Origin of the sequence: Thalassobacter stenotrophicus, assembly GCF_001458315.1 — a bacterium.
Lineage (GTDB): Bacteria > Pseudomonadota > Alphaproteobacteria > Rhodobacterales > Rhodobacteraceae > Thalassobacter > Thalassobacter stenotrophicus.
The window spans coordinates 57,672-110,567 of the sequence record NZ_CYRX01000008.1; the positions used below are offsets into that span (position 1 = coordinate 57,672).

Annotated in this window: 66 protein-coding genes, 1 tRNA gene and 1 pseudogene (2 of these 68 running past the window's edge); 23 read left to right on the forward strand and 45 right to left on the reverse strand. The window is 60.5% G+C overall.

The window, feature by feature from the left end; all coding sequences use genetic code 11:
• The 14 genes from dxr to THS5294_RS01515 form a co-directional block, all read left to right on the forward strand.
• Positions 1-201 carry the 3' portion of a 1-deoxy-D-xylulose-5-phosphate reductoisomerase gene (dxr, locus tag THS5294_RS01455; RefSeq protein WP_058122329.1) on the forward strand. Its footprint begins 984 nt before the window's first position, so the window shows 201 of its 1,185 coding nt (coding positions 985-1,185); its start codon lies off the left edge, out of view; it ends in the stop codon at positions 199-201.
• A 15-nt stretch (positions 202-216) separates the two neighbouring features.
• Positions 217-1,551 (forward strand): RIP metalloprotease RseP, encoded by a 1,335-nt coding sequence (rseP, locus tag THS5294_RS01460; protein WP_058122330.1) that lies wholly within the window; start codon positions 217-219, stop codon positions 1,549-1,551.
• Between the two features lie 111 nt (positions 1,552-1,662).
• A complete protein-coding gene (locus tag THS5294_RS18680) occupies positions 1,663-1,791 on the forward strand; it encodes a hypothetical protein (RefSeq protein ID WP_268873740.1) in 129 nt (42 codons plus the stop codon).
• Between the two features lie 170 nt (positions 1,792-1,961).
• Positions 1,962-4,277, forward strand: a complete 2,316-nt coding sequence (gene bamA, locus THS5294_RS01465) for an outer membrane protein assembly factor BamA (protein WP_058122331.1) — start codon at positions 1,962-1,964, stop codon at positions 4,275-4,277.
• A 16-nt stretch (positions 4,278-4,293) separates the two neighbouring features.
• Positions 4,294-4,977, forward strand: a complete 684-nt coding sequence (locus THS5294_RS01470; protein ID WP_158508572.1) for an OmpH/Skp family outer membrane protein — start codon at positions 4,294-4,296, stop codon at positions 4,975-4,977.
• A 111-nt stretch (positions 4,978-5,088) separates the two neighbouring features.
• Positions 5,089-5,565: a 3-hydroxyacyl-ACP dehydratase FabZ gene (gene fabZ, locus THS5294_RS01475; protein ID WP_058122333.1), complete on the forward strand. Its 477-nt coding sequence runs from the start codon at positions 5,089-5,091 to the stop codon at positions 5,563-5,565.
• 2 nt (positions 5,566-5,567) lie between these two features.
• Positions 5,568-6,365 (forward strand): acyl-ACP--UDP-N-acetylglucosamine O-acyltransferase, encoded by a 798-nt coding sequence (gene lpxA, locus THS5294_RS01480; RefSeq protein ID WP_058122334.1) that lies wholly within the window; start codon positions 5,568-5,570, stop codon positions 6,363-6,365.
• Positions 6,362-7,270, forward strand: coding sequence for an LpxI family protein (locus THS5294_RS01485; protein WP_058122335.1), 909 nt, complete (start codon positions 6,362-6,364; stop codon positions 7,268-7,270). The genes lpxA and THS5294_RS01485 overlap by 4 nt, the downstream gene beginning before the upstream one ends.
• Complete coding sequence (lpxB, locus tag THS5294_RS01490) at positions 7,267-8,445, forward strand: lipid-A-disaccharide synthase (protein WP_058122336.1); 1,179 nt, start codon at positions 7,267-7,269, stop codon at positions 8,443-8,445. The genes THS5294_RS01485 and lpxB overlap by 4 nt, the downstream gene beginning before the upstream one ends.
• Positions 8,446-8,485: 40 nt before the next feature.
• A tRNA-Arg gene (locus THS5294_RS01495) sits at positions 8,486-8,562 on the forward strand.
• A gap of 322 nt (positions 8,563-8,884) precedes the next feature.
• Complete coding sequence (locus THS5294_RS01500) at positions 8,885-9,139, forward strand: type II toxin-antitoxin system Phd/YefM family antitoxin (RefSeq protein ID WP_058122337.1); 255 nt, start codon at positions 8,885-8,887, stop codon at positions 9,137-9,139.
• Entirely contained in the window at positions 9,139-9,579 is a 441-nt protein-coding gene (locus THS5294_RS01505; RefSeq protein WP_058122338.1) for a type II toxin-antitoxin system VapC family toxin, read from the forward strand. The genes THS5294_RS01500 and THS5294_RS01505 overlap by 1 nt, the downstream gene beginning before the upstream one ends.
• 120 nt (positions 9,580-9,699) lie before the next feature.
• Positions 9,700-10,458, forward strand: a complete 759-nt coding sequence (locus THS5294_RS01510; RefSeq protein ID WP_058122339.1) for a glycosyltransferase family 2 protein — start codon at positions 9,700-9,702, stop codon at positions 10,456-10,458.
• Between the two features lie 11 nt (positions 10,459-10,469).
• Positions 10,470-11,252: a YdcF family protein gene (locus tag THS5294_RS01515; protein ID WP_058122340.1), complete on the forward strand. Its 783-nt coding sequence runs from the start codon at positions 10,470-10,472 to the stop codon at positions 11,250-11,252.
• 3 nt (positions 11,253-11,255) lie between these two features.
• Here THS5294_RS01515 and galU read toward each other — a convergent pair whose 3' ends face one another.
• The 3 genes from galU to nusG all read right to left on the reverse strand — a co-directional run bounded on the left by galU (position 11,256) and on the right by nusG (position 13,691).
• Positions 11,256-12,080 (reverse strand): UTP--glucose-1-phosphate uridylyltransferase GalU, encoded by an 825-nt coding sequence (gene galU, locus THS5294_RS01520; protein ID WP_058122341.1) that lies wholly within the window; start codon positions 12,078-12,080, stop codon positions 11,256-11,258.
• A 74-nt stretch (positions 12,081-12,154) separates the two neighbouring features.
• Positions 12,155-13,138 (reverse strand): UDP-glucose 4-epimerase GalE, encoded by a 984-nt coding sequence (gene galE, locus THS5294_RS01525; protein WP_058122342.1) that lies wholly within the window; start codon positions 13,136-13,138, stop codon positions 12,155-12,157.
• 40 nt (positions 13,139-13,178) lie between these two features.
• A complete protein-coding gene (gene nusG, locus THS5294_RS01530) occupies positions 13,179-13,691 on the reverse strand; it encodes a transcription termination/antitermination protein NusG (protein ID WP_058122343.1) in 513 nt (170 codons plus the stop codon).
• Between the two features lie 215 nt (positions 13,692-13,906).
• Between nusG and THS5294_RS01535 the strand changes: the two are divergent.
• A pseudogene (locus THS5294_RS01535) lies at positions 13,907-14,992 on the forward strand (recombinase family protein); the annotation flags it as partial.
• A 91-nt stretch (positions 14,993-15,083) separates the two neighbouring features.
• Here the strand turns inward: THS5294_RS01535 and THS5294_RS18305 are convergent.
• From THS5294_RS18305 to THS5294_RS01645, 23 genes are all read right to left on the reverse strand, one after another.
• Complete coding sequence (locus tag THS5294_RS18305) at positions 15,084-15,791, reverse strand: hyaluronate lyase N-terminal domain-containing protein (RefSeq protein WP_058122344.1); 708 nt, start codon at positions 15,789-15,791, stop codon at positions 15,084-15,086.
• Positions 15,788-16,249 (reverse strand): hypothetical protein, encoded by a 462-nt coding sequence (locus THS5294_RS01545; protein WP_139278643.1) that lies wholly within the window; start codon positions 16,247-16,249, stop codon positions 15,788-15,790. The genes THS5294_RS18305 and THS5294_RS01545 overlap by 4 nt, the downstream gene beginning before the upstream one ends.
• A 163-nt stretch (positions 16,250-16,412) precedes the next feature.
• Positions 16,413-16,670, reverse strand: a complete 258-nt coding sequence (locus tag THS5294_RS01550; protein ID WP_058122346.1) for a hypothetical protein — start codon at positions 16,668-16,670, stop codon at positions 16,413-16,415.
• The gene (locus THS5294_RS01555) at positions 16,667-16,897 is read right to left on the reverse strand and encodes a hypothetical protein (protein WP_058122347.1); all 231 of its coding nucleotides are present in this window, start codon (positions 16,895-16,897) and stop codon (positions 16,667-16,669) included. Before THS5294_RS01555 ends, THS5294_RS01550 begins: the two co-directional genes overlap by 4 nt.
• On the reverse strand, positions 16,897-17,829 hold the full coding sequence (locus THS5294_RS01560) for a C40 family peptidase (RefSeq protein WP_058122348.1): 933 nt from the start codon (positions 17,827-17,829) through the stop codon (positions 16,897-16,899). Before THS5294_RS01560 ends, THS5294_RS01555 begins: the two co-directional genes overlap by 1 nt.
• Positions 17,830-17,902: 73 nt before the next feature.
• Positions 17,903-18,214: a phage holin family protein gene (locus THS5294_RS01565; RefSeq protein ID WP_058122349.1), complete on the reverse strand. Its 312-nt coding sequence runs from the start codon at positions 18,212-18,214 to the stop codon at positions 17,903-17,905.
• Between the two features lie 18 nt (positions 18,215-18,232).
• Positions 18,233-19,318 (reverse strand): phage late control D family protein, encoded by a 1,086-nt coding sequence (locus tag THS5294_RS01570; protein WP_058122350.1) that lies wholly within the window; start codon positions 19,316-19,318, stop codon positions 18,233-18,235.
• 12 nt (positions 19,319-19,330) lie between these two features.
• Positions 19,331-19,558 (reverse strand): tail protein X, encoded by a 228-nt coding sequence (locus THS5294_RS01575; protein WP_058122351.1) that lies wholly within the window; start codon positions 19,556-19,558, stop codon positions 19,331-19,333.
• Positions 19,546-19,977, reverse strand: a complete 432-nt coding sequence (locus tag THS5294_RS01580; protein ID WP_058122352.1) for a phage tail protein — start codon at positions 19,975-19,977, stop codon at positions 19,546-19,548. The genes THS5294_RS01575 and THS5294_RS01580 overlap by 13 nt, the downstream gene beginning before the upstream one ends.
• Complete coding sequence (locus tag THS5294_RS01585; RefSeq protein WP_058122353.1) at positions 19,977-22,415, reverse strand: phage tail tape measure protein; 2,439 nt, start codon at positions 22,413-22,415, stop codon at positions 19,977-19,979. Before THS5294_RS01585 ends, THS5294_RS01580 begins: the two co-directional genes overlap by 1 nt.
• Positions 22,416-22,523: 108 nt before the next feature.
• Positions 22,524-22,841 carry a phage tail assembly protein gene (locus tag THS5294_RS01590; RefSeq protein ID WP_058122354.1) on the reverse strand — a complete coding sequence of 106 codons (318 nt, stop codon included), beginning with the start codon at positions 22,839-22,841 and terminating at the stop codon, positions 22,524-22,526.
• An 8-nt stretch (positions 22,842-22,849) separates the two neighbouring features.
• Positions 22,850-23,386 carry a phage major tail tube protein gene (locus THS5294_RS01595; protein WP_058122355.1) on the reverse strand — a complete coding sequence of 179 codons (537 nt, stop codon included), beginning with the start codon at positions 23,384-23,386 and terminating at the stop codon, positions 22,850-22,852.
• 11 nt (positions 23,387-23,397) lie between these two features.
• Positions 23,398-24,645, reverse strand: coding sequence for a phage tail sheath family protein (locus THS5294_RS01600; protein WP_058122356.1), 1,248 nt, complete (start codon positions 24,643-24,645; stop codon positions 23,398-23,400).
• Between the two features lie 40 nt (positions 24,646-24,685).
• Positions 24,686-25,492 (reverse strand): phage tail fiber repeat family protein, encoded by an 807-nt coding sequence (locus tag THS5294_RS01605; RefSeq protein WP_058122357.1) that lies wholly within the window; start codon positions 25,490-25,492, stop codon positions 24,686-24,688.
• A gap of 4 nt (positions 25,493-25,496) precedes the next feature.
• Complete coding sequence (locus tag THS5294_RS18175; protein WP_139278645.1) at positions 25,497-25,667, reverse strand: cytochrome c biogenesis protein ResB; 171 nt, start codon at positions 25,665-25,667, stop codon at positions 25,497-25,499.
• Positions 25,668-25,689: 22 nt separating this feature from the next.
• Positions 25,690-27,996: a hypothetical protein gene (locus THS5294_RS01610; RefSeq protein ID WP_058122358.1), complete on the reverse strand. Its 2,307-nt coding sequence runs from the start codon at positions 27,994-27,996 to the stop codon at positions 25,690-25,692.
• A 3-nt stretch (positions 27,997-27,999) separates the two neighbouring features.
• Positions 28,000-29,259, reverse strand: a complete 1,260-nt coding sequence (locus THS5294_RS01615; RefSeq protein WP_058122359.1) for a phage tail protein I — start codon at positions 29,257-29,259, stop codon at positions 28,000-28,002.
• Between the two features lie 11 nt (positions 29,260-29,270).
• Positions 29,271-30,158, reverse strand: a complete 888-nt coding sequence (locus tag THS5294_RS01620) for a baseplate assembly protein (protein WP_058122360.1) — start codon at positions 30,156-30,158, stop codon at positions 29,271-29,273.
• Positions 30,155-30,580, reverse strand: coding sequence for a GPW/gp25 family protein (locus tag THS5294_RS01625; RefSeq protein ID WP_058122361.1), 426 nt, complete (start codon positions 30,578-30,580; stop codon positions 30,155-30,157). Before THS5294_RS01625 ends, THS5294_RS01620 begins: the two co-directional genes overlap by 4 nt.
• A gap of 9 nt (positions 30,581-30,589) precedes the next feature.
• Positions 30,590-30,802: a hypothetical protein gene (locus tag THS5294_RS01630; RefSeq protein WP_058122362.1), complete on the reverse strand. Its 213-nt coding sequence runs from the start codon at positions 30,800-30,802 to the stop codon at positions 30,590-30,592.
• Between the two features lie 14 nt (positions 30,803-30,816).
• Positions 30,817-31,356 carry a phage baseplate assembly protein V gene (locus THS5294_RS01635; RefSeq protein ID WP_072936714.1) on the reverse strand — a complete coding sequence of 180 codons (540 nt, stop codon included), beginning with the start codon at positions 31,354-31,356 and terminating at the stop codon, positions 30,817-30,819.
• Position 31,357: 1 nt separating this feature from the next.
• Positions 31,358-32,170, reverse strand: coding sequence for a hypothetical protein (locus THS5294_RS01640; protein ID WP_058122363.1), 813 nt, complete (start codon positions 32,168-32,170; stop codon positions 31,358-31,360).
• Positions 32,167-32,580 (reverse strand): hypothetical protein, encoded by a 414-nt coding sequence (locus THS5294_RS01645; protein ID WP_058122364.1) that lies wholly within the window; start codon positions 32,578-32,580, stop codon positions 32,167-32,169. The genes THS5294_RS01640 and THS5294_RS01645 overlap by 4 nt, the downstream gene beginning before the upstream one ends.
• Before the next feature lie 106 nt (positions 32,581-32,686).
• Between THS5294_RS01645 and THS5294_RS01650 the strand changes: the two genes are divergently transcribed.
• Positions 32,687-32,989: a type II toxin-antitoxin system HigB family toxin gene (locus THS5294_RS01650; protein WP_058122365.1), complete on the forward strand. Its 303-nt coding sequence runs from the start codon at positions 32,687-32,689 to the stop codon at positions 32,987-32,989.
• A 23-nt stretch (positions 32,990-33,012) separates the two neighbouring features.
• Entirely contained in the window at positions 33,013-33,384 is a 372-nt protein-coding gene (locus THS5294_RS01655) for a helix-turn-helix domain-containing protein (protein ID WP_058122366.1), read from the forward strand.
• A gap of 3 nt (positions 33,385-33,387) precedes the next feature.
• Here THS5294_RS01655 and THS5294_RS01660 read toward each other — a convergent pair whose 3' ends face one another.
• The 8 genes from THS5294_RS01660 to THS5294_RS01695 form a co-directional block, all read right to left on the reverse strand.
• Complete coding sequence (locus THS5294_RS01660; RefSeq protein WP_233486384.1) at positions 33,388-34,419, reverse strand: major capsid protein; 1,032 nt, start codon at positions 34,417-34,419, stop codon at positions 33,388-33,390.
• 116 nt (positions 34,420-34,535) lie between these two features.
• Positions 34,536-34,907, reverse strand: coding sequence for a head decoration protein (locus THS5294_RS01665; protein WP_058122367.1), 372 nt, complete (start codon positions 34,905-34,907; stop codon positions 34,536-34,538).
• A 16-nt stretch (positions 34,908-34,923) separates the two neighbouring features.
• Positions 34,924-36,270 carry a S49 family peptidase gene (locus tag THS5294_RS01670; RefSeq protein ID WP_058122368.1) on the reverse strand — a complete coding sequence of 449 codons (1,347 nt, stop codon included), beginning with the start codon at positions 36,268-36,270 and terminating at the stop codon, positions 34,924-34,926.
• On the reverse strand, positions 36,267-36,527 hold the full coding sequence (locus THS5294_RS18180) for a hypothetical protein (protein WP_058122369.1): 261 nt from the start codon (positions 36,525-36,527) through the stop codon (positions 36,267-36,269). The genes THS5294_RS01670 and THS5294_RS18180 overlap by 4 nt, the downstream gene beginning before the upstream one ends.
• The gene (locus THS5294_RS01680; RefSeq protein WP_058122370.1) at positions 36,524-38,146 is read right to left on the reverse strand and encodes a phage portal protein; all 1,623 of its coding nucleotides are present in this window, start codon (positions 38,144-38,146) and stop codon (positions 36,524-36,526) included. Before THS5294_RS01680 ends, THS5294_RS18180 begins: the two co-directional genes overlap by 4 nt.
• A 5-nt stretch (positions 38,147-38,151) precedes the next feature.
• The gene (locus THS5294_RS01685; RefSeq protein WP_072936715.1) at positions 38,152-40,215 is read right to left on the reverse strand and encodes a terminase gpA endonuclease subunit; all 2,064 of its coding nucleotides are present in this window, start codon (positions 40,213-40,215) and stop codon (positions 38,152-38,154) included.
• The gene (locus THS5294_RS01690) at positions 40,121-40,618 is read right to left on the reverse strand and encodes a hypothetical protein (protein ID WP_058122372.1); all 498 of its coding nucleotides are present in this window, start codon (positions 40,616-40,618) and stop codon (positions 40,121-40,123) included. The genes THS5294_RS01685 and THS5294_RS01690 overlap by 95 nt, the downstream gene beginning before the upstream one ends.
• Before the next feature lie 3 nt (positions 40,619-40,621).
• The gene (locus tag THS5294_RS01695; RefSeq protein ID WP_058122373.1) at positions 40,622-40,834 is read right to left on the reverse strand and encodes a DUF7220 family protein; all 213 of its coding nucleotides are present in this window, start codon (positions 40,832-40,834) and stop codon (positions 40,622-40,624) included.
• 102 nt (positions 40,835-40,936) lie between these two features.
• On the opposite strand from THS5294_RS01695, the gene THS5294_RS01700 reads away from it, so the two are divergent.
• The 6 genes from THS5294_RS01700 (at position 40,937) to THS5294_RS18745 (ending at position 42,875) form a co-directional block, all read left to right on the forward strand.
• Entirely contained in the window at positions 40,937-41,119 is a 183-nt protein-coding gene (locus THS5294_RS01700; protein ID WP_058122374.1) for a hypothetical protein, read from the forward strand.
• An 11-nt stretch (positions 41,120-41,130) separates the two neighbouring features.
• Entirely contained in the window at positions 41,131-41,349 is a 219-nt protein-coding gene (locus tag THS5294_RS01705) for a hypothetical protein (protein ID WP_058122375.1), read from the forward strand.
• 12 nt (positions 41,350-41,361) lie between these two features.
• On the forward strand, positions 41,362-41,646 hold the full coding sequence (locus tag THS5294_RS01710) for a hypothetical protein (protein WP_058122376.1): 285 nt from the start codon (positions 41,362-41,364) through the stop codon (positions 41,644-41,646).
• Positions 41,647-41,748: 102 nt separating this feature from the next.
• Positions 41,749-42,096 carry a hypothetical protein gene (locus THS5294_RS01715; RefSeq protein ID WP_058122377.1) on the forward strand — a complete coding sequence of 116 codons (348 nt, stop codon included), beginning with the start codon at positions 41,749-41,751 and terminating at the stop codon, positions 42,094-42,096.
• A 15-nt stretch (positions 42,097-42,111) separates the two neighbouring features.
• Complete coding sequence (locus THS5294_RS01720; protein WP_058122378.1) at positions 42,112-42,513, forward strand: hypothetical protein; 402 nt, start codon at positions 42,112-42,114, stop codon at positions 42,511-42,513.
• 2 nt (positions 42,514-42,515) lie between these two features.
• Positions 42,516-42,875 (forward strand): DUF3489 domain-containing protein, encoded by a 360-nt coding sequence (locus THS5294_RS18745; protein ID WP_199484378.1) that lies wholly within the window; start codon positions 42,516-42,518, stop codon positions 42,873-42,875.
• Between the two features lie 31 nt (positions 42,876-42,906).
• Here the strand turns inward: THS5294_RS18745 and THS5294_RS01730 are convergent, their stop codons facing one another.
• The 11 genes from THS5294_RS01730 to THS5294_RS01780 all read right to left on the reverse strand — a co-directional run.
• Positions 42,907-43,173 carry a Txe/YoeB family addiction module toxin gene (locus THS5294_RS01730; RefSeq protein WP_058122380.1) on the reverse strand — a complete coding sequence of 89 codons (267 nt, stop codon included), beginning with the start codon at positions 43,171-43,173 and terminating at the stop codon, positions 42,907-42,909.
• The gene (locus tag THS5294_RS01735) at positions 43,170-43,421 is read right to left on the reverse strand and encodes a type II toxin-antitoxin system Phd/YefM family antitoxin (protein ID WP_058122381.1); all 252 of its coding nucleotides are present in this window, start codon (positions 43,419-43,421) and stop codon (positions 43,170-43,172) included. Before THS5294_RS01735 ends, THS5294_RS01730 begins: the two co-directional genes overlap by 4 nt.
• An 88-nt stretch (positions 43,422-43,509) precedes the next feature.
• Positions 43,510-44,841: a site-specific DNA-methyltransferase gene (locus tag THS5294_RS01740; RefSeq protein WP_199484374.1), complete on the reverse strand. Its 1,332-nt coding sequence runs from the start codon at positions 44,839-44,841 to the stop codon at positions 43,510-43,512.
• Between the two features lie 451 nt (positions 44,842-45,292).
• Positions 45,293-45,826: a hypothetical protein gene (locus THS5294_RS01745; RefSeq protein ID WP_058122383.1), complete on the reverse strand. Its 534-nt coding sequence runs from the start codon at positions 45,824-45,826 to the stop codon at positions 45,293-45,295.
• A gap of 150 nt (positions 45,827-45,976) precedes the next feature.
• Entirely contained in the window at positions 45,977-46,402 is a 426-nt protein-coding gene (locus THS5294_RS01750; RefSeq protein WP_058122384.1) for a DUF6362 family protein, read from the reverse strand.
• A complete protein-coding gene (locus THS5294_RS01755; protein ID WP_425303907.1) occupies positions 46,392-46,601 on the reverse strand; it encodes a hypothetical protein in 210 nt (69 codons plus the stop codon). The genes THS5294_RS01750 and THS5294_RS01755 overlap by 11 nt, the downstream gene beginning before the upstream one ends.
• Entirely contained in the window at positions 46,601-47,137 is a 537-nt protein-coding gene (locus THS5294_RS01760) for a crossover junction endodeoxyribonuclease RuvC (RefSeq protein WP_199484375.1), read from the reverse strand. Before THS5294_RS01760 ends, THS5294_RS01755 begins: the two co-directional genes overlap by 1 nt.
• A gap of 105 nt (positions 47,138-47,242) precedes the next feature.
• Entirely contained in the window at positions 47,243-50,173 is a 2,931-nt protein-coding gene (locus THS5294_RS01765) for a DUF7146 domain-containing protein (RefSeq protein WP_058122385.1), read from the reverse strand.
• Complete coding sequence (locus tag THS5294_RS18190; RefSeq protein ID WP_139278647.1) at positions 50,166-50,768, reverse strand: MerR family transcriptional regulator; 603 nt, start codon at positions 50,766-50,768, stop codon at positions 50,166-50,168. Before THS5294_RS18190 ends, THS5294_RS01765 begins: the two co-directional genes overlap by 8 nt.
• A gap of 143 nt (positions 50,769-50,911) precedes the next feature.
• Positions 50,912-52,195 carry an ATP-dependent DNA helicase gene (locus THS5294_RS01775; protein ID WP_058122387.1) on the reverse strand — a complete coding sequence of 428 codons (1,284 nt, stop codon included), beginning with the start codon at positions 52,193-52,195 and terminating at the stop codon, positions 50,912-50,914.
• On the reverse strand, positions 52,192-52,896 hold the 3' portion of the coding sequence (locus THS5294_RS01780; RefSeq protein WP_058122388.1) for a hypothetical protein. Its footprint extends 69 nt past the window's final position; only the last 705 of its 774 coding nucleotides appear in the window; the start codon falls outside the window, past its right edge — the gene reads right to left on this strand; the stop codon is at positions 52,192-52,194. Before THS5294_RS01780 ends, THS5294_RS01775 begins: the two co-directional genes overlap by 4 nt.

Sequence of the window (52,896 nt, forward strand, 5' to 3'; positions counted from 1 at the left end):
GCGCTTGATGCTTTCATCGCGGGTCAGATTGGTTTTCTGACCATGACTGAGGTGGTTGAGCGCACGCTCGAACAGACGCAGGCCCGCGAAGGCCTTGATAGTGCCACAGTGTCCCTTGATAACATCCTCGCGGTGGACCACCTAAGCAGGACACGTGCCGTTGAAATCGCTGCGCAACTGGCTGGCGCACACACCGACTAAACAAAGGAACACCTTTTGGATTTTAGTTTGCTGCCCCAGTTCGGCGGTCTTGTTTGGACCCTGCTTGCCTTTGTCGTTGCCCTATCGGTCATCGTCGCGATCCATGAATATGGGCATTACATCGTCGGTCGTTGGTGCGGCATCCATGCCGAGGTGTTCTCGATTGGGTTTGGCCCTGTGATATGGGCGCGTCCAGACAAACGCGGAACAGTTTGGCAGATCGCGGCGTTGCCGTTTGGGGGCTACGTTAAATTCAAAGGTGATGCGAATGCGGCCTCGGTCGGCGGTGACGGCACGGTCCAAACGATGACCGACGCAGAGCGGCGCAGCACAATGCCCGGCGCGCCCTTAGCAGCTCGTGCCGCAACAGTTGCGGCGGGGCCAGTGTTCAACTTCATCATGTCGATTGCCATTTTTGCTGTGTTTGTCGGCATCGCAGGCCGGGCGACGGATGATCCGATCGTTGGGATACTCAAGCCGCTGCCTGCAGATTGGTCGACGCTGCAACCGGGCGATATGATTACGGCAATTGATGGCGTCGCCGTGGACACGATGGAGGACGTCTTGGTAACGGCCTCTGAGCTGACGCCTGCGACGAACGTGACCTACGATATCGTAAGGGATGGCGCTTCGCTTCAGGTTGAGGCGACGTTCCCATTGGTGTCGGTCATCGACGCGGTGCAGCCGCGATCTGCTGCCGTGAACGCGGGCCTTTTGAAAGGCGATGTCATCAAATCAGTAGATGGCGCGCCGATCCATGCCTTTGGCCAGTTGCGAGAGATCGTAGCGGCCTCAGGCGGTGCCCCCCTCAACCTAGAGGTTTGGCGCGCAGGGGAGACGCTGGATGTCACGCTCAGCCCACGCCGTGTCGACCTGCCGCTCGCCGAGGGCGGATTTGAGACACGCTGGCTGATCGGCATCTCTGGCGGGCTATTTTTTGAGCCTGAGACTGAGACTATGGGTCCCCTGAGCGCGATCACATATGGGGCGGAGCAGACATGGTTCATCGTTAATTCGTCGCTCTCGGCGCTCTATCATATTATAACTGCCCAGATTTCGACCTGTAACCTGTCGGGTCCTGTCGGGATCGCGGGGGCCGCTGCGGACACCGCTGCTATGGGGGCCAGTGAGTTTATCTGGTTCATTGCGGTCCTTTCGACCGCCGTGGGCCTGCTGAACCTGTTCCCCATTCCCGTCCTCGACGGGGGGCATTTGGTCTTTTACGCCTATGAAGCCGTGCGTGGTAAACCGCCCTCGGACAAGACACTGAACGTCATGATGACAGTTGGTATCATGCTGATGGGATCGTTGATGGTTTTCGCCCTAATGAACGATTTTCTCTGCCCGTAGGCGCTTATTTCGGGCCAATTGAAACGATTGTTGACCTGAAACGCCGCATTTCCGCCCAATTCAGCAACTAGACTGCTCGCATTGAATTGCTGAATTGCGGAGGCGTTTGTGATGAAACACATTCACGATGGATACCGGGGCTTGTCCTTGTTTTTCGGTCTGAACGCGGATCGGTTTCTTTCGGTTTTGATGGTCGGGTTCGCCCTTTTGATGGCCACTTACTTTGCAGCGTTGATGTAAGTCGCGGATGTCGCAGTAGCTTGCCTACGCTGATTGCGTTCATCTTGGTTAATTTTACTGTGGCAAAGGCCCGCAAAGCGAGGCTTTTGCGGCAAAGTGGGTTTTGACATGGTCCCGGGCCTGCGGTAGATGCAAAGAAGATGTAGTATGCAATCGAGCGGGGCATTACCATGGATAGGCATTTTAGCCTCACGCGGCGCGCGCGCGCAGTGGGCCTTGCGGTCTTAACAGCTGGGATCGTTTCTAGCGCGGCCCAAGCGCAAACCTTCCAGTTCTCTAGCTTTGAGATCGAGGGTAACCAGCGCATCGAAGATGCCACGATCCTTAGCTTTATTGACCTGCCGACTGGCCAATCCGTCTCGGCGGCCCGTGTGAATGACGGGCTTCAACGGCTGCAAAACTCGGGCCTGTTTGAGAGCGTTGAGTTGGTGCCCCAAGGCAGCCGTCTGATTGTGGTTGTCCAAGAGTTTCCGACCATCAACCAGATTAACTTCGAGGGCAACGACCGGCTCGATGCGGAAATTCTGCAATCGCTGGTCACGTCCCAAGTGCGGCGTGTGTTTTCGCCCCAACAGGCAGAGCGCGACGCGGCCACCATCATCCAGGCCTATGCAGACCAAGGCCGTCTGACCGCGAGTGTCACGCCCAAGATCATTCGCCGCTCTGACAACCGTGTCGATTTGGTGTTTGAGATTTCGGAAGGGCGCACCGTTGAGATTGAGCGCGTGTCATTTGTCGGCAACCGCGCGTATTCGGACCGCCGTTTGCGCCGCGTCCTTGAAAGCACGCAGGCTGGTATTTTTCGCGCGCTGATCCGTTCTGACACGTTTGTGGCCGACCGGATCGCGTTTGATCGTCAACTCTTGCGCGATTTCTTTCAGGCACGTGGTTACGTGGATGCGCAAGTTCTCTCTGTCAGCTCAGAACTGAGCCCTGAGCGGGACGGTTTCTTTCTGACGTTTCGCGTTCAAGAGGGGCAGCAGTTTAGTTTTGGTGCGCTGACGGCGTCGTCTGATTTGTCCGACGTGGACCCGGATCAGTTCCAAGACGAAATTCGGATTGGCGAGGGTAAAACCTATTCGCCCCAAGCGGTTGATGCGACCATCGAACGGCTCGAATTGCTGGCCTTGCAACAGGGTCTCGACTTTGTTCGCGTGACGCCCCGTGTCACCCGCAATGACGAAGCCCGCACGCTCGACATCGATTTCGTCGTGGAACGTGGGCCGCGCGTCTTTGTGGAGCGCATTGATATCGAAGGCAACGCGACCACGCTGGACCGCGTTATTCGTCGCCAATTTGCAACCGTTGAGGGGGACCCCTTCAACCCACGTGCCATTCGCTTGGCTGCGGAACGTATCCGTGCCTTGGGGTATTTCACCCAATCCGACGTTTCTGCGCGTGAAGGCTCAGACCCCTCGCAAGTCATTGTGGATGTAGATGTAGAAGAGCAGCCAACCGGTTCACTTGGCTTTGGGGCCAACTATTCGGTGCAAGACGGTGTCGGCCTCGCGCTCACCTTCCGGGAGACAAACTTCCTTGGGCGTGGTCAGGTCGTAAACTTCACGCTCGACACAAGCAGTGACAACGCCAATTCGCAGCTGACCTTCGCCGAGCCGTTCTTCCTCAATCGGGATTTGGCGGCATCCTTCAGCGTGTTCTACCGCACAACCGACAGCGAAGACGGCGCATTCGATACGCGCAGCGTTGGCGCGTCGGTCGGTTTGGGCTTTCCCACCGGTGAATATAGCGACCTGCGGATGAGCTACAGCTTTACCCGCGATACGCTGACGCCCGATAGCGTTGCGACTATCTCGCAGATCATCGAGGATGAGCAGGGCACGGCCGACACCTCAGCCATTGGGTATCGCTGGCGTTATGACACGCGCAACGTGGGGCTGAACCCGGATGCGGGTGTGCTGCTGCAATTCGGACAAGAATTCGCTGGCCTCGGCGGTGATGAAGAGTTCATCAAGTCGACCTTCCGGTTAGCGGGTGAAACCACTGTTTGGAACGGTGATGTCCTGCTTTTGGCCACAGTGGAGGGCGGCAACCTGACGTCGCTCGGGGATACAGTCTCACGGGAATCCAACCGCTTTTTCAACTCACAGAACATTTTGCGCGGGTTCGAAAGCTCGGGCATCGGTCCGCGTGATTTGAACGCTGGCAACGACCCCTTGGGCGGGAACAACTACTTTGCCGCACGAGTTGAGGCGCAGTTCCCAATCAACCTTGTGCCCGAAGAATACGGCATCTCAGGGGCTGTGTTTTATGACATGGGGTCCGTCTGGGGTTTGGATAATGTGAACGGCGGCCCCACGGGTGCGGATATCGTTGATGACAGCTTTGAGCTGCGCTCTACGATTGGGTTTGGCCTGTTGTGGGACACTCAAATCGGCCCGCTGCGGTTCAACTTTACCAATGCTGTCAACGCAGAAACCGCTGACCGCGAGCAGTCGTTCGACTTCACCATCAGCACACGGTTCTAGGCCCGTGCGGGACGTGATGCGGCGCGCGTCTGGTCGGGCCTTAGCCCGTACGGTGTTGGCGGCCACTCTTACATGGCTACCGATGGTGCCTGCGGTGGCCCAAGCGCCACTCCCCGAGATTCCGCGTCTCGCGATTGTGGTGCTGGACCGCGACGCGCTTTATACGAACAGCCTTTTTGGGCAACGCATTCGGCGTGAAATTGAGGCCGCGTCACAGGCGCTATCACTTGAGAACCGACGCATAGAAGCGGCCTTGGTTGCCGAGGAACAAGTTCTGACAGATCAGCGTGGGCAGATGGATCCAGCCGCGTTTCGGGCCATGGCTGATGAGTTCGACACCCGCGTCGAGGAAATTCGTCAGGCCCAAGACGTTAAGGGCAGGGCGCTTGCGCAACAGGCCGAACAGGCCTCTCAGTTGTTTTTTGAATTCGCAGGTCCGGTTTTGACCGATCTGGCGCAACGCACGGGCGCCTTAGTGGTTTTGGACCGTCGCACCGTTTTGGCGGCGGCTGACCAAGTGGACATCACCCTGCGTGCCATCGCCGAGGTGGATCGGGTCGTTGGGGCAGGCCCTGGTCTAGAGGCAATGATGGACGCACAGGTCCAAGTGCCGACGCAACGCCCCGCAGCCCCCCAATCCCGCGCCCCGGAGCCTGGGACCGACGACAACACGGTGGAAAGCCCCGTTCGTATCGACTAAACCGACCCCATAACGCAGCGCCTTTTGCCCGGCTCGCCCGGGTTGCATCGGCGCCGCACAATCGCGCAGACTGCAAATAGCAGGCACACGACCCATCCGTCAGGAGCATTCATGACCGACACCCCCGCCATCCCGACCGAGGCTGATATCCATCTTATTCAACGGATTATCCCGCATCGTTACCCGTTTTTGCTGGTCGACAAGGTGCGTGATATCGTTCCCAACACCTCGGCTATCGGGATCAAGAATGTGACGTTCAACGAGCCGCATTTTCAGGGTCACTTCCCCGCGACGCCCATTATGCCCGGCGTCACCATCATTGAGGCGATGGCGCAAACAGCCGCCGTTATGGTCGGTGTGTCGATGAATATGGCCGACAAGGACTTGCTGGTTTACTTCATGGGCATCGACAAATGTAAGTTCCGTCGCAAAGTCGTGCCCGGCGATGTGCTTGAAATGGCCGTGTCCGTGACGCGCGGCAAACCCGGTGGCAAAGTCTGGAAGTTCGAAGGCAAAGCCACAGTCGAAGGCGAGATGGCCGCTGAGTGCGAGTTTACCGCCATGATGGACCTGCCGAAGGACGCATGAGCATGGCGATTGACCCCACGGCCACGATCCATCCTTCCAGCGTGATTGAGCCCGGTGCCAAAATCGGCGCGGGCGTTCGCATCGGCCCGTTTTGTGTTGTTGGGCCGGATGTGCGACTCGCGGATCGTGTTGAACTGAAGTCGCACGTGGTGGTTGCGGGCGACACTTCGGTGGGTGAGGACACTGTCATCTTTTCCTTCGCGTCTATCGGTGAAATCCCACAGGATTTGAAGTTTGACGGGGAAAAGACCCAGCTGATCATCGGCGCGCGCAATCGCATCCGTGAGCACGTGACAATGAACACAGGGACCGAGCAGGGCGGTGGTGTGACCCGCGTCGGCGATGACGGTTTGTTCATGGCGGGCTGCCATATTGCCCATGATTGTATCATTGGAAACCGCGTGATTGTGGTGAACAACTCTGCCTGCGCTGGTCACTGTGTGCTTGAGGACGATGTAATCGTCGGTGGGCTGTCGGGTATTCACCAATGGGTGCGCGTGGGGCGCGGCGCGATTATCGGCGCGCTGTCGATGGTCACAAATGACGTGATCCCCCACGGTCTTGTCCAAGGACCACGCGGTGAATTGGATGGCCTTAATCTTGTGGGCCTCAAACGTCGCGGCGTCGCGCGTGAGGATATCACCGCACTCCGGGCCGCATTTTTGACGCTGAAACAGGGCGAAGGCACCTTTACGGAGCGGGCTAAGCGCATTGGCGACGAAAACGACAGCGAATATGTGCAACAGATGGTTAGCTTTATCATGGGCGCCTCTGACCGCAATTTTCTGACGCCAAAATGATCGCGTTGATTGCAGGGCAAGGGGCGCTGCCGCAGGTGGTTGCACAGGCGCTTGAGGGTCAGGACTGGCGGCTCTGCGCGCTGGACGGATATGCGCCGTCGCTGCCCGGTCCGGTCCAGACGTTTCGGATTGAGACTTTGGGCAGCTTTATCGCAGGCCTCAAACGCGATGGCGTGACGAAGGTCTGCTTTGCAGGTGCGATTGCGCGCCCACCGATTGATGCTACGCAAATTGATGCCGAGACCATGCCCCTTGTGCCGCGCATGTTGCAGGCTCTTCAGGCCGGTGATGACGGCGCGCTGCGCACAGTTATCAGCTTCTTCGAGGAAGCCGGAATGCAGGTGATCGGCGCACAGGATATCGCGCCCGAATTGCTGCCGGCTGAGGGTCTGTTGGTCGGAACGCAGTCCGATCAGGACAAGGCTGACGTCGGCCGCGCGCGCGCCGTGCATGCCGCGATCTCGGCGGTCGATGTGGGACAGGGATGCGTCGTTGCGCGGGGCCAAGTCCTCGCGGTGGAGGCGTTGCCCGGCACCGATTGGATGCTCCGCAGCCTTAGGCCTCCTGCTCAGCCAGTCACCCCACAAAAAGATCCCGGCGATCCGTTGGAATGGGCTTTTGGTAGCGTTTCGGATTGGCTCTCCGGTCCTGATGCGCCCAAGGCCGCTCGGCCCCCGGCCGATTTTGCAAGACCCAGTGGGGGGATATTTTTCAAAGGGGCCAAACCCGGCCAGGATACTCGCATCGACATGCCCGTAATCGGTCCTGAAACGGTTCGCGGCGTGGTAGAGGCCAAGCTGAATGGGATCGTTCTTGAGGCGGGTGGCGCATTCATTCTTAATCTCAACAGCACCCTTCAGGCCGCTGAAAAGGCAGGCATATTCATCTCGGTAGAGAGCGCGTGAGCCTTAAGGTCTGGATCATCGCAGGTGAACCTTCGGGGGACCGGTTGGGGGCTGCGTTGATGGCGGGCCTAAAGACACTTGCCACAGATGTGCGCTTTGAGGGCGTCGGTGGTGCCGAGATGTCGGCGCAGGGGCTACAAAGCCGCTTTCCGATGGAAGAGCTGAGCATCATGGGCCTGACCGAAGTTTTGCCTCGCTTGCCGGGGCTGCTCTCGCGGGTCAAGGAATGCGCCGATGCCGTCGTACAGACCGCGCCAGACGTGCTGATCACAATCGACAGCCCTGATTTCTGTCTTCGCGTCGCGAGCAAGGTCAAAAGCCGTTTGCCCGGCCTGAAGACCGTCCACTACGTGGCCCCATCGGTTTGGGCTTGGCGGGAGCATCGCGCCGAGAAAATGGCGCGGTCCATTGATCACGTGTTGGCGTTGCTCCCGTTTGAGCCGCCCTACATGGAACGTGCGGGCATGACCTGTGATTTCGTAGGGCATCCGGTTACTACCGAACCACTCGCAACGCCGACTGAGGTTGCGGCCTTCCGTGATGCCTACGGTGTTGAAAATGCGCCACTTATGCTCGTGCTACCCGGCTCACGCAGGTCAGAGGTCACGCGGCTCGCTACACCCTTTGGTGAGGCCTTGCGCCGCGTCTGCGCCAAGCACCCCGATTTGCGCGTGGTCGTCCCAACCGTGGCCGGTGTTGCCAGTGCGGTGCAGGACGCGGTCCGGAATTGGCCCGGCAGCCCCATCGTGCTTGATCCACGTGACGTGCCCCGTGACATCGCCGCTCGCGACAAACGAGCTGCCTTCGCTGCCGCCGATACTGCGCTGGCAGCCTCGGGCACCGTATCGTTAGAGCTTGCGGCGACGAAGACAGCCATGGTGATCGCTTACGATATGAATTGGATTTCACGTCAGATCATCGCTCGTAAGCTTAAGATTGATACGGTCACTCTCGTGAACCTCGTCACGGAAAGCCGCGTCATCCCTGAGTTTTTGGGTGCAGAGTGTCAGCCCAAGGCGATTGCCGATGCATTGCTGACTTTGATCGACGATCCGCAGGCCCGCAAAACCCAAGCCGAGATGGCCGAATTGGCTATGAAACGTCTGGGCCGGGGTGGCGAAGCACCCGGTTTGCGCGCCGCGCGATCAGTTCTCAACCAAATCAGCGCATTTTGACATTGCGGGACGGAAAGTCCCAAGGTATCAGCCTTCCTAGGCACCCATAGCTCAGCTGGATAGAGCGCTGCCCTCCGAAGGCAGAGGTCTCAGGTTCGAATCCTGATGGGTGCGCCACTCTCTCAAATGTCAAAACAAACAAAAACGCCACATTTGCGGCGTCGGCTTGGACTATCTGCTCAATTTGAAAAGGGGTCATGGGGGTAGTGGCGGTGGGGATGGGTCTGGCGGCGAATCCTCTCCATCACTTAAGTTATTGTAATCATTTATCCGGCCATGAGTTCGAAAGTTATTCGCCCCAAACTGCTCTGGCCGCGAACCAATCCAAAAATACCGTAACAACAGCAGAAATATACCTTGGGCACAATCTGTACTGCTGGTCTTGTTGCAGTGCTGCGCGAATTGTAGTAATGAACCTACATAGGTTGTGGAGGATGTGATGGGTGTACTTACAGTTTCGAGCCGAGAGCTCAATCAGGATGTCGGTCGCGCCAAGCGCGCGGCCGAAGAAGGGCCCGTGGTTATAACCGATCGCGGTCGACCAGCGCACGTACTGCTCAGCTGGGCCGAGTACCGCCGCCTCAGTGGAGGCCCTCGCAACCTAGCTGCAGTTCTGGCAGCTCCATCTCTATCGGATATTCCTTTCGAGCCCGAGAAATTGGGGCTGAAGGCCCGCGAGGTTGAGTTCTACTGATGTATCTTCTCGACACGAATGTGATCTCCGAGCTCAGAAAGGTCGGAGACGGCAAAGCTGACGCTGCCGTTGTGGCTTGGGTAAGCAAGATTGATGCAGGCGAAATGTTCATCTCAGCTTTGACCTTGATGGAGTTGGAAATCGGTATTTTGCGGGTTGAGCGGCGGGATGCGGAACAGGGGGTGCGACTGCGCGCCTGGTTTGAGACCCAAGTGTGTCCCGAATTTGAAGAGCGGACACTCAGCGTCGATGCTGCCATCGCTAGACGCTGTGCCCGGCTTCATGTTCCCAACCCAAAATCTGAGCGAGACGCGTTGATTGCCGCAACGGCTTTGGAGCATGGTCTGACAGTAGTCACCCGCAACCTGATGGACTTCGCAGCGACACGGGGGTCTTTAATCGACCCATGGCAAAGCGGCGCCGCACAACCCCCGAGCTAACTTTGACACTGGTTAATTTACCTCACCGAATTTGCCTTGCCGCGACTGCATCTTCGCGTTTCACCCTACGCCAGTTTCATGTAGAGACGTGTCACGTTTTCTGTTGTTGAGACCCTGCCTTTGAAAATCTCCGTCATTACCGCTGTTTACAATTCAGAAGCGACCGTCGGCGAGGCCATCGCCAGCGTCGCCGCGCAAACATATCCTGACGTCGAGCATTTGGTGGTCGAGGGAAAATCAAAGGATGGCTCGCTGGCTGCCATTGAGCGTGCTGGCCATGACCGGATGCGGTTGATCAGCGAACCAGACGAGGGAATCTACGACGCCCTGAACAAGGGCGTTCGCAACGCAACTGGCGATGTGGTCGGCTTCATCCACAGCGATGACTTTCTCGCCCATGACGGGGTGCTGGCACGGATTGCGGCGGCGTTTGCAGATCCTGCGGTTGAGGCCGTGTTCAGCGATCTTGTCTATGTCTCGCAAGCTGACACGTCTCGGGTTATTCGGCACTGGTCGACCGGTGCGTTTCATCCGCGGCGCTTGAAGTATGGCTGGATGCCAGCGCATCCCACGCTTTACCTGCGGCGCGAGGTCTACGAGCGCTTCGGAACCTATGACAAGAACATGCGCATCGCGGCCGATTACGATTTCATCCTGCGGTATTTCTCGCAGGCGACGGGTAAGTCGGTCTATATCCCGGAGGTGCTCTACAAGATGCGGGTTGGCGGTGTTAGCAACCGCAACTGGGCTAAGATCCGCCAGAAGATGGAAGAGGACATGCTGGCCATTCGTCGCAACCGCTTGGGCGGTCTTCACACGCTGGCGTTCAAGAACCTCTCGAAGGTCGGCCAGTTTCTGGTGCGCCCGCAGCGCAGCTGATCTGCGAAGCGATGGACACGGCCTTCTTCATCCTTTCCAAGCTCATTGGGCTGGCCCTGCAGGTGGAAACTTGGCTGGTCATTGGAATGGTCGTGACACTGGCCGCAGGACGTTTTGCACGCCCGCGTTTGGCACGCTGGAGTGGCGGTGCGACGCTGTATGCGCTGCTGGGGATCGGCGTCTTCCCCATTGGCGAGGCCTTGCTCCGACCGCTGGAGATGGAATTTCCACCGCGAGCGGCTCCCTCACAAATCGATGGCATCGTCGTTCTCGGTGGCGTCGAAGATCAACGGGCAACTGCAGCCTGGGGCGAGCCACAACTCAATGAAGCTGCTGAACGACTGACAGCGGCTGCCGCGATTGCAATTGCGCACGCGGAGGCGCGTCTGGTGTTTTCTGGCGGCAGCGGCCGTCTGCGGAACACCGTCTTGGGGCAGCCCAACATCCCAAGCGTCACGGTGGATTTCTTCGTGTCTTTGGGCATCGACCCGGACCGGATCAGATGGGAAGACCAATCACGCAACACAGCCGAGAACGCGCGGTTTTCTTATGAGGTTGCGGCGCCAGTACCTGACGAGACCTGGCTTCTTGTGACAAGCGCATTTCACATGGGCCGAGCGCTTGCCAGCTTTGACGCCGCTGGGTGGAGCCAGATCATCTCCCACCCAGTCGACTATCGAACGGGAAGTTTCATCGATGGCATCGGCTGGAACCTTGCCGGCAATCTCGAAATTCTGAACATTGCCATCAAGGAATGGGTGGGACGACTGGCCTATCGCGTGACGGGCCGCTGACGATCAAACCAACCCGTCGCGCTGCGCCACATGCATAATGGCCTCGAGGAACCCTTTCACAGATCCGCAATCGAACCGTTGCCCGTTCAGCGTCACGGCTTCCACCTGTCCAGCAGCAGCTTGGGAATTGATCGCGTCGGCCAGTTGGATTTCACCACCGGCGCCGGGCGCTTGGCCACGCAGGATATCGAAGATGTCAGGCGTCAGGACATAGCGGCCGATTGAGGCCAGATTTGACGGCGCCTGCTCGAAGGCGGGCTTTTCGACAAGGCCAGCAACGCTGCCTGCGGCGGTTCCTGGCTGCACCACACCGTATTTCGAGATGTCGGGCCCATTGACCTCCATGACCGACAGCTGCGTTCGCCCAGAGGCTTCATAGCCTTTGACCAGATCGGCGGTCACGCCCGCCCCCTCATAGGTCAGGAAGTCGTCGGCCAAGAGAACCGCGAAGGGATCATTGCCCACAGCGCGTTCGGCGCAAAGAACGGCATGGCCCAGGCCCAGCTGCTCTGGTTGGCGCACAAAGATGCATTCGACGCCATGCGGCAGGATGTTGCGCACCATGTCGGCTTGATCCGTCTTACCCTTGGCCCGTAGTGCGGACTCCATTTCCTGATTGCTATCGAAATGGTCCTCGATCGCCCGCTTGTTGCGTCCAGTCACAAAGATCAGCGTATCTATCCCAGCCGCGATGGCTTCTTCGGCTGCATACTGGATGAGGGGCTTGTCTACGATCGGCAGCAGCTCTTTCGGCATGGCCTTGGTGGCCGGCAAGAAACGGGTGCCGAAACCGGCAACAGGAAATACAGCTTTGCGAACGGTTTTCATATTGGGGGAGACTTTCTGAACGTCGTCTTGTGTTAAAAATACGGGATTGGTGAGTTATGGGGTAAACTTGGGCGTCACGCGGAATACCCACCGGTTTGATACCAGCGCCACGCATCTGCGATCATGTGCTGCAGCGTCGAGCGCTCTGGCGACCAGCCCAATTTCTCAGCCGCACGTCGACTCCCGGAAACCAGCGCTGCAGCATCACCCGCTCGACGCGGGCCAAAGCTATGTGGGACGTGATGGCCCGTGGCTGCCTTACATTCGGCAATCACCTCTTTGACTGAGAAGCCAGTGCCTGTTCCCAAGTTAAACACCCGGCGGCCTTTGCCTTCGAGCAGCCATTCAAGGCCCTTGATGTGGGCATCGACCAAATCCATCACATGAACGTAGTCGCGGACGCAGGTGCCGTCCGGCGTTGGATAATCCGTGCCATAGATGGTCAGGGCGTCCCGTTTGCCAGCGGCGGCATCGATCATCACTGGGATCAGGTGGGTTTCTGGTTGGTGCCATTCACCGACTTCGGCTTCAACGTCGGCGCCCGCAACGTTGAAATACCGGAACACCACCGCCTCAAGGCCGTGGCTCACACCAAAGTCCCGCAGGATCTCTTCGACCGCGCGTTTGGAAGCGCCATAGGCGTTGAGCGGCATCTGGGCGCTCTGTTCATCGAGAACTACGCCGTCTTGGTCGCCATAGGTTGCACAGGTCGAGGAAAACACCATGTGCTTGCAACCCGCTTCCATCATAGCCTCGACCAGGTTTAGAGAGCCCAGCACGTTGTTGCGCCAGTAGAGGCCTGGTTCGCGTGTCGCCTCACCCACCTGGCTCAGGGCCGCAAAATGCATCACCGCCACGGGTTCATATTTGGCAAACGCCGTATCCAGCGCGGCACGATCAAGCAGATCACCCTGTACGAAGGGTCCGAACTTCACTGCACTAGCCCAGCCGGTGACGAGGCTGTCGAAGGTCACCGGGATATAGCCCTGCTTCGCCAGCAGTTTGCAGGCATGAGAGCCGATGTAGCCAGCACCGCCCGTGACCAAGACATGTTTCATGTTATTACCCTTCAAATGCGCGTTTCTGAAATACCCGGCTTCAAACAGCCCGCAACTGATCCGCCCCAACTGCAACCCGGGTTTGACGGCCCATGATCTCCATCAGGACCCAGACGCGCCGATCCGGCGAGATCTTTTCCACCTCCGCCACAAAATTGGCAAACGGTCCCTTGGTCAGGGTCACCTGGTCCCCGGGCTTCAGAAGCTTTGCGGGCAGCAATTTGCCCTTTGCATCACAGCGCATCAGCAGCTGCGATACCAAATCCAGTGGGACTGCCGTCGGCTCTTTGCCGAAGCTCACCAGCCGGGTGACGCCATATGTTGAGTTCACAGTGCGCCAGAACCCACGGGCCACATCGAAGGCCACGAAGATGTAGCCTGGAAACAGTGGCCGCATCGCGGTGACAAACTTGCCATTCCGCTGCTTCGTTTCCTCCTCCATTGGTAGGAAGGTGTTAAAGCCCTGGCGCTTGAGGTTCTTATCCGCGATGTTGGCGCAGTTCGGCTTGAGCTGTGCCAGAAACCAGCTCGTATCGCGATCGTGGAATGTCATCTTGTAACCTAAGTAATGTAGTTTCGGCCCTTATCGCTCACATTTGAGCGGATGCAAATCAGCTTTTTCGATTTTTATGTAAGGGATAGACGAATCTATCGGTGCACGCCGCCCTCAGCTCATTGATATAATGAGACAATCCACAACTATCAACTTGATACAAGTAACAACCCGAGCAAACGTCCGACCGACCTAAACAAGGATCGGAGGCTGAGTTGGACGGGAGTGGTGAGATTACAGAGTTTCGGGCAGCGCAATATGTGCGCATGTCGACGGAGCACCAGCAGTATTCAACCCACAACCAATCCGACAAGATCCGTGAATATGCCGAACAGCGCGGTATAGAAATCATCAAGACCTACGCAGATGATGGAAAAAGCGGATTGTCGATTGGGGGCAGGGCGGCCCTGCAGCAGCTGATTGATGATGTGGAATCCGGCGCCGCTGATTTTAATGTGATCCTGGTCTATGATGTGAGCCGCTGGGGCCGCTTTCAGGACGCGGATGAAAGCGCCTACTACGAGTACATCTGCAAGCGGGCGGGCATCAACGTCGCCTATTGCGCAGAACAATTCGAGAATGATGGCTCGCCCGTCTCGACCATCGTCAAGGGCGTCAAACGCGCCATGGCCGGCGAATACAGCCGGGAGCTTTCGATCAAAGTCTTCACCGGGCAATGCCGCCTGATCGAACTGGGTTTCCGTCAGGGCGGCCCCGCTGGATATGGCCTGCGGCGCGTGCTTGTGGACGAGCGCGGCAACATCAAGGCCGAGCTGAAGCGTGGCGAACATAAATCGCTGCAAACCGACCGTGTCATCCTGATGCCGGGCCCCGACGAGGAAGTGGCCTGGGTCAACAAGATGTATCGCTGGCTGATCGAGGAGGACCTGTCCTTCCGCGAAATCGCCGACCGCCTGAATGAGGGAGGTGTGACCACGGATCTGGATCGGCCATGGAATTCCGGAACGGTGCGCACGGTCCTGACCAATGAGAAATACATCGGCAACAATGTCTACAACCGCTCCTCCTTCAAGCTGAAGAAGCTGCATGTGGAAAACCCACCTGACATGTGGGTGCGCAAGGAAGGCGCCTTCGAGGGGATCGTGCCGCTGGAGTTCTTCCTGACGGCGCAGGAGATCATCACGGCGCGGTCGGCACGCCTTTCAGATGAAGAGCTGCTGGATCACCTGAAGCGGCTCTACGCCGACGCAGGCCAGCTCTCCGGGGTGCTGATCGACCAGACGCCGGACATGCCATCGTCCTCGGCATATCGCAACAGGTTCGGGTCGCTCGCCCGGGCCTAGCCTTCTTGGACACCACAGCCCCCTTCAGGTTTTCCACCGAGACCTTGAGGGCGTCCACTTGCTGTTCAACTGTCACGGGCGGGGCTCCTTACGAGAAGGCGACGGCGGAGACATACCGCGTCTGCGAATTGACGAAGGCAGTTGCCATTTCGAGCATGGCGGTTTGGATGTCGGTCAGTGGTCCAGCTGCGTCTTGCACGGTGCCAATGTTGGTCGCGATCACCTCGATTTCGTCCGCGAGCGGCTGAACGACTGCAGCGGCGGCGGATGCCGCGGCCTCGCTGGTGGCTGCGTTGGCTTCGCTGGTCGCAGCAGCCTGCTCAGATACGAGTGCGGAGGCCTCTGAAGCTGCAGCAGCCTGTTCAGACCCCGCGGCGTTGGTCTCGGATGCGGCCGCTTGCATTGCAGACGCTGCGGCATCAATTGCGCTCTGCGCCGCCTGCGATGCGCTCACTTCCGAGGCATCTTCCGAGCCCTTGGCATTTCCAGCAGAAACAAAGGCCTCGGACGCTTTTGCCACAGATGTGGTGGCCGCATTCTGTGCCGCCGTCAGCTGGCTGTTGAAGGTGGCTAGTTGTGCCTGCCCAGCCTCGATCGCTTCTTGCGCCACCAACATCTGGCTATAGGTCGCGTAAGCCGGCAGGGCTGCATAATCCGAGGCGCCATCGCCCACCTTGGTGATGCCCGTATCGATCTCGAAGGCAAATTCGCCCTCGGCCAGGATCGGATTGGCGGCGGCCCATTCGGCCGCCGTGCCACGGCGCATCTGGATTTTGGCAAAGACTGTGGAGGTCATGGGGTTTCTCCCTGGACGCGGCCATCAATAGTTCGAAGATTTGGATCGGCGGCAGCGCCACCGCAGTCGATCACAGCAAGTCCGGCGTAATCTGTTCCGGGTGCCCCGCCATCGAGGATCTGGGGCACATAGGGTACCTCGATTTCGACGGGGCCTTGGGCGCGCAGGCGAAATGGCGATTTCCCAAAATAGACGACACCGGACATGCTGTTTCCTTGATAAACGGTGACGGCAGTGGGCGCGGTGTCCGCGCGCAGCCAGAGGGCTTCGAAGGGTGCAATGCCTCGGATCAGACGCATTCCCCGGAGCGCAAATCCGCGGTTGTCAGGCGGTTCATCCTCGGGTGCCACCTGACCCCAGATCCGGGCACCGACTTGCGGCACCACCAGCGCTGCTGAGGCGTTGAAGGCGACCATGGCCCAGGCGTCCGGGGTCAGGTCATACTTGGTCCCGTCCACGGATCACCTCGAGAATTTCACGGATCAGGGTCGCCAACCGCAGAGGCGAGCGCCGATTTCATTATGGGTGACGATTTGGGCCGACGTGCCGTCGGTCAGTACATCGGCACGAGAGGGTCTGATGGGAGCCGCCCAATCGCAGGCATCGCGATCGCGCCTCGGATCAATCGCGCATCCAGCGGTCAAGACGGCGCTCAAGATCAGCGCGATCGGCGTTTTGCACCTCATTGGACACCTCCTTCGCTGTTTGCAGGGATCGGATCCGGGCATCGGTTCGGCGGATGAGGAATTCCGCTTCAGCCTCCAGACGGCCGCGCCGAAACGCGACCCAAAGTGCAGCGCCAATCGCGAATGCGATCGTGCCCCAAAAGGCGGCCTTGCGGCCAATCCCGGAAAAGATGGCGGTCAGGATTGAGATCATTCCCCACCCTCCGCAGAAATCGGCAGGCCCGCCGTTGTGACGCAGTGGGTGTCGAGCGACAGCACGGTGACATTGTCGGCCTCGGCGGCGGCCCGAATGTGGTCATGGGAGAGGACGGCGGCGTCCTCGCACTCGGCGAATGTGCGCATCGCCACGGGATGGATATCGGACCCGCAGGCCGGAACCCCGCCGATCAACGTGCACATGGAAACGATCAAGACCCACATCACGGCGTCTTCCCACTGCGATGATCTTCGATCCGGGCATTACGGGCTTTCAGGGCGTAGAAGATGACGCCGGTGAACACAGCCGCCCCGATCCACGGCAAGGCCGCTTGTACGACACCCGTCAGTCCCACCAGATCCAGCACCCGCTCAGCCGTATCGCGCGCCTCCTCGGCTTGGACCAGCGCCGGCGCAATCTGCGCGGCCACCGATCCTGCAGCACCCAGAACGCCAAGCCCGACCTGGGCATTCGCCGCCGTGATAATGCGACTGCCTTCTGGCACGCCCGCCGCCCGTTCAGCAGCGACTTGCCGTGACCCCGCCGTCGTCAGTGCCTCCGTCAGCGCCACATCGATGATCGGCACAAGTGGCAGACCGTGGTCATCGCGAAACGCCAAGATTGCCGCGCGGGTGCGAGGTCCGATCTCCCCATCAACCTGGCCCACTTCGTGATAGCCAAGCGCTTTGAGGCGCGCTTGCACCTCACGGACCGATAGCGTCACGGCCGGCGCCACATTTCCAGCGCGACGAACGCCGAGCAGTCGCGATTTTGCATAGCGCTGGATCGTGACGGCGTCAGATTGGTTGCCGCCCAGCACCTCAATCATGGTCCCTGTCGCTTTCACGAAGAAACCGACATGGCCTTGCCAGGATTTCGAACCGCGGGAGAAGACAACGATGTCGCCCGGCTGCGCATCGGCCAGATCAATGGGAATGCCCCAATCGAGATAGGACCGCGCGTTGAGGCGTCGGGTGGAGCGCAGCCCGGCCTTTTCGAGGCAATGACCCACGAAGGCTGCACACCAAGCCACGGCGTCATGCTCGACCCAGTCGTGGCCGACCGAGGCATACATCTCGATGATAGCGGGATTATCTTCGGGGCCCGGACCCTCGGTGGTGCCGATATAGCCCTGGGCGATTTCAAAAGGGGTCATGCTGGCCTCCTTGCAAAAGAAAACGCCGCCCCAGAGGACGGCGTTTGATCAGGTGAACGATATTCAGCGGCTGCTATTTCTTGCGACCAATCCAGGCGCAGAGCAGGCTTTCGGCGCCGCGCGGCCCGAGATAGGCAAGTGTGGCCACGAACCCGGTTGAGACCGGCTGGGTCAGCCCGATGTAATTTGCGGCAGCATCGCCGATGAGCGCCATGCCGACGGCGACTGGGATTTCCCAGAGGAGCTCCTTGCCAAAGAAGCGGCGGTTGCCCAATTTCACTTCCCCAGAATGCCACATGAGCCGACCGGTGAAGGCACCAATCAGGGTGGTGATGGCCCCTCCAAAGAGGTGGTTGATGGTTTCTATAAAGCTGTTCTCCGGCATCTGCCTGCCTCCTTGGTCTCAGAACGGCCCGGTTGCATCCGGATCGATGATGGGCGGCACATTTGCGCTTGGCGCCACTGGTGGGGTGGTCTCAGCCCGCGCATCCGTACCCGCGCCCTGTTGGGGCTGCTTCAGCTCCAGCGTGGTGACAAAGCCCCCCGAACGGGTCAGCGTGTGGGTCACAGCCTCGATGCGATAGGACCCGTCCACGCCCGGCCGCGTGCTGGACACGGTACAAAGTCCATCGGGCACCGCCGCCGTATTGCCCTCGATCACCACCGTGCCTTCGCCTGCATCTCGCGCCGTCGTTGCGGCATCGCTCTCGCCCTGCTGGGTGGTTTCCACCTCGCCGGCTCGCGCAAAACGATCAGCATAGACTGAGGGCACGTCGATGCCTGTTGCCCGCTCAACACCCTGCCAGGCGCCCGCCGCCACGTCATACCAGCGCCCACGGACCAACCCGAACTGCGGGCGCCCGAGGCTCGGAGCGATGTCCCAACTGTGCAGGTTCTGACCCCAAGTGGCAGTAGTCGCCGTCGCGTAATCTCCATTGCGCTTTGAGAGCACGATCCGCCCGCCGGTGACGCGGAAATTGCCACCGATTTCGCGGGCGAGCCGCTCGCCCATGGCGATCAAGCTTTCATCACGCATCTCGAAATAGCCGCGAGTCAGGTTCCGCAGCGCCGGGTCGATCTCGATTTGCGAGATGCCGGCATGCGTTGCCGCATCCCTCAGGATTGTTTCCACCGTCGCCCCATCCCAATGACGCTGCTGGCCTTCTTTGGCCCGGCCTGTCGTATCCATACCCTTCGCCGTGATGCGGAGACGTCGGCCAGCACTCCGGGTGCCGGATGATTTCACCTCATCGACCGTCCCCTCGAAGACGACCCGCAGTCCCTCGCTGTCCCAGCCGAGCGCAATCGACACGGGCGCGCCAATCTGCGGCAGGACAATCCGTCCATCGGTGTCATCAACCTCGAGATCTGCGCTATCGGTATGGGTGCCCACCTTGTCCGAAACCTGCAAACCCAACAGGACCGGCATCAACGCCGTGGTGATATTCGTGCCCGCCACGGTCACGTTGAAAAGCGCGCGCTTTGACATGGGTTAGCATCCTCACCAAAGCCGGATTGGGTCCAGAACATGCTGCTCCCGCGGAATGGGAATTGGCATGTCGAAGCTTGTGCCCACCGGCAGGGTCTGGCCCAGATCCGCAAGCCCCGGGTTCATGTCATAGATCGCCTCAACCAGTCCTGGCATTGGCCGTTTGAACCGGCGCCAGATCATCGTCGACACTGTCAGCCCGTCGCCTTCGACGGTCACGGTTTCGATCACCTGGTCCATAGGAGCACATCCGCCAGCAGAGAGAAGAAGGACCCCGCGCTTGGCGCGCCGGCCCGTTTCACGGTGATGTCGACATCGATCACCTTGCCGACGCCATTACGGCCCAGATAGGAGGCGCGCTCGGTCACCGAGAGGATATTGACCCAGCCCATCAAAGCTCCATCGCCCCGCATCATGTATTGCGGTCGTCCCGAGGCGCGGGCTTGCGACAGAAGCGTGAGCTGCCCCATGCCGCCAAACTTTTCTGGATAAAGACGCGCCTTAATGGTCCAGCTTTCCGGGCCTTCGCCCACATATTCGAGGATGGGCCGCGCCCCGAGCACGGGCTTTTCGGCAAAGCCGGCCTCGGTGCCGTGGCTATAGCTGTCAGTGTTGAAGGGTAGGATTTCAAACTGGACGGGGCCAAGCATCATCAGCATCAGGCAAACCTCAGCCCAGTGTCGGCATAAACACCCCGGAAGGCCTCGCGGATTTGATCGCGCAGTTGGCGGGTAATTTCTGCGGCAAGCTGCTGTGGATCTGCCGTCGCGCCCGTGATGGTGATCGGCACATTGACCGAAACCTCCACCGGCCCCGCACCGCCCATGCTTCCCGCTGGGTTCACATAGCCATTGCGGTTGGCGGTGATGAGTTCGGGGCCGCGTTCGCCCACGAGGTATGTGCCACCGCGCGAGATGGGCCCACCGGCGGCCCGGGTGCCATCAACGCCGGAGAATTCATCGACAGCCACGGCTGGCGCTTCGCCCCCGCCGCCAAGCCATGCCGGCATCGAGGGCCAGCGGATGATGTTCGTCAGATCAATATTGCCGATCGCCTCAACGATACGGGACGGAATACCCCGGATCCAGGCAATCAGCTCTTCGAACTTGGCGACCATCCCGTCCCAAAGCGCCTGGATCGCCTCAAGCCCCTTGTCGTAAAGCCCGGTCACAAGCCCTGCAAAACCATCGATGAGCCGGCCGGTCAGATTGGCCGCGTTTTGCGCAATCCGGGCTTGCTCTTCTTCCGACAAGACCTCCTGCTCAAAAATCCCTGATCTGAAGAAGCCGGTGATGGCATCCACCGCCGCCCCGAGGGCTGATCCCAACCCCGAGAAGGCGCCAGAAATCGCATCGGTGATCGGCGTCAGAAAGCTGAGTTTTTCGCCAAGCCAGTCGAGCGGGCCCTGCAGGCGCTCGGAGATCGCCTGTCCCACACCCGACAATGTCGCCGTGATCCGGTCCCAATAGCGGTAGATCGTGAAGCCTGCCGCTGCGACGGCTGCTGCCACTGCAGCAAAGGTCGCCCAAACCGGCGCCGAAATCGTCGTCACGGCCGCCCCGATGGCGGCGATGCCAGAGGACAGCGCCCCGACACCGGGAACCGCCAGGACAATTCCGGTTAGACCAGCACGTAACCGTCCGAGCGTCCCCAGGGGCTGTCCACCCATAGATGCCAAAGCCGATTGTAGCCCGATCATTTCTGTCGCGGCCGTCCGCGCGCCAATGGCTGCGCGTCCTATCGTATTGTAGCCCGCCGCAATCATCGACAGCACACCGCCGCGACCCAAGAGGCCTGCGAACTGCAGCGCCGACATCGCGCCTTTGAAGGCGATCACCGCTGCGGTGGCCCCCACCACGGCGAGCGTCACTTCCGGATAGGCGGCCGCCAGTTCAGAAATCCGCATAATGAGCGGCGTGATCGCCTCCGCCAGAGACGTGATCGCGGGCATCAGGGCATTGCCAATAGTGACCTGCAGTTCGGTCAGCACGTTCTGGAAGCGCTGCATATTGGCCTGGAACGTATTATTCCGCGCTTCGAACTCGGCAAAGGCGGATCCAGCGTAATTGGCGCGGTCCCCCACCATGCCAAGCGTGTCTTCCACCAGGCCGAGGTTGGTCAGCAGCGGTCCAAGGGCGCGCGCCTCATTGCCAAAAAGCTGGCTTGAGATCGCCGCCTGCTGCTCACGCGGGATCTGACTGATGCGGCGCAACACATCGAGCGTCGTCCCAACCGCGTCTTCCTGCATCCGCCGCGCGACGGCCTCTGCATCAAGCCCCAGCTCTTGGAATGCTTCCCTCTGTGCCCGCGTCGCTGCCGACCCGCGTGTCAAGGCCGCCCCCATATTTCGGAAACTCGTCGCAGCCACCTCGCTTTGCGCGCCTGCGGCCAGCATCGCTGAGGCAAAGGCCGAGGTCTCTTCGGCCGAAAACCCGAAGAGCGTCGCCTGCGCCCCAACGCGGCGCACGACATCGAGAATGTCGGCGGCACTCGAGGCTTGGCTGTTCGAGAGATGGTTCATGGCATCTGCCAGAGAAACCGTCTCGTCGATCGTGAGCCCCAGGGCCGTCATCAGGTTCGCCATGGAGGCGCCCGCCTGATCGGCGCTAATGTCGAACGCCACCCCAATCCGCGCGGCGGCATCGATGAAGCGAATGAGGTCTTGGCCAGCAATGCCGGCTTGCCCTGCAGCGGCGGCAATTTCCGCGAGGCCCGTTACGGCGATGGGAATGTCACGCGAGAGGGCAAAGAGATCCTGTTGGAACTGGCTGAACCCTTCCGGCGTCGGGAAATCCACCACCTTCCGCACATCGGCCATAGCGCTTTCAAATTCGGACGCCGCGGCAATCGGACCACCGATGGCCTCGCGCAGCGCATAAAAGCTGGCGGCCGCATCAACCAGTCCACCCCGTGCAGTAGCTAGCGCGCGGTTGTTGCGCGTGATCGCCGCGTTCAGCCGGTCGCCAAAGGTCATCGGCAGGCCGTTGTTTTCCCGGATACGAGTGGAAATCCCGGCGAGCGCACTGGCGGCCTGCCGCGCAGGGCTTGTGACGCGATCGAGAAGCTCGATCACCAGTTGGGAGGTCAGCGTTGCCATGGGGTCAGGTTCACTTCAGTATTGCGGCGCGCGCCAGGCGACGGGCCTCGGCATGCCAAAGCACCAGCTCAGGCCAGTCCATATCCATCAGATCGGTCAGCGGCGTGTTCAGCCAGTGTGCGGTTTCGGCTGTGACGGTGCGCCAGTCGCGGATGCCGTGCCCTTTGGGAAAAAACCGGCGATCACCTCGGAGATCGCAGTAAAATCATCCGTGTCCATGTCTTCGATAGCCTCGCGCGGCAGATCAGTCAGAACGGCAGCCATGATGATGCCCTGTTCCAGCTGATCCTCGATCCCGGCCAACGCATCCTGCAGTGTCTTGAGGTCCTTCACTTTCGGCTTCTTGACGCTGACCTCCGTCAGAGTCTGATCCCCCATGGTAATCGGTGCCGAAAGCGGCAGTCGTTTATTGCGATGCTGTACCATAAGCCCCCTCAAAATCCGTTGGGAATGCGCAGGATGTTGCGTTCATCAGCATTCTGGGAGGTTCCATCCACGCGCCAATCTGCGGTGAAAAAGTCCCAGTAGAGTTTTTCGACCCCGCCAAAATGCAGCTCGTAATGCAGGATTTCCGAGATTGCATAGTCAAAGCCCTGCATTTCGCCGCGCTGGAAGGCTTCTGGATTGGCCGCCCCAAGCCGGCCTTCAAGCACCGCTTTTGCCTCAATGGCCTCGCCCGTCCGTTTCGAGCGGATCGATCCATAGGCGGTGAATTTCTTGCGCGAGGCCGCCCCCAGCCCAAACTGGGTCAGCAGGTCCGGATCCCAGCCCGCCAGTTTGAAACTCGCCTCAAGTTTCTGGATGCCGACGGCCACCTCGATCTGCACGCGGGATCCGCCTGGGTGATAATCCTGAAAGCTTTCCTGGAGGTTGGGCAGCTGCAATTCGGTCAGCGTCAGGTGCTTTGAAGCCGTTGGGTCTTCGTCGCCGCAAAAAAGGTTTGCGGCTTCCATGATGTAGATATTGCTCATGTTGTGTTCCCTCAGCCGGTGATGGTGCCGACCTGTGCCAGCAGGTCATCCAGCAGCGCATCGAGCGCCGGGCGATAGCGGGCAGATTGAATGCCGAGGTAACGCAGCACCGGCGCCTCTTCGGCGGCGAAGCTCACGGTGAAGCGGCCTTGGCGCAGTTCCTCGGGCGTGTTCTGATCGCGGGTAAACTTCAGCTCGAAGCCCAGGATGTCACCATCGGCCTTGAGGTTCCTCAGCCCCGTTTCCATAGTATTGAGGATCGCCTGGATGGTTTGGCCGGTGACGTTGAAGCGGCCGAGATAAAACCGCAGGGTCCGGAGCAGCATCAGGTGGATAAAGTCCCGCCCGCGGGTGACGTTATAAAACCGCCAGAGATCATCTTCCCCTGCATTATCGGTGCCAACAAAGATGAACCCTCCCTGACCGATGGCGCTTTCGACCCCCATCTCGCCCCTCAGGATCACGCCAATATTGGCCGAGAGCAGGCGCTGGCCCTCGGTGGCTCCATCCGTCAGCGAAAAGTTGATGGGCCGAGAGGGGCCGACAATGCCCTGCACCGGCTGGTTTGCCCAGGAGTGGAAGGGGCGACCTTGTTTTTCGTGGTCACGACGCACGCCGATGCCGATGATGGCGGGTGATGCGGGTTGGACCACACTCACGCCATTGTCGTAGATCTTAACTGCCGGATCGATGGGGATGAGCCGGGATGAGGAAATCGTCTCACGCCAGTCGATGGCGTCTTGCTCTGTCGTGGCCGGGCCGTCGACCACAGCATGGGCCAAGAGCTTTTCGCAGATGGGCGGCAGCGCGGCGCAGACTGGGTTCGCCTCAGCCCCCGTGCGCTGGCTGGTGAATCCGGGCGCGCAAAGGAGCCGCGGGATCATGCCAATCTCGGGGCCTGCGCGTAGGAAGGCCGAGAGCCCTGTCAGGGCGCCGTCTCCTACGACATTGGCAATTGTCGCCGCGGCATCGATACCTTCTTCGACACGGATAAGGACCACCTTGGCGGCGACCTGGAATTCGCCGAGCTGCGCGTTCAAGATCACCAGCGCGTCTTTGAGCGTGCCGGCGTCCCCGAGCGCGGTCAGCTTGGCCGCATCATCCGAATAGTGAAACACGGGCGTGTCAGCGGGAAAGACAGATGCATCCGCATCCGGTGCGGTGCCGATGATGCCGACCACCGACATATCGCTCCAGACCGGTGGGCGCGGCTCATTGTCGATCCGCGTGATCGAAACCCCGAAAGTCGGGTCGGACATGATTGTCCCTCCTTGAAAATGTCAGGGTAAAAGGCGCGAGTCAGTAGGACCCGCCATCTACCGTTGCGATCTGGGCCTGCAATCCGTCGAGCGTGCTTTGCAGGTTTGAAACCTGGGCAATCGTGTGCCCGTGGCTGCTGGCCGCCTTGCTGGCAAGCTGGGCCGTGAGCGTTGGAATATCGCCGATCCCGAGCGCCACGGTGCCGGTTTGACCATTCACCGAGGACACCGGACCATTGGCGAGCACATTTTCCGCGACCGCTGCGGCGTCGGCGGCATCTTGGGCGGCCTGCTGGGCCAAAAGCAGGGTGTTCGCCACATTGGCGGCGGCCTCGATCAGGGCCGTGGCAAGGCCAGCACTTGCCGAAATCACCCAGTCATCATGCTGAGCTGCGCCGATGTCGCCGTGAATGGCGACAACCTCGCCTGCGAGCCCACCGTTTTCGCGCGCGTAAGCGGCCACCCGAAACACTGCCCAGTCGTTCAAGCTGTCCATGCCACCGCGAGAGATGACGACGTAGGGCGTGGGTGCAAAAAGCGCGCGCGCTGGCGTGTCATCGATCTCAAAGGTGGTCTCGAGCCCAACTGAGAGCGTCCGCGGCGTTGCCGATGTCGCCACGAGAAACCCGTTTTCTGCGGCGGCAGATGCTGTCGCCAGCGCAGGCCCCAGGACCTCATTCACCCGGGTCAGGCCAAGCGTGACCAGATTGTCGGTTGCCGTCCCGATCTGGGCGAGCTGGGTGTTCAGTTCCACGAGGCTTTCGGCGATCAGGCGATAGCGGCGGTTGAAGAAGTCCCGATCGAGATCCTGATTGTCGCGAACGCGTAGGTCTTCAAACCTCAGCATGGCATCAGCCTTTCTTCAGCGGCTCAGATGTGGCGATGGCCTCGGGATGATCTGCCGATAAACTGTCGAAAATCGCAGCCGTCACAGTATAGCGCGCACCCGGCCGAAACCGGGCGCCGGCAAATTCAAGGGGACGGTTCACCGTCACCCGGTAATGGGTCGGTTTGGAAGCCATGGGAGATGTTTCCTTGATGGGATCAGCTTTGCGCGTATTCGATCAACTCGCTGACGAGAAACGGCAGTGCCGCGCTGACGGTCGAGCCCACGATCTTGACCGCATAGGTGCTGACCGAGGTCACATTGAAGATCGAGGTCCGCCGCACCGTGCCATCGGCCAGCACGACATCCTCGACCACATCGGCCGCCTCAGTGCCGGTGAGACCCGCCCCCGTCAGCAAGGTGATGGTGCAATCGTGGTTTGCCTCTTCGAAATGCTGCAGGTCGGTCACCACCTTGACGCTAGTTGTGGGCGAGCCAAGCGTGCGCGCCTCCGAGACCCAGGTGAAGGCCGTCTTGGGGCGCGTGGCCACGGCTTGCGAGCCGGTCAATCCAAAACCAGGCATCAGATCCGTGGTGCCCGTGAGCGTCACACGCAGCGGCAGAATCGCGGGCAGCCCCGAAAGATCAGGGCCACTGGTATCACCATCGAGTGCCACCCAGGCCCCGTTCACTTGCACTTCGATGTCTGTGCGACAGGCCGGCGGCGTCACGCCCGGGTGCAGCACATCGAGATCGAGAATGCCGCCCGCCAGCTGCAGGGCTTTGAGTTCGACCGAGAGCCGTGTGCGCTCGAAGCGGGCAAAGTACAGCCGCATCTTCATGTCATCGACGAGATTGCCCGCGAAGAAGGCGCCATCGGTCGAGACAAAGAAGGTGCCTTGCACCACCCCATTGTCGATATTGGTCATGGCCACATAATGATCGCCCGTGGTCACCAGCACGATCGCATAGCGCCGTCCCGCTGTCAGGAAGGTTGGCGTGATCGGCAACTTAGTTTCCACAAGCGACGGCAGGCCCACTTCCGTAGAAATCGCCCCCACCTGAATGTCGAGAACCGGCAGGGTCGTGCGCGAGATGACCCGGGACAAATCCGGCATGCCAAAGGCGGTCTCGGTCACAAGAACTGTCACATCACCTGCCGCGGCCTTGCGCGAGAAATAAAGCCCCACCTGGCTCAGCCAGCCGTCTTGCGAGTTCAGGAAGGTCTGCGCCACTTGCTGGCCATTGATTGTGGCCGTGGTGGTGACCCGGTCCCAGTATTGCTCCTCGTAAGTGTCTATCCAGAAGCGGCGCACCCGGATCCAATGCACATTACCATTGGGCACCCGCGCGCCATTGGGCATGCGGTCCGGCAAGCCGTTCGTGACCTCCCAGGTCTCACCATCCCGGCGGAAGACATTGCCCGCGAGATCATAGGTGCCCTGGCGCCACCAGCGGCTGTTGGTGCAAACCACCATAGAATTGCCGTAGCGCCGCCGGGTCCGGGCGCGCGTCAGTTGACGGATTTCCGTGGTCTCGAAGGTGTATTGGGCCAGCCGCGTTTCAGACGCGTAGCCCGTCAGATCAAGCCGGACGCCATGAGCATATTTGGGCAGCACAAAGCCGCTACTATTGGCGATATAGACATTGTTGGGGTTCAGAAGTGCCAATTCCGAGGTTTCCGCTCCAGCCCGCGGGAAGCGAATGCCTTCCTCGACCACCGCATCGAAACTGAGGTGATCGATGTTCGAGCCTTCCGCTGTCAAGAAGTGGTTCGTGCCATAGTAGATATAGGCGCCCGGCGCATAGACTTCGGTGCGCAGCTCATCGAGCTGTTCGGTCAGTTCGACGATTTCGGCTTTGGTGGCATAGCCTGCCAAGCGATCAGCCAGCGCGGACAGGTCCGTGCGCAGCGTATCCACCTGACCGCTGATTTGGCCACGCCAGTTTTCCAGGGCGATCGTGCGGTTCGCGATATTGCGCAGGTTCGGCAGTTGCGTTGCCTGCCATTGTTCGATCGCGACCACGCCGGAGGTGTCCAACAGCACATAGGCGATAACCGTCACATTGGCATCTGTTGCCGGATAGCTCGGGTCTGGCCCTTCGGTGCCTGCCACAGTGGATATTTCCGCGCGGCGCAGGCTTTCCATCGCCACGGACTGCGGCTCTGTGGTGCCCGTTTGTGCATCGATCAGGAAATCCCGCGGCTGGATGTCGGTCTCGACCTCTTGGCCGAAGCTGACGATCGCCACGCGTTTGCGCGTTACCAGTGGCAGCACGTTGAAGAGATCAACGATGATGTCCTCGCCGCGTGCATAGACCGCGCCACCGGCGTAAAGCCGGCCTGCGGAGAGCGTGAGTTCCGTGGCCGCCGTCTTCGTGGCAGAAAACCCCGAATAGGCTTTGCCAGCTTCAAGTGCGTCGCGCACGATGTGATCCATCGAGGCGCGGCCAAAATCTTGCATGTTGTTGAGATCGGCGGATTGCAGCTCCTGCCGATCGCGGTAGATGACGGTGCGTTCCATGCCTCAAACCTCTGTTAATGCGCCGAGCGTGATATCCCCCACAGCGCGGCGGTCGCCCGGTCGCGGCACGCGCCAGGTCTTTGTGTTGATCAGGACCTTGTCCCGGAGCGATTTGGCAACCATGACCGCCGAGCGGGCATCGGCGACAGGCTTAGTGCTGGCGGCCACGACATAGCCATTGACGAACCGGCCCGCCGTCCGCGGATGACGCCTCCCCGTAATGCGGGTCAGCACCTCGGCCGTATAGGGCGGCATTCCAAGACGGGTGTAGCCCAGATGGGTGGACCTCTTGCGCTCATCGAGCACGCGGTCCGGGTCGTGGATGTGCCAGCGATCGTAGAGATGCCGCCAGGCGATTGTTTGCGGCAGGCAGGCGCCAGAGACGCGCTGCCCCGGGCCGCCCGGAAACAGGGACGTCGCTTGTGCCGCATGCGTCTCGGCGACCTGCTGCGGGCGCACGTCGATCAGATCGCCCTTGGGCAGGACTGTTGTGTATTGTTCCCGGCCAAGCCGATAGCTGTAGGTCTCGCTGCGCGGGATGCGCAGAATCCGCTGGCGCAAGCCAATGTCGTCGATCAGGAAGGCCTGTGCTTTCGGCCGATCGCCGAGATGAATGGCTGCCGTGGGCTTAGGCGCCAGAACCACTTCGTCATAAGAAATCGCGTTGGCCTCTCCAACGCGTTCTGGGGTCACTGTGCGAACCGTCAGATCAGTCTCCACGCCCCGGTCACAGAGCTTGGCCGTGCGAATATATTTGGTCTCGGCAATTGAGACAGGGTTATTTGGCCCCGCGAACGCCGTGCCAGGCCCCTCCGGCGCTGACAAAAACCGGGTGTTCCGACCGGAAACACCCCGCGCGACGAAGGGATAGACCCGAAGCTGGGCAAAGCGGTCGAGATAAGCGCTGCGTTCCGTCTCGCTCAGCGCCTTTGACAAATAGGTCTTGGCCGGTGGCACGATGAAGCGCCGCGCTTCGGCCCCCATGACGGTGAGTGCCTCGGCTATGGCGGTTTGTGTGCCCTTGATCGCGTGAAACGGCAGTGACCGCGCGGTGCGTGCGCGTTTTTTCTCATCTGGCCAATCTTTGTCCCAGAGATCGACCGACAGGCCCCAAGCGAGCCAGGGCAGATGCGGTGCCGGGACAGCATGGGGCTGGACGAGTTCACGCAGGCCGATCGGCAGGTCAGCGATGTGCGCGCCTGTGAGATCGGCCGCCTCCTCGAAGGCCGTTCGGTTGTCGGGCAGCAGGGTTTCTTGGGCCATCCGCGGCGCTCCTAGGCGTCGCGCAAATCCGCGACCGTGATGGTGATATCCTCGATGGCATAGACTTCGGTCGGCCCCAGAACGAGATCCCCAGATGGCGAGATCAAATTCACCGAATGCACGCCTTCCTGATGCAGTTTTGAGAAGATGGCTGAGCGGCGCAGGTTCATGCCCAGCATCCGGTTCGTTTCCACCCACGAGGTCAACGCGCTGACAGCGCGATCGCGCACAAGATTGCCATCTGGCCCGGGATAAAGCGTCAATGTCGCGCTGATCGTGACCGGATGCACGGCAGGCCCCAAGACCTCGACCATGTCCGTGAGCGGGCGCACATTATTGTCGATGAGCGACAGGCGAACAGCCTCGCGCTCTTCAAGGCTTGGGACTGGTTCATCGCCTGCGCGCAACATCGTCACGCGCACGCGTCCCGGCGTGGTCATGATCGCGGTGGCATCTCGTGCCCATGGGGCGGCAGTAAGGGCGTGGTAAATATAGGCCCCCTCGGGTCCCGCAACCGAGAATGCATCCGGGGCCAACTGCACCCGTCGACGCAGGTGTGCGTCATCCTCAGCAACCAGCGCCCCGGTCTCGTCCTCGACCTGCATCCGGGCCGTGGCAAAGAGAGCCGCCAGGTGATCCAAGTTCGTACCATAGGCCGAGGCCAACAACACAGCCCGGGCCGCATCATTGATCCGCGCGCGCAGAAGAACTTCGCGGTAGGCAAAAGCCTCGATGAGCTTGCGCGCGGGCTCGCTTTCGAGATCGATGACGCCAGCGATGTCCGGAAACCGCGCAACCAGATCATCACGCATGTCTCTGACGATGGTCTCGTAGTCCAGCGTCTCGATCACATCAGGCGGCGGCAAACCTGCCAAATTAATGGCCGTGAAACGGCTCATGCCAGGGCCTCGCGGGTTTCGATCAGCACACCATCGGGATTTGCATAGGCATCAATGCGCCGCGCGCCCTCCACGGTGTAATCGCCAAACATCGCTCGAGGGCGGTATTCGCCCTCGAGGAAGACATGCAAGACGCCCGCGCGTGTGACCTCGACGACCTGGATGCGCGTCACCCGATAGCGCGGTTCGAACTGCTCAATGGCCGAGGTCACCGCTGCGAAAAAGGGCGTCACCTCATTGGGGCTGATTGTGCGCCCCATGAGATGCGGCACGAAAGACCCATACCATTCCCGCATCACCCGGCTGCCAAACCGTGTGGTGCAGATATCCTGAAGGCTTTGCACCACATGCGGCCAGCCCTCGAGAATACGGCCCGTCGCGGCATTCATCCCGACCGACGGATTGGGGGAACGGCGGACCATAGTTCAGGGTTACTCCGTGGCCTCGGGGGTGTCAGATTTTACGACAGGCTTTGCAGGCTTCGTGGCCTTGGAGGCTGGTTTGACATCCAGCGCGCGCAGTGAGCCGAGGCGGACCTCGTGTTCGGCTTGTTTTTCGGTAAGCTCCAGCACGGTGCCCACGCCTGTATTGGTCTGGCCCGCCACAAAGCGGCCGGCGGTTTCGGTGATGGCGTAGCGAGGCATTTGTGTTTTCCCTGTCAGTTTGCTGGTGCGCCCGTGACCGAAGGCCCGGACAACACGCCGCTATGGATATGGCTGTCGCCGATATTCTTGCCGTTGTGGCGGACCTGGCCGCCGGTGAGTTCAACGTTGGCACCATCAACCTTGAAACGCACATCGCCGACAGCGATCTCGAGGCTGTCTTCAGCCAAGGTCACGGTGACATCGCCAAAGTGCAGCACATTCTGGTCGGCTGCCGTCGATGGTGACGGGTTAGCGCTCGAATGGGTTAACGGCACGGCGACCGCCTGCTGAAAATCGCCATTGGGCGACATCGCGGTGAACTGCTGCCCGATGCTGGGAGGCGTGTGGACCCGCAGCGCTCCTGAGAACTGCGCGTAAGGGATCCAGGGTGATAAAAACCGGCCCGAAATCCCATGCGCAGGGCCGAAGTCCAGCCGGATCCGTTGGGCCTCGGTGTCAACCTCAGCCACAGTGCCGTGCCGCATCATACCCGAGAAGCGGCGTTCGAGCTCGGCGATGCGCGCGGCGAGTTCCACCAATTCGCGGATGGCCATGTCAGGACCCCGCTGCCGCGGTGATCGACGCATCAATTGTGGTCACACGGTCGCCTTCTTCATCGAAGATGACTGTATCCAAGGGCACTGGATCGCCTTGATCGTCGAGCGCGGGCAAAACGCCAAGCTGATCCATGACGTCCAGTGGAACACCCAGCATCTGCGCAGTGCGCGCCCAATCGGGGACATCATTACCCTCGATCTGCTCGCGTAGCATGGCCGCGATCGGCGCCAATGTCTGATCCGCTTCCATCAGTGCAAGAACCTCGCCCCAGGCGGTGCCGGGCAGGATCTCCACCCCCGCCGCTGGCGTGTCGACCAGATCACAGGTCAAAACCAGCTGCCGGGCGGCGAAGCGCACGCCGTTTTCCGAGGAGGCCCCGCGACGTGAGAGTCGCCGGGTCACGCGGGGGACCAGTTTCATCCAGGCGCGCGTCCAGGAGTTGTCATCGCGGGTCAGCGCGGTGAGGACTTGGTGCTCCATCATATCAAGCGTCAGTTCCATCCCCTCATCGGTGTGCGGAATGGCGATGGTAATTTGACCGCCCTGACCGTCGCGTGCTGGAACCTCGACCCGCGCGGCGATGGCGAGTTCGATGACTAGGTCGCAGCGTTGCGCGTCCCCGGCAAGATCGCGGCCGGTGATGTCAGCCTCATGTTCATCCGTCGTCAGCACCAGAAGCGGCTGACGGTTTTCGGCGATGGTCTGATCGATTGGATCCACCGCGCTATCGAACACACGCGCACCAGCAAGGGTGCGGTCTCGGAGCGCCCGAGCCGCGGCCAATCGCATGACAAGGCGCGTCAGGCTCATAGAGTTTCATCCTCTTGGACAATGATCAGGGTCAAATCGCCCAGATCCGAGGGGGCGACCCTTGAGATTGCATAAATCGGCTGCCCGCTGCGTGCCATTAGAACAACCGCGTCGCCGGTGATCGGCAGCCAGGGCAGCTGATCGATCTGCGGCTTGGCGATCCAGAACTCGGCGGCGACGGTTGACAGCTTGGTCATGCCCGACATTTGCCCACCACGCGCTTGGCCACGGAGGTCCTCCTGCGCGGGGCCAGCTGAGAAGATGCCGTAGGTGGTTGCCTCGGGCCGGTCCGGGTCGGCGCTGCGTTCCGCGTATTGCGTGGATACACGAGGGCGCAGAAGAGCTGGTTCGGCAAAGACCGCCTTGACTGTTGCGCTGGTGCGGGCATCCAAGTCATTGAAAAGAGACATGATGCCTCCGTTTTTTGGACGATGTTTGCGCATCTTCCCGTATTGGGAATTTCTGTTGACACAAGTCTGACACGCTGCTACTTTCCCAATATGGGAAGGGGCACCTATGCGGATCATTGCAAGACAAACACTGACAGCTTTCGCTGATGCTCATCCAAGCTCCAAACCGGCGCTTGAACATTGGTACCGAATAGCGAAGGCGGCTGAGTGGAACGCAATGGCAGACGTACAGGCGGCCTTTTCCAAGGCAAAAGTCTTGAATGCAGAACGTGCCCGCTTTGAAATTCAAGGTGGCAACTACCGCCTCGTAGCGGCGTTCAACTTTCCAAGACAGATTGCCTTTATCAAGTTCGTAGGAACCCACGCTGAGTATGACAAGATCGACGCCCTGACCGTATCACAATATTAACCAAACTTCTGAAAGCCCCACACATGCAACTCAAACCTATCAGGAACGCGAGTGATCACAGGAAGGCACTCGCACTTATTGAAGAACTCTGGGATGCCGCCCCTGATACTGATGAGGGCGATCTGCTCGATATACTTGTCGACCTGGTCGAGCATTACGAAGAAAAGCACTTCCCTATTTCAGCTGCTGAACCTGTCGATGTTATCAAGGCGCACATGGACGCAACCGGCCGCACCCAAAAGGACCTTGGTGACCTTTTTGGATCAGCCCCCCGTGCGTCTGAGATTCTCAAAAAGCGACGCGCCTTGACCGTCGATATGATCCACAAGTTGCACGAAGATTGGGGTATTCCATCTGATTGCCTTATCCGCCCCTATCATTTGGAAGCAGCCTAATATTTATGTCCGCTTGCCCGGGATCAGCACTCGCGGGCGCGTGCAGTAATGCAGCGCGTTCATCTGGAACTCGAGGTTCACGCCCTTGCCGTTCTGCATTTCCCACTGTTTGCCGTAGAGGCGCTGGCCGGGGGTGTTGACGGTTTCAATGTAGTCTGCCGGCGCATAGACCGTGCGGAACAGCCCAGGAACGCCCGAGGGCAAGAGATGGCATTTGTCGGTGTCGATACCGACATTCCGGCCGCCGCGGTAGTTCATCCAGGTGATGCCGCCAAACTCGAAGGCGCCGTAGATGCCAGAATTGCCGGAATTGATATAGGCGTTCCGAAGCGAGGCTGCATCTGCGTAGCCCTTGTAGGTTTCGCGCACTTCTTGGTGGGCGATCAGATCGTCAAAGAAGGCATCTCCGCAGAGCGCCATGATACCTGTATAGGGCAACCCATCCAGAATGCCCGCCATCTGGCGGATCACCCCGGCGCATTTCTTGCGGAGCGCCCCATCGGCGGCGCTGGCATTGTCGAGGTCAAAATCGACCACCGCCTGCTGGCTTTCTCCGAATTCGGTGAAGTAATCGAACAGAACCGAGCCATCGGCGTCGAGTAGCTGGCCGGTCTTGAGAATGTTCAGCCGGTGGTATTCTTCTGTAAGCGCGAAGAACTGGCTCGCCTCGGCCGCACGGTCCGCGATTTTCTGCTGCAACCGTTCGACGGCTACCTCCTGACCAAAGGCACGAACCTGCTGCACCTCGTCGGCGTAGATCGCGTCATCGACCTGGAAATGTGGGACCTTTAGCATGCGCACGGCGCGCTTGGATTTATCGAAGGTCTGGCCGGGCCCGCCGCGCGGGCTCGCCGAGACCAGCATGCGGTTTTGCTCTTTGTCCTTCTCGATCGCGATGTCGAGCGTGTCGATGCTGGTGGTCTGGAAGAGTCCCATCTGCCCGATGCGAGACGGGGTGTATTTGATCTCACGAAGCGCGTCCGTGAGGCGCATGACGCTGAAGGCGTCCTGACTGAAGATGTTGAGGATCGACATGGGAGGTCCTTTATTGCGTCGGCGCGCCAATAACTGGCCACGCGAGATCACCTCGCGGCCCGAGGACGCAGGAGATCAGATTTCAAAATGTGAGGGTTGCGTGCAGTTGGCGGTGGTTACCGCACAATAATCCCGACGATCGCCAAGTCAGCTTGGGCCGCAACCTTTTCGGCGGCCTGGTCGCGGTCGGGGTGGTAGGTCAGGATCTTGCCGTTGACCTCGGCGTCCCGCGTGATGGCAGCGATATCAGCATCACTTGCGGTGGCATCGCAGCCGTAAAGCGCAATGGCCACGGCGCTCTGGCTGCCATCAGTCGCCCCCACGGCACTGGCCAGATATTTGCCACTTGCGGTGATTTTGCCGAGCACGGTGCCCGGCGCGATGATGCCCGCACCGCTGGCGATGGTGATGTTTTCCCGCGAGCGTTGGCCATTGGCCTCGGTCATCAGGAATTCGCCGGGATGCCGGCTTTCGATGAGAACGGTCATGGACTGCCTCTCCTATTCAGTTGAAGCGCGCATTGGCTTGGGTGATGGCTTTCGACCACCCTGCCGCATTACGTTCAGACCGGTTGCGGTGATCGGCCGGCGTTTCGGCGCCAAGTTCAGCCTCTTGCGCGGCTCGGTCGGCGATAGATGTCGCAGAGGCGGTTTTCGGCGAGGCAGCAAGCACCTTGGCCGCGTCGGCTGCCGTCATTTCGGTCTCAAGCGCCAGCACCAAGGCCTGTGCCTCGCGGCCTTCCGTTTCGGGCGCGGTCATGATGGATTTGATCCGCGCGGTGGCCTCCGCCTTGCCGGCGGTGACACCAGCCGTATGGGCCTCGGCTCGCGTGACTTCGACAGCCGACTGTAGATCGGCCGGGCTGATAGCAGAGACATCGCCCTGCTGTGCCTCATTTTGGGGTGTTTGGGTCATGGGTCCTCCTTTTCTCTGGGGGCTCGCCCCGGAGGGCGGTTGCGAGAGCGCGGCGATCACCTCATCGAGGCTCGCCATGCGATCGGCGAGGCATTGGGCAATGGCATCGGCGCCAAGATAGGTGCGGGCGTCCGTTGCACGGATCGCATCCGCGCTGATCCGGCCAGTGCGCCCTTCGGCCACGAGATCCACGAATTGGTCGTAGATTTTTATCACCTCGGCCTGCAGGTCTGCGCGCACGGCGTCTGACAGTGGTCCAAACGGGTGGCCGTCGACCTTGTGCGCGCCCGCATGGATCAGCGTCGGCTTCACGCCGCGATCTTCCAATTCTCCCGAGCGATCGAGATGGGTCAGCACGACGCCAATCGATCCCACCATCGAGGTGGGCGAGACGATGATTTCCGATGCAGCGCTCGCGATGCCATAGGCAGCAGAGGCCGCCACATCGTTCACAAAAGCCACGACCGGCTTGGTCTTGTTGACGGCCGCGACCAGCTTGGCCGTGGCAAACATGCCCGTGGCCTCACCGCCGGAACTGTCGATGTCCAGGAGGATCGCCCGAACCTCCGGATCCGCTACCGCCTCGCGCAGCTGCGCGGCAATCCCCTCATAGGACACGAGACCCGAACTGGCCCCGATCCAGGCACCGCGGTTCACCAGACTGCCGACAATCGGCAGGATGGCGACCCCGTTTTCCACGCGCATCGACCCGATACTGCCATTGGCACGGCGATATGTGCCGACGAACCGGTTGGTCTCAGGCGTGATGGCTTGCAGCGGCTCAATCCCAATCCGTCCCTGCAGTACATGCAAGATCAGATCGGCTTTGTCCGGGTGCAAAAGCAGTGGTCGGTTCAGAACGCGGCCGGCAATCTGCGCCAGAGACGGCCCCGCTTCAGCGACGGCCTTCTGTTTGATTTCGGGCGGTTCCGTCACCTCACCCCTCCTGTTCCAAGCGCAAAGCGGCGCGGGCCACGCCCTTGGTGTTGTGCGCATTGCTCTTCAAAACCGCGAATGACCGCCAAAAGCCGATCGGGATGCGCCCTATGATAGGTGACGGAGCGTTCCACGCCGTTTGATCCGGCCCGAAAGCGCACCTCCATGGCGCCTTCGCCAGCGACAAGCCTTACATAGACCTGCCGTAGGCTGGCAGCGGCGGCGCAAGGATCGGCCTCATCGATGCTGATTGTCATGCCTCGGCCTCATCGCCTATGTCGTCCCGTCCATCGGTGGCCGCATTAGGGCCACCACCCTGCGCCCCCATCATCTGCGGCTCGGGCAGCCCATATTCGGCCCGGAGCGCCTGTTCTTGGGCGAGTTGCTGGTAGACATCATCCACATCCGCCCCGAGATCGGTGCAGATCATCGCGTCCGACATCACGCCGAGCCGTTTCCACACCTCATGCGCCTTGGCCTTCTTGAGATCATCGGCCTGCGGGCGTGGATCGCCGCGCCACTCCGCGCGGCACGCCGCCGTGCGATTGACGAGGAAGCCGGCAATGCCACCGGGAAACGGCAGGCTGCCCGCCTCTATCTCTTCTTCAAGCCAGGCCTCATAGATCGGCTGGCAAAACGGCGCCATGATGTTGCGCCGCCGCGCCTTGGTGATGGCGAAGATCTCTGTCGTCGCCGCCTGCAGCGACGAATAGGTCGCCCCCACATTGTCGCCCGTGGCGCTTTCATAAGTCAGCCCCAGGCACCGAGCGAGTTCGCGCAAGAGATGCATCGAGAAGGCGGCGTAATCCGAGGACGGATGGTTGCTCGTGTGGAACTTCAGCTCCTGGCCCGGAAAGAGGTGGGCCAAGCGGCCGTTTATCCCCACATCCAGCGTGCTGCCGTCATAATAGCCCGCGACCATTTCGATATAGGCCTCCATCGGCGAGATGCCTTGGGCTAACATCTGCGCATGTTCCTGGGGCGTCAGCAGACCCTGCAACACTTGTTCCGTCGGCTCGTCCGAGGTGATCGTCACCGCAAACAGCGTCTGCACGATTGCCGCCATTAGCGTTGCATCAGCCAGCTGGTCGAACTGGCGCGCCACCTGCAGCGCCGGCACCAGAGGCGAAATGCCCCGATGCGTGCCCGGTGCGCCTTCAAAAATATGGAGCACACGCGGCCGTCCCGCGGCATCGCGGGCGCGCACGTCATATTCCACGTCGTGTTTGAACAGGTCCTTGCGAATGGCGCGGTAGCCCACCGGCATGCCATCGGCATCCGTGTAGACTCCGTTGATCAGCCGCCGCATGCTTTCGGTCTTGCGCGACAGGCGATGTGGCGGCAGCAGTCGTACCTTGGTGCCGTAGCGGTTCCACGGCCGCTTGCGCCAGGGCAGTTCGGCCAAGATTTCGCCGGTGATGAGCCACGACCGAAACGCCGCCGCCTGCATCTGCCCGAAGGTCCGAAGGCCTTGGATATCGCATTCCTGCGCGCTCCGCGCCCATAGTTCAAAGCGACGCTCGACCGTTTTGGCCCAATCCGAGGCCTCGGCCGGCGTCATGCCAAAAGTCTCGTTCTCCGGCAGCGCCTTCAGCTGCAGCCCCGTGCCCACGGTATTGGCCACGCATTGCTCCAACGCGCCGGCAAGCCAACCGCTGTTGTGCAAGAGGTCGTTGACCCGCGCCGCCGCATCGTCCCAGGCCTCGCCAATATCATCTTGGGCTTCCCGCAAGGCCGGCTTCCAACCGGCGAAGGTCACGCCCCGTCCGCCGCGCATGTATTTGCCGGAGGGTCTGCGGAGGCTCATCCCCTCCGGCCCCGCGACCGGAGGCAGCGCCTCGGCCAGCAGATATTTCAACTTTGCGATCACAGACATCTGCGTTATCCATTCAGCCTGCTGCCATGGCTGGCAAACCGCCCGCGCAGAGCGCCGCTGCCGCCGCGTCCTGGGGAGGAGCGCGATGCCGGCGGCGGCGCCTTTGATATATCAGGCTCTGGTGCCGTCACCTGGGTTGGGTCATGCCCATCGGGCACGGATGCCTCGAGGTTGGTTTGTCGTTCGATCCCTTCCGGGATCCGCTGGACGTTCAGCGTGTAGCCAATGGCCGCACAGAGCGCCTCGCAATCTAGAAAGTGGTTGTTGCGCGAGCGTTTCACCCAGACGGGCTTGCCCTCAACCACGACACGTGCCTCTGAGGTCAGCTGCTTGCAGTATTCCTCGGAGACCTGTTCATGGACATGAAACGCCCCCGGCTGATCGGCCGGCGTGCGAATGCGCGACGTCACCAGCGATTTGAAAAAGTCGGTCGAGAGCGTCACCAGATCGATCGAATAGAGCGCCTTTTTGCCATCGGGCTTTACCTCGATTTTTGAGACCCGATAGGGCGGGCTCTGGATGTCTTTCCCCTTGGTGGGCGCGCAGAGCCAGCTGTAGCGACGGCAGAACTCATAGACCTTGTGCTCATTCCCGAGCTCCGGCTTGTCCGGCCGGAAGCCGGAGTCCACAAACACCTTCTCGATCTGCATCCCGCCCATCGGCGTCAGCATCAGGTCTGCCAGCGCCGACCAGACATCGTCATCTTCTGTGGGCCCATAAAGCTGACCGTTATCAATCAGCCAGGACGTGCCCCGCGCCCCGAAGGCCCGAATTACATAGACTAGACTGAACTTCTGCACGTCCACGCCCATGACGAGGCGCAACCCGCCCGCGGGGACATCGCCCGACCGGTAGGGTTGGCGGCGTTCCATGATCTCCTGCCAGTCCGGCACATCGCCTGAAGCGGTCATGGCGTAGCACTCGCCAAAACCCGCATTCATCGCCGTCTGAATGCGGTTGTGATCCCCCGACTGCAGCGCGGTCAGATAGGTTTCCGCGCGCTGCCCCCAGGTGACAAACGGCGAGCAGAGCCCCGATGTCCACATCGACAGGGTCGAGCTGTCGGCGGGAGCGCCAGTCACGCGTGGGGCGTCATCCTTGAATTCGACCCGCTGTCCTGGCGCCACCATGGCACCGCGCGTGTTCATCCAGACCTTATCGGCCTCAGAATGCTGGCCGCCGCAGCGCGGACATTCGAGCGTGGCGGCCTGTTTGGCCTGCGCAGGCGTCGCGCGGTCGGGCCAGCGCAGCTGCTTGAAGCGCGGAATGAAGAACTCCTCACAATGCCGGCACGGCCAGGCCCAGTGATGCCGCGTGCCCTCCTGCCAGAGTTTCCAAATCGGGCTTTCGAGATCCTCCGGCGCTGATCGTGCCCAGAACTCGAGGCCACTGCTGTCATCCGGTTCGATTTCCACGAGGCCTCGCGCCGGTGTGCTGGTAATCGCCGTCACAAAATCGGCGTAGGTCTCGCCTCGGGCCTCGACCAAGCCCAGAACATCGCCTTGGCCTTTCACATTGGCCATCATCTCATCGTATTCGTCGATCAGCGCCAAGGCTGCGGGATCAGATTTCAGCGCCGTGGAGGAGCCCGCATGGGCAAGGCGCAGCCGTACACCAGCCACATGCTTCAGCGTCTTTTTCATCCGGCGGCCGCGCACCACCTTGTTGGCCAGCGTGTCGGCCTCATCCAACAACGCCATCAGCCGCGGTTCGAACTGGTCGGTCAGGAATTCCTTTGTCGGGCCCACATACAAAATTGGCGCCGGGCGCTGGTCGAGCCGCGCGCCAATGATATCCAGCATGCTGTCCGTCTTGCCCGACTGTGCCGAAGTCACCGCCACCACCCTGCGATAACCACCGCGATGCACCGCCGAAGACCAAGGGATCATGTAAGGCGTCAGCCCCGGATCACGGGGGCCGGGAATGCCGGCAGTTTCTGGATAAATCCGGTGTGCCGCCGCCCAAGGCGCCGGGTCACGCTTCTCGCTCGGCCTCCAGATCGCCGCTGCCAGCGACCAGAGCTGCCCCTGCTTTGTCGGCCGCCCCTGCAATACGTTCAAGCGCGCCATCGATCACCTCTTCGAGCGCGCGCCGCGCCTCCATATCGCGCGTATAGCGCGCCGCGAGACCCGCAAGTTCCGCGCGCACCAGCGCCGCCATCTCACCCACGACGGCCTTTGCATCCTCCACCAGGATCAGTTCCCGGCTGCGTTCCTGGATCCTGAGTTCAATCTCACGCGTGCGCGCTTCCGTGGCCCGACTGGCCACCGCGGCTTTGTTGTTCTTTGACAGCTGGTCTTCGTAATAGGCCAGAGCCCCGCGAATGACGCCAACCAGCGTGTATTCCCCGCGCTGCGCCCGATCCATATAGCCGGATTTGACCAAGCCCTGGACCCAGCGGTCCGAGCGCCCGAGCAGGGCTGCGGCCTGGGATACCGTAATGGTTTGGCCGCGGGGTTTGCCGTCCGACATGGGTCACAGCCTCCATCGTTCGAATAAGCGGCGAAGTGCGTATCCACGGATCAATGAGACGGCTGTGAAGATCAGCCCAAGGCCAAGGTTCTCGACCACACCGACGCGCAACCCAAAGGTCGGAAACACTGCGAACTGCGTGGCAACCGCCAACGCGTAGCCCACCGCCGTGTTGGTCACCGCCTCGATCAGAGATCCGCGTCTTGATTGCGCCATGTGTCCATCTAAAGCCATGTAATTGCTGCGATTATAGTAGATATACTCAGGCGTAAGAGCGAAGATTCCTTGACGCAAACGACGCACCCAAGGACCTCGCCCATGACCATCGCCGAACGTTACAACGCCGCCGCCGCCAAACTCCTGCCGCATATGGCTGCCGACCTGACGGTCGATCCGGCCATCACGGATGCCAACCACATCGACGAGATTGTCTTTCGCCGCAGCGAATACCTCGGCGGCATGGCCATCGCCATCCTCGCCATGATCGACCAACAGAACTGAGGGAACCAAACATGAGTGCTATTACCACCATCCGCATTTATCACGACACGCTGCCCGCGCATTTTGATCGTTCACGGCCGGACGCTGTTGCTGAGGCCATCCAGACGGCTCTGCGCGAAGATGGGGTCGCCGCTCAAGCCTCCGACGTTTTCTCGCATCTGAAGATTGAACTGCCCACAAACCAGTTGGTCGAGGCAAGTCGCGTCTTAGCCGAACTTCATCTCATTTGACGGAAAACACCGATGAGCACCCGCGCACAGATCGCGATCGAGACCGGGCCAGACGAATGGGCCCATGTTTACTGCCACTTTGACGGCTACCCCGCGCACATGCTGCCCGCGTTGGCGGCTTGGACGCCTGAGGACATCCTCGCTGCCCGGGAAATCCGACAGGTTCGTGCCGACAAATTGGACTGTTTTGATCCACCCCGCGCGCCCCGGATCCTGCCCCGTCCGACATGCGAGCTCTCGCATCTCTACATCTGGCAATACAGCGGCTGGGTCGATTTTACGGACCACGCCGAATGATCAATTAGCAATAATAGAACACTGATTTTGCTACACTTTCAGGCGAAGTGGAGCGACTCTGACCTCACAGAACGAGACGTAACTCAGCCCACGGAGCCCGCAATGACCAACCCCGCCGCCACCCTGATCACCGACTTTCGCACCCGCGCAGATGAGATTGACCGCCTGCTTGCCCCAACTGGCTGCGCCACGATCGCCTTGCACAACTGGATCGTCATCGACGATTTCGGGCCGCTGACCTTCACCTTGACGCCCGAGGGCAAGAAGCATCGTGCCACCTGCAGCGGCCATGGCAGCGCGCACAAGGTCAACCGCTTCACCCGCGAGGATGCTGAGCGCCTTGCCACAGCCTGCAATGCCCACGCGGTTTTCTGGGCCGATGCTGCACGCGAAGAGGCCACAACACTGCGGCAGCACATCGCCAAGCTGGAAGCCGCAAAAGCGGCCTGAACCAAGGATTAACCGATGACCAACCCCGCAATTCTTCCCAGCCGCAACACCGATTACGGGTTCTTCGGAACCCTGACGACCTGCCCGGAGCGGGACAGGCGCACGAGCGACGTCTGGATCTTGGCCAGCCGTCTCATTGCCCAAGCCATCAACGCCACCTCCGAGGAGGAGATGATCGGCATTCGCGACTTCCTCGATAGCCGCTCGGGGCGGCATTTCGCGGACGAGGTGGTTGGCGCGCTGCAGTGTGGTGCGCCGGATTGCGAAGCCGCCATCACCGCCGCCATTGCCAAATGGCAGGACTGGCGCATCACCCGCGCGACAGAGCGCACCGACGGAATCCCCGCAGGGCTGCCTTACCTTACGGGCTGGGTTCAGCATTTTGCGGTCACCGCTGCAATGGAAGAGCAGCACTGAACTTGAGCCGGACCCGTTCAGCCCGCCCGCGTGGCGGGCTTTCGGCAGTAGAAGGCGTTGCACGCTGCCGCGCCGAATTGCCGGAGAGCACCATGGCCAAGGCCGCAAATACCACGAACCCCCAAACACCCGAGGATCAAGACGCCTCGGCCCCCAAGCCCCAGAGGGTCACCAAACAGCAGATCATGATCGACATGCTGTCGCGCCCGGAAGGCGCAAGCATCGAAGAGCTGATCGAGGCGACCGGCTGGCTTTCACATACCTGTCGAGGCGCCATGTCAGGCGTGCTCAAGAAAAAGCTGGGGCTGACCATAACCTCCGAGAAGGAAGGTCAGCGTGGGCGGGTCTATCGGTTAACGTAAGCCCAGCCCACCGCCGCTCTGCGATGCCCGATCAATAATGGAAGCGCAGCTGAGCGATTTCCAAGCTTTGGTGATCTCCTGAGCCGCTGACGCGGTAGACCATCCTATCTTCATGCGAAATCCTGCGCGACCACCAACCCGAGAGGTCTCCCCGCAAAGGTTCAGGTTTGCCTACGCCCTTGAAGGGCGTGCGTTGGCATTGCTTGATAAGTTCATTGATCCTATCACGGACCTTGGGATTGTTATCAGCCCAATACAGATAATCTTCCCAAGCTTCGTCAGAAAAAACCAGCTTCACTCCAGCAACTCACGCGCTTCCCCACCCTCACCATCAAGCTGGCTGATGGCGGACCGCAAACGGGAAGCATTGCGTGGGTTCGACAACAAATGAAGCGTTTCGTTAATCGCGCTCCAGGCTTCCAGAGACACGACGACGACGGCCTCGCCCTTCTTCCGCGTTACGATGACTTCTTCTTTGTCGTTGATCGCGCGATCCATCACAGACTTGAGCTGTGCACGCGCATCCGAATAGGTCATGACGTTCATAGTGGCTCTCCCGAAAACGCTCAATATATGTACGATATATTGTACGATTTCAAGGGGCCAGGTTTCGGTTCGGCGCGGTGGTAGGTCCTCAGCCGTGCATTTCAGCATCAACCGGCCCGGTCTCGCCGGAGTTCAGCGCGTCAAAACTCTGTCCGCTGCTTTCCAGCACCGCGGTCTCGCCCGTGAACTCCTGCCAGCGACGGACAATGACATCGACGTATTTCGGATCAAGCTCGATCAGGGACGCGTGGCGCCCGGTCTTTTCCGCTGCGATCAGCGTGGTGCCACTGCCACCAAAGGGATCGAACACCAGATCACCCTTGCGGCTTGAATTCCGGATCGCGCGTTCCACGAGGGACACCGGCTTCATCGTCGGATGCAGATCATTCTTGTGCGGCCGCTCAATGTTCCAGACATCGCCCTGGTCGCGATCGCCGCACCAGTGGCGTTTCACGCCCTCGGGCCAGCCGTAGAGTATCGGCTCGTATTGCCGCTGGTAGTCCGCGCGGCCCAGCGTGAAGCGGTCCTTCGCCCAGATGATGAAGGTCGACCAGTGCCCGCCGGCGGATTTGAACGCCGCCTGCAGCGTCTGCAATTCGCTCGATGACATGCAGATGTAAACGGCGCCGTCGGTGTGCGCGTTGATCAGCACACAAGCATCATAGAGAAACTGCCCAAAGCCATCGCCCAAGGCATCGTTCTTGATCCGCCGCCCCTTGCCGGCCTTTTCGGCGCCAACGCCGCCTGCGTAGTCCACATTGTATGGCGGATCGCAAAAGCAGAGGTCGGCTTTCACATCGCCCAGGACCTTCTGCACGTCGGTGGCAACCGTACTGTCGCCACAGAGCAGCCGGTGCTTGCCCAGCACCCAGAGATCACCAGGCCGCGTGACAGGCGCTTCGGGCACCTCTGGCACGTCATCGGGGTCCGTGAGGCCGCCTGTGGTGTCGATTAGCGCGTCAGGCAGGATCTCGGCGAGGTCTTCGGCGCTGAAGCCAATCAGCGACATATCCTCGATCCCGAAATCCTCGCGCAACTCCCCAATCTCGATGCGCAGCATCTCCGGGTCCCACTCGGCGATTTCCGCGAGACGATTGTCGGCCAGCGTGTAGAGCCGCCGGTCTTCTTCCGCCCAGCCGCGCGCGACCATCACTGGGACCTCGGCCAAGCCCAGCTGGGCGGCGGCCATCAGCCGGCCGTGGCCCGCAATGATCGTGCCGTCTTCCGCCACCAGCATTGGGATGGTGAAACCGAACCGCTCCATCGAGGCCGCGATCTGGTCGATCTGTTCCGGTGGATGTTGGCGCGCGTTTTTTGCGTAGGGGACCAAGTCGGCCACCTGCCACATCTCGACCTGTGCCGCGGGCCAGGCCTGCGGGGTGATTTTGGATTGGACTGTCATCGGGATCCTGTCGGGCATGGGCCAACGCCCCACTGAGACGAAACCAACCGCAGGGGGTCATTTCGGTTCGCGGAAAGCGAAACGGCCATGTTTTATTGGGGTTCGGCGCGTGTGAACGGGGCTCAACAAGCGCGAAACGAAGTGGATTTCAGGGGGGTACGTTTCGCCAATTCGAGGCCTAAACCCCTGATTTCATTGAGGCGGACCCTCTTTGAAACGAAGCGAAATGGATTTTTGAAACGAGAAAAAACGCTCAAATATCGCGAGGCGGCGGCCCCGCATCGAACTTTCTCTCAGAAGGGACCCAAGGGGTCCCCCGTCCGTCTGTGTAGTGGCCTGTCAGCGTGCTGTTTGGCCCGTTGCAGGTGTTTTATCGCAGCCAAGACTCGCGGTCCAACAAATAAATGTCCCGCTGTTATCTTTTCTTGTTGCCATTGGAAAGACTCACCTTTTTTGTCCCGCTCGGCCGTCACACGTCCAAAAGCTGCTCAATTTGACGTGTGGCCTCGGCCAGCACATCGGGTTGCGCCGCCTCAAATGCGTCGCGTGTCGCGTCCTGCACCATCTCTTTCGGGATGGCTGGACCAAACATTTTCCGTATCGGCAGCCGGGCACTCCCCTCTCGAACGAAGGCGTTGTTGGCAAGCGAGCCCACGAGGAAGGCACTGTCAAACCGCTGCCAGCGGCCCCAGGGCTTGGCTCGCACACCGTAGGCAAACTGTCGTGGGCTGAAATGCGACAGGCCCAGATAATCGCCGCGGGCCTCGATCGTGTATGTCAGGTTAGAGAACGTCGATCGGATCGAACGTGTCTCACGGTTGATGAGCGCGGCCTTTGCACCTGTTTGTTGACGAAGGGCACGGCGCACCTGGGTGCGGACCTTGTTGCCCTCGCTATTCAGCGCACGATTGAAGGCCCGTGTCGCCGCCTGTTCACTCAGTCGGGCGACCGCGGCTTCGAAGTGAATGCGGGTCTGATCGAGATCGCGGATGATGACATTCACGGACCCTGCCTTCCACGCACACGACACCGAGTATATCGTTTTTATAGCCCTGGAAAATTTTTCTGTCTCGCTTTCCGATGTCCCGCTGAAAAGTGTCCCGCAGGAACGAAAGGGGTTGACAGGGCGGCCGTGACGCAACCGCCCCGACGTTCACACTGTCTGCTCAATCACAAACTCCATCGACCGCTTGCGCGGCACGGTTCTGCCGTTGAGCTTCCAGACGATCACGGCCAGCCCGTACTCGTGCCGTCTGTTAGCAGCTGATCGGCTGATGCCATGGTGCCAGCTGATTTTCTTCCAGGCGTCGCGGTTGGCGCGCGCCCAGAGGATCTGGCCGATATCCTTGTCCACCCACCGCAACCAGAGCATCGCCTCATCGGCCTGCGTGATCATCCGCGGCGATGGCAGCGGCTTTTTCATCCGCGGCTCCTGCTCGACTTGATCGGCGAAGGTGGAAACGTATTCCGGCCAAGCGCTGACGTAACCCTGTGGGCGGACCGGCGGCATGGACCGCATCACATCCGCAGCGAGGTCTAGCCGGTCGGCTACCATTGCCCGTGTCCATTCATCGGCCATGACGTACCTCCTTTACGGCTGGCAGCTTGCCATAAAGTTTTTCGCCCAGCTGGCGAACCAGTTCACGTTCGGGCCAGGTGAGCCGATGATCGTCGAGCGAGACCGCAAGCATGTGCTGCTCATGCCAGCCATCGCGCTTGACCTGGTCAGGGTCACGGCGATTGCCGCCGTAACCCTTCGGAGTGAAGCGCATACCCATCAGGCCAGCCCTCCCTGTGTTTCGAGCGCCCAATGCAATATGGCGATGGCGTCCGCCTCGTTGTCATCCACGGGACTATAGCCACGAGATTGTGCCGCCGCGATCATGGCCTGTTTGGGCGCATTGCCGTGGCCCGTGGCGTGACGTTTGATGGTGCCCACCGGCACACCCTGGTACGGCACACCGCGCAATTCACCCCAGCTAGTCAAAACCGCCAGCAGGCCTCCAAACACGTGAGCCGCGTCGGTGCCTGCGTGACGACGGACCTCTTCGAAGTAGATTGCCTCGATTGGACCAGACAGGCGATCGATCTCGGTCAGCCAGTTCGTGAAGCGTAGGTAGCGCATACCGCCACCGTCGTAGCGGCCGGGCTTGAAACTGACGGTGCCGCTGGTGATGAGGCCATCGAAGCCACGGATGGCCCAACCGGTTGTCGTGCCGAGATCAAGGGCAAGGATCGTGCGTGAGGGTTCTGCCGGCATCGGCATTTTCGGGGTTGCGCCGAAATCGGCGCTGGCGAGAGTCAGGTCAGCCATGTGTGGTCTCCTTTTCGGGTGGGCTGCTCGGGTGGAAGACGACGGTGGTCATGTGCTTGGCGGTGCGGGCCGCCGTCGTCAGATTGAATTGGAAAGCTGGTGGCCTCATGGGTCGAGATCCTTCAGCCAATCGGGGCGTGGGGGCCTTTGGGGACCTACATTTTGAGGTCCCCACCGAGGTCCCCACGTGTAAGCCTCTGTTTTTACATCGATTTGGGGACCTGGGGGACCTTGGGGACCTTTTCCCGGGTCATCTCTATCGTGCGCGTGCGCGCGCATGCGCGTGTGCGAAGGGGCCGAAATAGGTCCCCCAGGTCCCCAAGGTCCCCATTTCTCATTCTTTTCAATATCTTGGCCGTGGGGACCTCCGTTTTCGAGGTCCCCACCTGAGGCCAGAGGTCCCCCAACCACAGGTTGATTGGGCATTTTCACAGCGGCGTTAGCCTCACAGATCTCGAGTTGCCACCGTGTTGTCTTGTGCAACACACCTGCTTTGCGCACGCGAACTGCGCGTGTTTCCAACCGGAACACCCGATCCCGCATGCGCGAAATCGAAATTCCAAAGGCCGTTTTCTGCGCACGCTCCGTCCCGCCGCTCATGGGCGGCGCTGGGTCGCAGAACGTGGCAACATCGAACAGGTCCACTGCCCCGACCGGCGCTGTCCCAAACCGATCCCACCATGCTGCGATGAACGCGCTCCAACCCGCGCCCTCGCTGTCGGAAGCCGCCATCATGTCTTCAAGGTTCGTCAGGAAACCCGGGATGCCTGCGGTTTCCAGTACGCCACCAATGACCTGCGCCCAGTTCTCATAGGACCCGATGGTCTTGCTGCCGCGCGGCTTGCCAGCAGCGATCCAAGCTTGGCAGAGCGTCAGGCACGCGGCCACGATGCGCGCACGGTTGGCGCGGATCCAGACCATGAGGTCAGGATGGCGGAAACCTGCGCGCTGCCAGGGACGCTCAACATTGGCATCGAGTCGGATGCGCACGAGGCGACGGGCCATCTCGTTTGAAAACTCGGGGTTGTTGCCCGTGGCGATCCACAGACAACGGATCGGCAACCGGGTCATTTCCGAGGCCCCAAGCACGCGGTCCTCCCAGAAGGGAGCGGTCAGTGCGGCTGCAACGGCAGAACTGTCGAGCTTGGCCCGCAGGTTGTCGATCAGGATGATTGAGGGGATCTGGCGCAGCTTGGCTGTGACACGCTTGCGCCATTCCTCGTCGTCGCGGCCCTCGGTCATGACGCTGGCACCGGTGCCGGTCAGGATGGTGGCCACGGCGTCAACCATGAGCGTGGCGCCCGTGCCGGGCGTGGGCTTTTCGATCAGGTGCAGCGGCGTAGGCCCGTCGACCATGCCGCGCAAGAACCCAAGAAGCAGGAGTGCCACCACATGCGCGCGTTCCGCCTCACTGGTAAAGGGGAAGTCGCCGAAGAGGTCCTCACAGATCAGCTCGCGCGCCGCAGCTATCTCCGCTTCTGTGGGGCGCTTCGGGATATCTGGCACGGTGAAGCCCGGTGCCGGGACATAGAGCAGACGTGCGTCCGGATGATAGCCCGGCGCCGTGATCAGAGTGCCGCTGCGGCCTAAGACGGGCGTGTTCACGATGCCTGTGAGCACCGGCAGTGCGGGATCGGGCGTGGCGAGCACGGATTTGACTGTGGCGACCGGCGGCGGCGCGGGCAGCAATTCCCCCTTGGCGTTTTCGCGGACCCAGCGGGCGAGACGTGCCAACATATGCCGCAGGCGTTCTTCATTCAGGATCGTGGCGACGGGTCGGCCTTCATCATCCGGTACGACCCAGGTCGGCTGCCCGGCAAAACGGAAGACCCAAGGCGTGCGGTTCGAGGCCATGACCACGCTCCAGACCTGCGCCACGGCGCGGCCGAGATCGCCCTCATCAGCGCGCAGGACGGGGATATCATTGCCGCTGCCTTGGTAATTCAGCGGCCGGTGCTGGCCAATTTGCAGCACGGCGTCGGCATCGACTTCCTGTTCGGTGGCCGCGATGAGCTGAGCGACGGGTGCTGAACCGGCTCTTAGCAACATGTCGTTGAAGTCCTCGCCCTCCTCAGGCGGGATTGCGATGGCGACGTCGCGGCCCTGAGCGCGTAGGCGGCGAGCACTTGCCTCGGCGGCCCGCAGACCGGCGCCGGATGCATCATGATCGGCGAGGATCAAGATGCGCTGTGCCGCCGGGGGCAATTCCACCTGCTCAAGTCCTGAGGTGGAAAGCGTCGCCCAGACCGGCAGATCCGGGCACGCGGTCATCACCGCCAGACCGGTTTCTATGCCTTCACAGAGTGCGACACGCCCGTCTTTGCCGATCGCGGCCAGTCTGACCGCGCCCCCGGCAATGCGGCCCAGCATCATCTTGGGCTTTGCAATTGGGGCTTTGCGCACCTCGTTCCCATCAGAAACGAGGTAGGTGCGATGCAGTCCGATGACCTGGCCGCTGCGATCGCGCACTTGGCCTAGCATGGCGGCAAAACCGGTCTTGGTTTCCCAATGGGTCAAATCATCATGGAACAGGAGGTCGCTGTCCGTCGGCAACGCCAAACCACGCCCTTGCAGGTACTGCGCGGCAAGCGTTTGCCTAATGGACACAGCGCGCGACATAATGTGCGCAATGTCCTGCGCAACATCACGTTTCGGCGCCGGTTTGGATACGGGCGCCTGACGAGCGGGAGCCCCTGGCAGAACACCTGCTGTATCCGCCGCCTCAACGATCAGATCACGCCCGGTCAGACCTGTCCCTTCTTCGATCGTATTGATCGGCCCGCCACCTGTGTTTCCATCGAAATCAATCCAGTCGCCGGCATGCGGACCGCGCAGGGCGATAACGCAGGAGCCGGTGTTGCGCGGTGCATCGCCGCGGATATTGGCCAGCCGCCATTCATCACCGACACGTTTACCTTTCGGAAACAGCCGCGGCACCCACGTCTCAGCAGTTTCGCGTAGGCGTTGCACGATCATGTCAAGATCGTAGCGGGGTTGCGGACTGACCAACGGTTCGATGTCGTTCAAGTCAAGCATGATTGGCCCCATTATTCTGACGCTCAGCAAGAAAAGGCTCTGTCTGATTAAGGTCCAGAACGAGAGAGCAGCCCATCAGCTTATGCGCGGGAGCCTTGGGCATCCTGCGTGCAGGCAACAAACCACGCCTCTCCAGATTGAGCGCATAATGGCGAGAAACTCCAAGAAACCGCGCAATATCGCCGATTAACGCGGGTTGCCCTTCGAACTCGTACCATTGAGTTGTCCGCTTATTCCGCGCCTGAACAATTGGCGGAACCCAAACGCAATTCCCGGGCTCATAACCTCGATCGGGATCAATTCGATCCAGGGTCCAGCTAGGATTGGGTTTGCGACCCACATCTTTTAGGAATGCTTGGAAGCTCTCGCTCCAGCGACGGCACATTCGAATGCCACGTGCACCGTAGATTTGATAGGATGAATTGGCCGGATTGTTGCAGCGCTTTTTTGCTCCAAGCCAACACATGTATTCGGTTGATGGCTGGCCACCCTGAGCATGACCATGAACCCTTGCCACATCACGCGCGAGACAACCGCAACTACGACTGCCGCCTTGATCAGAGCTGAGCGCCAGCACAAGGCTCTGTTCAAGCACGTCTTTCTGCGTTCCGCAGACGCAGCGACACTTCCACCGGGCCCGATGGCGACCTGAGCGTGAGATCAAATCATCGGCTCGCCCGATAACGAACCACCGATGAACCTGCATAGCCGCACATATTTTGGTTTTTTGGCTCTTTATCATGACAGTATGACCAACCCCCTGTTCGCCCGGGTGATGGCCGTGTAGAGCCAAAGGCTGTACTCCTCGGCGCTCCGGCCGAAGCCTTCATCGAACACCACAACCGTTTCGAAGGAGTCACCTTGTGCCTTGTGACAGGTTATGGCGTAGCCCCAGCTACTTTCGATCAAACCACGACGTGTCGCCCATTCATGGCGGTGACGGCTTGGGTCGAAGAGGACGTGATCATCGTATTCTCCGCGCCAGAAATCCTGCTCGCCGGCAATCGTATCGCCGTCCTCGGTCTGGATCTCAGCGCGAAACGCGCGCGGATTATGCGGATGGGCGCGCACATCGCTCAGCGTCAGGAACATGCCATTGATGAGCCCCAGATCGTGGCGGTTGCGCAGGCAGATAATCTTTTCGCCCGCGCCCGTGGGGTAGTCCGCAACAAATCCGGCGGCCTGCTTCATGGCCATATTGAGACGGCGGCGCGTCGCGTTCTTGCTGCAGATCACCTGACCTCCGCGCAGGAGCTGCGCAGGTGTCACGTCATGACGCGACATTTTCCAAACATTCTCGTCGAAGGCACCAAAGGGGATGGGCTGACCCAAGCGAGCCATCGTGGCCAGTCGCAGGATCGGACTGTCCGCGGCTTGGCGATGGATTTCCGACAGCATTACGTCTGGCTCACCTTTGACGAAAAACCCCTCATCCTTGACAGGCGGCAATTGCCCGGGATCGCCTAGAACCAGGATGGGCTTGCCGAAGGCCATAAGGTCCTCGGCCATCTGCTTGCCCACCATCGACACCTCATCGAGCACCAAGAGATCGGCATCGCGCAGGTCAGATTGCGGATTCAGAACAAATTGCGGCTCATGGATGTGGTCGAGCCGAAGTTTCAGCTGGGCAATCTGCGCTTGAGCAAAGCCACGCTCCGCTGGCCCCATGCGCGGCAAGTCGCGTTCCAGAGCCGCGAGTTCCTCGGTCACACGCTCGATTTCTTCGGGCGAGGCTTCGGAATGACGATAAATCAGGCTGTGAATAGTCTGCGCAGGCGTGCCTTTGCGCGTCATCACCAGCATGGCCTTGCCTGTGAAGGCGGCAAAAAGCACGCCGCCAAGACCGCCCGGGGTCATGGGCTCGAGACCAAGCGCCTGAATGGCGAGATTGGTAATCGTGGTTTTTCCAGTTCCGGCATAGCCGAACACCCGCAGGATCTGCTGCTGATGCCGGCGGTTGAGATACCAGTCCCGAATTGTGGAAATGGCCTTCGCTTGCGCCTCTGATACGGTGATGCTCATGGCTGACCCTCCGACCAGCAGTGCAGACTGAAGGGGCAGAAGCGGCAAACGTAGAAATCGGCATGGGATGCGATCCGCGGCAGCAGATCACCGGCATCGGCCGCGCGCAGCACCATGACTGCCTTATCCGAGAGCGCCTGTGCCTCGGCGGCGTCAAGCGGCACATATTCGTGGTAAAGTTCGCAGGTGTCCTTGTTCAGCGCAGTGAACAGCGCGGCATCGAGGCCCATATAGGCCATGTAGATCTGCATCTGCGCGAAATAGACCGGTTTCGAGGCCCGCACGCCTTTCTTGGCAGTGTCGTTCCAGCTTGATGCTTTGAGCGCCTTGTGCTCCCAAAGCACTGGCCAGGAAATTTCAACGTTGGGGCCGCCAACGATGACGCCATCGACATGGCCACGGATGCGCCCACCGGCGGTCTCGAAGCCAAATTGGCCACCGCCGCGCTTTTCTGTGCGCAGGTCAAAGCCGGCCGCTCTCAACCAGCGGATGGCAAGGTCCTCAAAGACGTGGCCGGCTTCGAAGATACGCAAAGTCTGGCCAGCAAATTCCTTGCCAGGATCAACCGGGGTCTTGGTGAATTCATAGACCAGACGACGCGCACAGGGTTCGCCGATCCGGCTGGCACCAAGATAGTCGCGGGGACGTTGGGCATCGCGTTCAGCCACAAGTGCGGCATCGATATGGGCATTGATCCTTGC

Excerpts from the sequence above, each read along its gene's own strand:
- THS5294_RS18680 (WP_268873740.1), top strand. The coding sequence starts at position 1,663 with ATGAAACACATTCACGATGGATACCGGGGCTTGTCCTTGTTTTTCGGT.
- bamA (WP_058122331.1), top strand. The coding sequence starts at position 1,962 with ATGGATAGGCATTTTAGCCTCACGCGGCGCGCGCGCGCAGTGGGCCTT.
- THS5294_RS01470 (WP_158508572.1), top strand. The coding sequence starts at position 4,294 with ATGCGGCGCGCGTCTGGTCGGGCCTTAGCCCGTACGGTGTTGGCGGCC.
- fabZ (WP_058122333.1), top strand. The coding sequence starts at position 5,089 with ATGACCGACACCCCCGCCATCCCGACCGAGGCTGATATCCATCTTATT.
- lpxA (WP_058122334.1), top strand. The coding sequence starts at position 5,568 with ATGGCGATTGACCCCACGGCCACGATCCATCCTTCCAGCGTGATTGAG.
- THS5294_RS01485 (WP_058122335.1), top strand. The coding sequence starts at position 6,362 with ATGATCGCGTTGATTGCAGGGCAAGGGGCGCTGCCGCAGGTGGTTGCA.
- THS5294_RS01500 (WP_058122337.1), top strand. The coding sequence starts at position 8,885 with ATGGGTGTACTTACAGTTTCGAGCCGAGAGCTCAATCAGGATGTCGGT.
- THS5294_RS01505 (WP_058122338.1), top strand. The coding sequence starts at position 9,139 with ATGTATCTTCTCGACACGAATGTGATCTCCGAGCTCAGAAAGGTCGGA.
- THS5294_RS01515 (WP_058122340.1), top strand. The coding sequence starts at position 10,470 with ATGGACACGGCCTTCTTCATCCTTTCCAAGCTCATTGGGCTGGCCCTG.
- galU (WP_058122341.1), bottom strand. The coding sequence starts at position 12,080 with ATGAAAACCGTTCGCAAAGCTGTATTTCCTGTTGCCGGTTTCGGCACC.
- galE (WP_058122342.1), bottom strand. The coding sequence starts at position 13,138 with ATGAAACATGTCTTGGTCACGGGCGGTGCTGGCTACATCGGCTCTCAT.
- nusG (WP_058122343.1), bottom strand. The coding sequence starts at position 13,691 with ATGACATTCCACGATCGCGATACGAGCTGGTTTCTGGCACAGCTCAAG.
- THS5294_RS18305 (WP_058122344.1), bottom strand. The coding sequence starts at position 15,791 with ATGACCTCCACAGTCTTTGCCAAAATCCAGATGCGCCGTGGCACGGCG.
- THS5294_RS01550 (WP_058122346.1), bottom strand. The coding sequence starts at position 16,670 with ATGATCTCAATCCTGACCGCCATCTTTTCCGGGATTGGCCGCAAGGCC.
- THS5294_RS01555 (WP_058122347.1), bottom strand. The coding sequence starts at position 16,897 with ATGTGGGTCTTGATCGTTTCCATGTGCACGTTGATCGGCGGGGTTCCG.
- THS5294_RS01560 (WP_058122348.1), bottom strand. The coding sequence starts at position 17,829 with ATGACCCCTTTTGAAATCGCCCAGGGCTATATCGGCACCACCGAGGGT.
- THS5294_RS01565 (WP_058122349.1), bottom strand. The coding sequence starts at position 18,214 with ATGCCGGAGAACAGCTTTATAGAAACCATCAACCACCTCTTTGGAGGG.
- THS5294_RS01570 (WP_058122350.1), bottom strand. The coding sequence starts at position 19,318 with ATGTCAAAGCGCGCGCTTTTCAACGTGACCGTGGCGGGCACGAATATC.
- THS5294_RS01575 (WP_058122351.1), bottom strand. The coding sequence starts at position 19,558 with ATGGACCAGGTGATCGAAACCGTGACCGTCGAAGGCGACGGGCTGACA.
- THS5294_RS01580 (WP_058122352.1), bottom strand. The coding sequence starts at position 19,977 with ATGCTGATGATGCTTGGCCCCGTCCAGTTTGAAATCCTACCCTTCAAC.
- THS5294_RS01585 (WP_058122353.1), bottom strand. The coding sequence starts at position 22,415 with ATGGCAACGCTGACCTCCCAACTGGTGATCGAGCTTCTCGATCGCGTC.
- THS5294_RS01590 (WP_058122354.1), bottom strand. The coding sequence starts at position 22,841 with ATGGTACAGCATCGCAATAAACGACTGCCGCTTTCGGCACCGATTACC.
- THS5294_RS01595 (WP_058122355.1), bottom strand. The coding sequence starts at position 23,386 with ATGAGCAATATCTACATCATGGAAGCCGCAAACCTTTTTTGCGGCGAC.
- THS5294_RS01600 (WP_058122356.1), bottom strand. The coding sequence starts at position 24,645 with ATGTCCGACCCGACTTTCGGGGTTTCGATCACGCGGATCGACAATGAG.
- THS5294_RS01605 (WP_058122357.1), bottom strand. The coding sequence starts at position 25,492 with ATGCTGAGGTTTGAAGACCTACGCGTTCGCGACAATCAGGATCTCGAT.
- THS5294_RS18175 (WP_139278645.1), bottom strand. The coding sequence starts at position 25,667 with ATGGCTTCCAAACCGACCCATTACCGGGTGACGGTGAACCGTCCCCTT.
- THS5294_RS01610 (WP_058122358.1), bottom strand. The coding sequence starts at position 27,996 with ATGGAACGCACCGTCATCTACCGCGATCGGCAGGAGCTGCAATCCGCC.
- THS5294_RS01615 (WP_058122359.1), bottom strand. The coding sequence starts at position 29,259 with ATGGCCCAAGAAACCCTGCTGCCCGACAACCGAACGGCCTTCGAGGAG.
- THS5294_RS01620 (WP_058122360.1), bottom strand. The coding sequence starts at position 30,158 with ATGAGCCGTTTCACGGCCATTAATTTGGCAGGTTTGCCGCCGCCTGAT.
- THS5294_RS01625 (WP_058122361.1), bottom strand. The coding sequence starts at position 30,580 with ATGGTCCGCCGTTCCCCCAATCCGTCGGTCGGGATGAATGCCGCGACG.
- THS5294_RS01630 (WP_058122362.1), bottom strand. The coding sequence starts at position 30,802 with ATGCCTCGCTACGCCATCACCGAAACCGCCGGCCGCTTTGTGGCGGGC.
- THS5294_RS01635 (WP_072936714.1), bottom strand. The coding sequence starts at position 31,356 with ATGGCCATCCGCGAATTGGTGGAACTCGCCGCGCGCATCGCCGAGCTC.
- THS5294_RS01640 (WP_058122363.1), bottom strand. The coding sequence starts at position 32,170 with ATGAGCCTGACGCGCCTTGTCATGCGATTGGCCGCGGCTCGGGCGCTC.
- THS5294_RS01645 (WP_058122364.1), bottom strand. The coding sequence starts at position 32,580 with ATGTCTCTTTTCAATGACTTGGATGCCCGCACCAGCGCAACAGTCAAG.
- THS5294_RS01650 (WP_058122365.1), top strand. The coding sequence starts at position 32,687 with ATGCGGATCATTGCAAGACAAACACTGACAGCTTTCGCTGATGCTCAT.
- THS5294_RS01655 (WP_058122366.1), top strand. The coding sequence starts at position 33,013 with ATGCAACTCAAACCTATCAGGAACGCGAGTGATCACAGGAAGGCACTC.
- THS5294_RS01660 (WP_233486384.1), bottom strand. The coding sequence starts at position 34,419 with ATGTCGATCCTCAACATCTTCAGTCAGGACGCCTTCAGCGTCATGCGC.
- THS5294_RS01665 (WP_058122367.1), bottom strand. The coding sequence starts at position 34,907 with ATGACCGTTCTCATCGAAAGCCGGCATCCCGGCGAATTCCTGATGACC.
- THS5294_RS18180 (WP_058122369.1), bottom strand. The coding sequence starts at position 36,527 with ATGACAATCAGCATCGATGAGGCCGATCCTTGCGCCGCCGCTGCCAGC.
- THS5294_RS01680 (WP_058122370.1), bottom strand. The coding sequence starts at position 38,146 with ATGTCTGTGATCGCAAAGTTGAAATATCTGCTGGCCGAGGCGCTGCCT.
- THS5294_RS01685 (WP_072936715.1), bottom strand. The coding sequence starts at position 40,215 with ATGGCGCGCTTGAACGTATTGCAGGGGCGGCCGACAAAGCAGGGGCAG.
- THS5294_RS01690 (WP_058122372.1), bottom strand. The coding sequence starts at position 40,618 with ATGTCGGACGGCAAACCCCGCGGCCAAACCATTACGGTATCCCAGGCC.
- THS5294_RS01695 (WP_058122373.1), bottom strand. The coding sequence starts at position 40,834 with ATGGCGCAATCAAGACGCGGATCTCTGATCGAGGCGGTGACCAACACG.
- THS5294_RS01700 (WP_058122374.1), top strand. The coding sequence starts at position 40,937 with ATGACCATCGCCGAACGTTACAACGCCGCCGCCGCCAAACTCCTGCCG.
- THS5294_RS01705 (WP_058122375.1), top strand. The coding sequence starts at position 41,131 with ATGAGTGCTATTACCACCATCCGCATTTATCACGACACGCTGCCCGCG.
- THS5294_RS01710 (WP_058122376.1), top strand. The coding sequence starts at position 41,362 with ATGAGCACCCGCGCACAGATCGCGATCGAGACCGGGCCAGACGAATGG.
- THS5294_RS01715 (WP_058122377.1), top strand. The coding sequence starts at position 41,749 with ATGACCAACCCCGCCGCCACCCTGATCACCGACTTTCGCACCCGCGCA.
- THS5294_RS01720 (WP_058122378.1), top strand. The coding sequence starts at position 42,112 with ATGACCAACCCCGCAATTCTTCCCAGCCGCAACACCGATTACGGGTTC.
- THS5294_RS01735 (WP_058122381.1), bottom strand. The coding sequence starts at position 43,421 with ATGAACGTCATGACCTATTCGGATGCGCGTGCACAGCTCAAGTCTGTG.
- THS5294_RS01740 (WP_199484374.1), bottom strand. The coding sequence starts at position 44,841 with ATGCCCGACAGGATCCCGATGACAGTCCAATCCAAAATCACCCCGCAG.
- THS5294_RS01750 (WP_058122384.1), bottom strand. The coding sequence starts at position 46,402 with ATGGCCGATGAATGGACACGGGCAATGGTAGCCGACCGGCTAGACCTC.
- THS5294_RS01755 (WP_425303907.1), bottom strand. The coding sequence starts at position 46,601 with ATGGGTATGCGCTTCACTCCGAAGGGTTACGGCGGCAATCGCCGTGAC.
- THS5294_RS01760 (WP_199484375.1), bottom strand. The coding sequence starts at position 47,137 with ATGGCTGACCTGACTCTCGCCAGCGCCGATTTCGGCGCAACCCCGAAA.
- THS5294_RS01765 (WP_058122385.1), bottom strand. The coding sequence starts at position 50,173 with ATGCTTGACTTGAACGACATCGAACCGTTGGTCAGTCCGCAACCCCGC.
- THS5294_RS01775 (WP_058122387.1), bottom strand. The coding sequence starts at position 52,195 with ATGAGCATCACCGTATCAGAGGCGCAAGCGAAGGCCATTTCCACAATT.